Here is a 57,671-nt window from a genome sequence, read left to right on the forward strand (position 1 = left end):
GTTGTTTCAGGTGTTGGTGGCGATGCAGGATTCCTCGGGTCGTGGTGTGGCCGTTGATCTTCCGGGAGCGGAGGTCACGATGCACACCCTTCCGGCCGATACCGCGAAGTTCGACCTGTCCTTCGCCTTTGCCGAAGACCTGGGGGACGGTTCCGAGGCCGGTGGCCTCGACATCTCCGTCGAGTACGCGACGGATCTCTTCGACGAATCCACCGTGTCCGGCCTGGTACGCCGACTGACGTCGGTGCTCCGGCAGGTCGTGGCGGCGCCGGAGACACGCGTGTCGGAACTGACGCTGATCGACGAGACCGAACGCCGGATGCTCGAATCCTGGGGCCGGACCTCGGCGACCGCCGACATCGAGCCGCTCCGCCTGCCGGACATCCTGGCCGCCGCGGTCGCCTCCGCACCCGGCCGGACGGCGATCACCTGCGACGCGGGGGACATCACCTACCGGGAACTCGATGACGACTCGGACCGGTTGGGGCGCACGCTCATCGAGCTGGGGGTCGGACCGGAATCGGTCGTCGGGGTCTGCATGACGCGCTCGGCGGCATGGGTCACCGCGATCGTCGCGATCACGAAGGCGGGCGGCGCCTACCTGCCGATCACGCCCGACCATCCGGCCGACCGACGTCAGCGGATCGTCGCCGACGCGGAACCGCGGGTCATTCTCACCACAGCGGCCGACGCTCACGCGGTCCCCGACGCCGACGCGACCGATCACGGCGACGCCGGTATCTCGGCCGCCCCTCACACGATCGTCATCGACGACCCGGATCGCGACCTGGCGTGGCGCGACCAACCCGCCACGCCGATCACCGACGCGGAACGCACCGCACCACTGGCGCTGGATCATCCCGCGTATCTGATCTACACATCGGGCACCACCGGACTGCCGAAAGGCGTGGCCGTCACACACGCCGGTCTCTCCGCCCTCGTCGCCGCGCAGGCCGAGCGCTGGGGGGTGACGGCCGGTTCCCGTGTACTCAGCTGGGCGAGTACCGGATTCGACGCCGCGATCTTCGAGGTCCTGGCCGCACTCGGCGCCGGTGCGGCCCTGGCCATTCCCTCGACGGCCGAGGTCTCCGAACGTGATTGGACCGGTGCCGTCAACCGCCTGCGCGTTACGCACTCCTTCGTGCTGCCGAGCGTGCTGGACCTGATGGAACCGGATCACCTGAGCACGGACGTTGCGGTGATGGTGGGGGCCGAGCAGTGCAGCAGTCGATTGCTGTCCCGATGGGCGCCCGGGCGCCGGATGGTCAACGGATACGGGCCGACGGAATGCACCATCGGCGTCACCTTCTCCGAGCCGCTCACGGCCGCGGGGCCGATGGCATTGGGCGCGCCGATCGACGGTGCGAGCGTGGTGGTGCTCGACGATCATCTGCAGCCGGTACCGGTCGGGGTGCCTGGAGAACTGTACGTGGGCGGCAGGTTGCTGGCCCGAGGCTATTGGCGTCGGCCGGACCTGACGGCGGGTCGGTTCGTGGCGTCGCCCTTCGGCACCGGCGCACGGCTCTACCGCGCGGGTGACGTCGTCCGATGGCTGAGGGACGGCACGATGGAGTTCGTCGGTCGCGCCGACGACCAGGTGAAGATCCGCGGATACCGGGTCGAGCCCGGGGAAGTGGAATCCGTGGTGCGAGCCCACCCCGCTGTCGTGTCCGGGCTGATTCGGCCGGTGGAGACCGCCGGGAGCGTGCGGCTCGTCGGCTACGTCATCGTCGACCGGGCGGCGATCGCCGCGGACCGGGCCGGCGATGTCGGTACAGCGGACGGGGACACAACGGCCGGGGACACAACGGATCTCGAGATCTCGGCATCGTTGCGGGAGTGGGTCGCCCGCCGGTTGCCCGAGTTCATGGTGCCGTCGCTGTTCGTCGTCGTCGACCGGTTCCCGGTGCTGCCGAACGGCAAGATCGACCGGTCGGCGCTCCCGTCGCCGGACTTCACCGTGGCGTCGACCTCCGAGGGGCCGAGGAGCCCGAACGAGGAGATGTTGTGCCAGGTATTCGCCGAGGTACTCGGCGTGCACGGGGTCGGCGTACACGACTCGTTCTTCGATCTCGGCGGAGACAGCATCCTGTCCGTCAAACTCGTCGGTACCGCTGCACGACACGGTCTGCGGATCACCTCGGCCGATGTCTTCGCCCATCAGACCGTTGCCGGATTGGCCCGGTGCGCAGTGTCGATCACCGCGGCCGACCCGGTGGTCGTCGATGCGGCCGGGCCGACCCGCGGCACCCCGATCGTGCGGTGGTACTCCGGTCACCGGGACCACGACGACCGCTTCGCGCAGGCGGTGATGCTGCGCATCGCCGACGATGCGATCGGTACCGCCGAACTGGCGAGGGCATTGTCCGGAGTTGTCGCGTGCCAACCGATTCTGCGGGCGCGGCTCGTCGAGAAAGTGTTGCACATACCGGACGACGGGATGCCGGCGTTCGCGGTGGAGTCCGTGTGGATCGACGGGGAGCCACTGAGCGCGATGCGCCGGCACGCACGAACGATGCACGCGCGCATCGACCCGGGCGCGGGCCGGATGTGTGCCGCGGTCGTTTTCGAAGGGCCCGAACTCGATTGCCGACGACTGCTGCTGATCGCCCACCATGTGGTGGTCGACGCCGTGTCCTGGCGAATACTCCTGGGCGACATGGCTCGCCGGTTACAGGAACCCGACCGTGATCCGGAACCGGGCGACGCCTCGTATCGCGGGTGGGTGGATTATCTCGAACACCTCGCGGACACGCTCGATGTCGATGTGCCGTACTGGACGTCGATCGCCGGCCGTGTGCGCGCGGCGGGGCCGATGATGCCCGAGACCGCCGGTTCACGCCGTTCCGCCGACAGACTGGTCGATGCCGACAGGAGCCGACACCTGCTCTCGACCGTGCCGTCGATGGCATCGATGACGGCCAACGACGTGATCGCCACCGCCGTCGCGGCGGGCCTGGCGCACTGGTGCCGGCGCGACCTCGGTCAGGACGTGCAGACCGTGGCCTTCGACATCGAGGGCCATGGACGTGACGCGTCGGAGGTCGCGCGACCGGTGGCGTCGATGCGACGCGCGCCCGACGTGAGCGGCACCATCGGCTGGTTCACCACAGTCCGGCCCATCGTCTGTGCCACAAGTGAATTCGATGACGTCGGTGCGGCGCATCGAACAGTCCAACGGTGGCTGCATCACACCAAGGCGGCGCTCCGTGAATGTCCTGACGGTGGCCTCGGCTTCGGGATGGCGCGGCACCTGAACCCTACGACTGCGGACCTGCTCGCCGACTACCGTTCGCCCACAGTCGGACTCAACTTCCTCGGCCGTCTCACCGAGATCGATGAGTCGGCCGGATGGGGGAGCGCGCCGGAGGCGGGGGTGATACTGCCGGAGATCTCGGGAACGGACGCACGGTGGTCGCATCCCGTGGAGATCGCGATGGCGACCGTGCTCGTCGACGGCACCGAGTGTCTCCGGATCTCGGTCGACGGAGGTTCCGGCTCCGCCGACGACGCGATGGACGATCTGATGGAATCGATCTGTGCCGCGATCGACACGCTGGCGGATGCGGCACGTACGGGTGAGCGCTTCTCGTCGACACCGGACGATCACCCATTGATCTCCATCACACAGGAGGAAATAGCCGATATCGAGGCGATGTTCCGGTGACGGTCACGTGCGCGGGCAATCGATGCCGTGACAGGGCGACGTGCCGGCCAGCGAAAGGGCAGGCCCACCGAACTCGCTGGCCGGAGCGATATCGGTATTTCCCGTTTAGCGGAGGCGAGATGACCGCCCTTTCATCCTTTCGTACGAATCGCTGCTAGAGTCGCCTTTGACGTGATGTGCAAGGATTTACGAAAGCAGGGACGGTAAATGGCAAAGCAGACGGTCGTTCAGTATGTCGATGATCTGGACGGCAAGGAACTGACGGATCCGGTCACCGTCCGATATGCACTCGACGGCAAGTCGTATGAGTTCGACACCTCGGCCGCGCATGCCAAAGAATTCCACAAGATGCTCGACAAATACCTCGCGGTTTCGCGCCGGTCGGGCGTTGTGAAGTCACGGCTCTCGGCCGGTTCGGGTCGCCAGTCCAAAGAGCAGACCCAGGCGATTCGGGAATGGGCGCGGAAGAACGGCTACGACGTGAGTGATCGTGGCCGGATCCCGCTGTCCATCATGGAAGCGTTCGACTCCGCTCACTGACCGATCGGTGGGGGCGGACTCGCTCGCGGATGATGTGAGTTGGATATGCGCGTGAAGGCAGCCGTGGCAGCGCTGCTCGTGACGGCAGGACTGACCGGCACAGTCGCGTCGGTGCCGGAATCCGTTGCCGCTCCCCGTGCCGACGCTGTGGAGCGGACCCGCGCGGCTCTCGACGATCTGACCGTCCGGGGCAGGGCCCCGAAAACGGGTTATCAGCGCCGGATGTTCGGCACGGCATGGTCCGATGACGTCGCCGTGCCCGGCGGTCGTAACGGTTGCCGTACCCGCGACGATATTCTTCGGCGCGATTTGACGATGATCACGCTGCGCCCCAACGGATGCACGGTGCTCTCCGGGGTTTTGAACGATCCGTACACCGGTACGTCGACGCCGTTCGTCCGAGGCGAGCGAACTTCTGCCGCGGTACAGATCGATCATGTCGTGGCGCTGGCGGACGCCTGGCAGAAGGGCGCTCAGCAGTGGCCGGCGGACAAGCGACGCGATTTCGCGAACGACCCGCGTAATCTGCAAGCGGTGCATGCCTGGGTCAATCAGCGCAAAGGGGCGGGCGACGCGGCGACATGGCTGCCGCCCAATAAGAGATACCGGTGCACCTATGTGTCGCGGCAGATCGACGTCAAACATCGGTACGGGGTGTCGGTGACGCCCGCGGAGAAGGCGGCGATGATCCGGATTCTCGCCGGCTGCTGATCGGGAAGGTCAACCAAGGTTGACGCCTCCGTCATCCCGGGGCATGCTGGAGCCATGCGAACAGCACTCGACGGCGACGGTGACGAGACACCCGTGGAACAACTCGCGCGGGTGGCCTCCGCGCGCCGCGACCTGGCCCGTGACGAAGAGGTCGCGGTCCGGCGAGCGCGGCTGGCCGGGCTGTCGTGGGCGGAGATCGGTACGCTACTCGGGGTGTCCAAGCAGGCCATGCACAAGAAATACCGAAAGGTCGGGTGAGTCCGATCCATCCGCTCTCCGATCCCCTCGTCATCGATGCCCTCGGAGCCGACCTTCGCGCGGCGGGCTACACCACCGACGGCGTCGCGACCCTTCTGGGTGAGGAGGCGAACGACGCTCTGGGACGCGGTATCTGGTGGCCTGCCCTGCGGGCGACCCGGCGCGTCGAGTCGGACGCCGCCGGGCTCGCGACGATCATCCGTCTCTTCCTTCTCGGTTCCGACGAATCCGATGACGATGTGGCACAAGCCTTTCCGGCCTCCGGTCGCGACGCTCTCCTGGCGCAGGGGGTCCTCGAGGTGGCCGACGGCGGTTCCGGTCTGCGGGCCGCCCTCGACATCCGGCCACACGCCGACGATGCCGGGGACTATCTGATCGTCTCCGACCAGGACGCGGTCATGCGTGCCGAGCCGGTGCGGCGCGACCACGTCCTCGGCATCGGGGGAGCGTCGGTGTCGTTGGCACGCGCGATCATCCGGCAGCCGGTGACCCGCGCGCTGGACATCGGCACCGGCTGCGGCATCCAGGCCGTACACATGGCCGCCCACTGCGACGAGATCGTCGCCACCGACACCAACGAACGGGCCCTCGCGCTCGCGGCGGCGACGGCACGACTCAACGGTATGTCGTGGGATCTGCGTGCGGGCAGTCTGCTCGAACCGGTCGCCGGCGAACGTTTCGACCTCATCGTGTCGAATCCGCCGTTCGTCGTCGGGGCCGGGGAGCAGGATTACATCTACCGTGACTCCGGCATGAGCGGTGACGCGATCTGTGCGGAACTGATCCGGAGTCTGCCCGATCATCTGAATCCCGGTGGCACGGCGCAACTTCTGGCCAACTGGATCGTCCACGAGGATGTGGACTGGCGGGAGCGTGTACGAGGCTGGATCGAGGGGACCGGGCTCGACGCATGGGTGGTGCAGCGCGAACTGGCCGACCCCATCAGCTATATCTCGCTGTGGTTGTCCGACGCCGGGGAATCCGCCGAGAGCGTGGCCGATCGCGGTGCGGCGTGGCTCGACTGGTTCACCGAGCAGCGCATCACCGGCATCGGGATGGGGACCATCATCCTCCGTAAACGTGCCGACGGTGACACCGGGGAACCGGATCAGGTGATCGAGGAGATCACCGGGGCGGGTGAGGAGATCACCGGGCCGGAGGCCGAGGCCTTCCTGGCGCGCCGCGCCTACCTCCGGGCGATATCCGACGACGCGCTGCTGTCCGCGCGATTGCGGACTGCACCGGTTTTTCTCGACGAACAATCACTCCCCGGAGACGAAGGGTGGCAACAGGTGTCGTCCGCCGTCCGACGGCCCGGCGGACCGGGTGCGGTGCTCGGCGTCGACGAGGTGTCCCGGGCGCTGCTGGCCGGTTGCCGCGGGGTCGTCCCCCTCGGTGCGCTGATCGAGCTGCTCGCGGATTTTCACGGCGTGGAGTCCGATGCTCTCGCGCAGGCGGCACTTCCCGTGGTGCGCGAGGCCATCGAACGCGGGATCCTCTACGAAGCACGCGACGAGCAAGAGCGCGGCGGGTGATTTCGATACGCCGACTCGCTGCGCTCGCCGGCTACTCAATCAGCGGTGGGCCGACCGGACTCGCCGGCTACTCGATCAGCGGTGGGCCGGCTGGACTCGCCGGCTACTCGATCAGCGGTGGGCCGGCTGGACTCGCCGGCTACTCAATCACCGGCCTCCCGCTGATCGAGTAGCTCGAGGCGCCAGCCGAGGCCGTATCGAGATCCCATGTTCCACAGTCGATCTGAGTGATCAGAAAGTGGCATCGAGGGCGTTGCGGAGGTCGGCCTCGAGATCGTCGGGGTCCTCGAGGCCGACGGAGAAGCGGAGATGCCCCCAGCGACGGAAGTCGTCCGGATAGGCCGCCACGCGCGGGCCGTCGGTGCCGACATGCACGATGAGCGACTCGTCGTGCCCGAGGGATACGGCGGACGTGATCAGGCCGAGATTCGAGACGAACCGATTCTGGTCGTCGGGTGTACCGCGTACCGCGAATGCCATCATGGCGCCGAAGCCGCGTGAGCCGAACTGCCGTGCGGCCACGTCGTGTTGGGGATGCGAGGCCAGGCCGGGATAGGCGACGTAGGCGACCCGATCATCGGCGGACAGGACGTCGGCGAGTCGCCGAGCGGTACTCTGGTGCTGGGCGAAACGTAGTGGCAGAGTGACCGATCCACGTGCGATGAGCCAGGCGTTGAACGGGGAGATGGCTCCGCCGACATCGACCATGGCCTCCGCGCGGATCGGGTCGATCAGTTCGCGTCGCCCGATCACCGCGCCGCCCATCGCATCCCCGTGCCCGTTGATGAATTTCGTCAGCGAATGCACGACCAGGTCGGCGCCGGCGTCCAGCGGCCGGTAGAGGGGTGGCGGAGTGAACGTGGAGTCGACCATCAGCAGTGCCCCGCCCTCGTGGGCGATCCCGGCGAGCACGGGGACGTCGGCGATCTTGGTCGTCGGATTCGCGATCACCTCGGTGATCACCAGGCGGGTGTTCGGGCGCATCGCGGCCCGCACGGCGTCGGGATCGGTCACGTCGACGAACGTCGCCTCGATGCCGTATTTGCGCGGCAGCAGCGACGACCAGAGCTTCCAGGTGGCCTCGTATGTGGTGTCGGAGACCACGACGTGGTCTCCCGTAGCGACATGGGTGAAGAAGACCGAGTGCAGTGCCGCGACGCCGGTGGCCAGTACGACGGCTTCCTCTCCGTGTTCGAGGGCGGCCAATTTGTTCTGCAGCGCAACCTGATTCGCCCCGGAGTTGCGGGTGTAGAAGAACCGGTCGGTGCCCGACCAGTCCAGCGTCGACGGATCGTCGGGCAGGCGATACGAGTTCGCCATGGTGATGGGGGTGCGGATGGCGCCCTCCGCGGACTCGGAGTTCCCGCCGTGCACACACAGGCTGTGGTCGCCGAGCGTGTGCGGGTCGTGGCGGCGCGGAGAGTTCGTCATCGGGTCGCTCCCATCGGTTCCGTGGCGCGTCCTGGCCATCGTTGCAGCGCGAGTTCGGGGAGTCTGTGCAGTTTGTCGACCTGCCAGGCGCGCCGGAATTCGGCCCAGGCCCAACATAGTCCGAACACCAGGAGCACCACCGCGGTGGCGGTCAGGTCGTCCCAGGGGCGGTGTGCCACATGGATCGGCACCAGCACCAGGGCGATCGCCTGGATCACGTAGGAGTCCAGGCTCCGGGTGCCGGTCATCACCAACGGTCGCAACCAATCCCGGTGCCATCGATGCAACAGCCACCGGAAGATGCCGTAGATCGCCGGGATGGCGAGCCAGGCGCCGACGGCGCGGGCGAATCGGAACTCGAGTTTGTCGGCGATGGCGGATTCGTGGTCCACCCATGGTCCGGTGTCGACGCCGAAGTGCATCACCAGCGCCCACGCCACCGCGACCGCGATCACCAGTGGCAACCATCGGTCGATCAGCCGGGGGATCTGCCAGTCGCGCCATTTCCAGCCGACGACCACCGCCGGGACGAACATGACCTGCCATGCCGCCCAGTTCTGGATCTCCGGCGCGGCCATATAGGCGCGCAGGTAGAACCACTGCGGTGTCCAGACCTGCGAGATCGCGTACAGCACAACCGATGCCGCGAGCACCGGTGCCCACATCCCGCGCATCAACAGGGGGAACAGCACAAAGGCCGACGCCATGAGGACGAGATAGAGCAGCAGGATGTTGCCACCACTGGGGAGGTACTGCATGGTCACGGCCAGCCACAGACCGTCGGACCAGCCGTCCACGGGGAGCAACAGCGTGAGCCACCGGTGGCCGGCGAGAGCGGCGGCCACCGCGACGACCGCGATCGCGAGCTGGCAGAGATAGAGCACCACGATGCGCTTCGCGAGTCGCCGGTACGCGTAGCCCAGCGACTCGCGGTCGATCCAACGGCTGTACACGATCCCCAGCACCAGCCCGGACAGCAGCACGAAGGCGGACATACCGTCCACGTACGGGTAGGCATGGGTGGGTGCGGCGACGCGCAGCCCCGTGGCGAAATGTGCGGTGATCATGCTCCAGATCGCGAGGCCACGGGTCGCATCGATGGCGAGATCCCGGTTCATCGACACGTCAGCCTAAGCGCGCGCCGACTCGTTCCCAAGTCGGCGCGCGCCCGAACCGATGTGATCAGGCCCGCGCTCGACGGACCGCGACGATCACGTGTACAGATCGGCGATGGCCTGCTTGTGCGCGTCGTGGATGACGGCCCGCTTGAGCTTCAGCGTCGGCGTCAGCTCTCCGGTCTCGATGGTGAAATCGGTGTCCAGAATCACGAACTTCTTGATGGCCTCGGCGTTGGAGACCTTCGCGTTGGCGTCCTTCACCACGGCATCGACCTCGGCGAAGATCTTGTCGTTCGTCGCGAGGTCGGCGAGCGAGGTGTCGGCCGGCAGGTTGTTGCGCTCCAGCCAGCCCGGCAGTGCCTCCGGATCCAGGGTGATGAGCGCGCCGATGAACGGCTTCTGGTCGCCGACCACCAGGCACTGGCTGATCAGCGGATGCGCGCGGATGGTGTCCTCGAGCTGGGCGGGGGAGACGTTCTTGCCGCCGGCGGTGACGATAAGTTCCTTCTTGCGGCCGGTGATGAAGAGGTAGCCGTCCTCCAGCTTGCCGATGTCGCCGGTGTGGAACCAGCCGTCGATGATGGATTCGTCGGTGGCCTTGTCGTTCTTCCAGTAGCCGCCGAACACGACCGGTCCCTTGAGCAGGATCTCGCCGTCGTCGGCGATGGCGACCGTGACACCGGGGACGGGGCGCCCGACCGAGCCGACGCGCTGGTCGGTCTCGTTGTTCGCGGTGACCGCTGCGGTGGTCTCGGACAGGCCGTAGCCCTCGTAGACCGGGATGCCGACGCCGCGGAAGAAGTGGCCGAGACGGGCGCCGAGCGGTGCGCCACCGGAGATGGCACCTTCGCACTGACCGCCCAGCGCGGCGCGCAGCTTGCCGTACACCAGCTTGTCGAAGACCGCGTGCTTGAGCTTCAGGCCCAGGCCGATCTTGCCCTCCTCCATGGCCTTCGAATACTCGATCGCGGTGTCCGCGGCCTTGTCGAAGATGTTGCCCTTGCCGCCGTCGTAGGCCTTCTGCTTGGCGGAGTTGTAGACCTTTTCGAAGACGCGCGGCACCGACAGCACGTAATTCGGCTTGAAGACGGCGAGGTCGTCGATCAGGTTCGGGATGTCGTTGGTGTGTCCGAGAACGACGGCGTTCTCGACGCAGCCGACCGCGACGACGCGTGCGAAGACGTGCGCGAGCGGCAGGAACAGCAGCGTCGACTTGCCCTCCTTGAGGCCGGCGCCCACCGCGTCACGGGTGGCGGCGCACTCGGCGGCGAAGTTGGCGTGGGTCAGCACGACGCCCTTGGGGCGGCCGGTGGTGCCGGAGGTATAGATCAGCGTGGCGGCATCGGCGGAGGTCGCGTTGGCGTTGCGCTGGTCGAGGACCTCGTCGCCGACCGAGGCTCCGCGCTTCACGAGCTCCTGGATGCCGCCGTCGTCGATGACGAGCGTCTCGCGGAGTTCCGGCGCCCCGTCGATGACGGACTTGTGGTGTGCGAGGTGGTCGGCGTTCTCGACGATGAGCAGGCGGGTGCCCGAGTCCTCGAGGATCCACTGGACCTGGTCGGGTGCCGAGGTCTCGTAGATGGCGACGGTGGTCGCCCCGGCGCGCCAGACCGCGTAGTCGAGCACGGTCCACTCGTAGCGGGTCGAGGACAGGATTGCGACGCGGTCGCCGGGTTCCACGCCGGAGGCGACAAGACCCTTGGCGACCGTGTCGACCTCGTCGGCGAACTGCCGGGCGGTGACGTTGATCCACTGACCCGCCTGCCGCCTCTTGAACAGCGGCAGTGTCGGCCGCTCCTCGCGATAGCGGAGGACGGTGTCGATCATCGTGGTCTTGTCGTCGATGGAAACGGTCGAAGGGGTGGCGTACTGCTCCAAGGCGGAAGTCTCCTCATGACTACGAACTGGACATAACAGACATGGGACTGCCTATCGAGACGATGCCCCCGTGTTAAGTGGAACCGAGGGTATCAGCAACCGTGGGCGACATCACACGGACGTCGGCAGCCGAGCGGCGCAGGTCAGCCCGATCGGTTGCGGTGGGGTCGGCAGCGCGTGGATTCCTCGGAACGGGCCCTCGGCGTTTAGAGTTGAGGCAATGAACCAGACAGTATGCGCATGAGCGAGGCAGCCGACACCGCCACCGATTCCACCGATGGTCCCGCCACCGTGGGTTTCGATGATCTCGACATCGACGATCGGGTCCGGCAGGCGATCGCGGACGTCGGTTACGAGACGCCGTCCCCCATCCAGGCCGCCACCATTCCGCCCCTGATGGCCGGCCGCGACGTCGTGGGACTCGCGCAGACCGGCACCGGCAAGACCGCGGCATTCGCGATTCCGATCCTGTCCCGGATCGATCCGGCGGTCCGCCGCCCCCAGGCGCTCGTCCTGGCTCCGACGCGTGAGCTCGCACTCCAGGTCGCCGAGGCATTCGGCAGCTACTCGTCGCATATGCCCGATGTCCGGGTGCTGCCGATCTACGGCGGGCAGAGCTACGGCGTGCAGCTCGCGGGTCTGCGCCGGGGTGCGCAGGTCATCGTCGGTACACCCGGACGCGTGATCGATCACCTCGACAAGGGCACCCTCGACATCTCCGAACTCGAGTTCCTCGTCCTCGACGAGGCCGACGAGATGCTGACGATGGGCTTCGCCGAGGACGTGGAGCGGATTCTCGCCGAAACCCCCGATTCCAAGCAGGTCGCGCTGTTCTCCGCGACCATGCCGAGCGCGATCCGGCGGCTGGCGCAGAAGTACCTGAACAAGCCCGAGGAGATCACGGTCAAGTCGAAGACCGCGACCGCCCAGAACATCACGCAGCGCTATCTGCAGGTCTCCCACCAGCGCAAACTGGACGCGCTGACCCGGGTGCTCGAGGTGGAGCCGTTCGACGCGATGATCGTGTTCGTCCGGACGAAATCCGGCACCGAGGAACTCGCGGAGAAGCTGCGGGCCCGCGGGTTCTCGGCCGTGGCCATCAACGGCGACATGGTGCAGGCGCAGCGTGAGCGCACCATCAATCAGCTCAAGAACGGCCAGATCGACATCCTGGTGGCGACCGACGTCGCGGCCCGCGGCCTCGACGTCGACCGCATCTCCCATGTGGTGAACTTCGACATCCCGCACGACACCGAGTCCTATGTCCATCGCATCGGCCGTACCGGTCGCGCCGGACGTTCGGGGAACGCGCTCCTCTTCGTCTCACCGCGGGAGCGTCATCTGCTGCGGGCCATCGAACGGGCCACCCGTACCACGCTGACCGAGATCGGTCTGCCGAGTGTCGACGACGTCAACGCGCAGCGCGTCGCGAAGTTCGCCGACTCGATCACCGAGAACCTCGGGTCCGACAATCTCGCGATGTTCCGGCAACTGGTGGAGAACTACGCGCAGGAGCATGACGTGGCGCTGGCCGACGTCGCGGCCGCGCTCGCCCTGGAAACCCGTGATGGTGGCTTCCTGATGGCACCGGATCCGCCGGAGGGGGAGCGGCGCGAACGCCGGGAGCGGGCGCCACGCAAGTCGGGCGGCTCCTTCACCACCTATCGCATCGCGGTGGGGCGCAAGCACAAGGTGTCGCCGGGGGCGATCGTCGGCGCCATCGCCAACGAGGGCGGACTCACCCGCGGCGACTTCGGCAACATCAGCATTCGTGACGACTTCTCGCTCGTCGAACTGCCCGAGAATCTCGACAAGGAGACGTTGTCGTCGTTGCGCGACACCAGGATCGGCAAGTATCCGATCGATCTGCGTCGTGACTTCGGGCCGCCGCGCGGACGTGGGGGCGCCAAGCGCAGCGCCCGCGACGGACAGGGCAAGCGCAACGACTCCTGGGGCAAGCGGGGCACGCCGCGGGTCGCCGGTCGTCGGCGCTGACCGTTCCCTCACGCTCTGACCTGTGCTGTTCGATGAACAGTTGCCGTTTCGCGATTGATCCGTAACATTTTGTGGTGGGGGTACGGCGTACACGATGGAGGCGGACGAACACAAATCGTCCGAACGTCCGTGTCCCCCGCAATCACAGGACATCTCGAGACAAGAGGAGCGGGTGAGTCAACCAGTGTCAGTGGTGGATTCGATTTCAGGTGCCGAGGCAATGGCGCGGTGTGCCGACAATCGTGCGGTGATCGTCGATGCGCGCCCGCAGGTCATGCGGCATCAGGGCAGCGTGCCGGGCGCGGTCGTCGTCGAGCCGACCGATGTCCGTTCGCGTTTCACCCCGACCCCGTCCGGAACCTTCCCGGTGATCCGTGACCCGGACACCGAGATTTCCGTCGTGTCCGTGTCCTCACGTGCCGAGGCCATCGCCGAAGAGCTCACCGACCTCGGCTACACCAACGTGCACTACGTCGCGGGTGGCTATCGCGCACTCCGCGGAGCCGAACGCGGCTAGCCACCTCTCATCTGTGATCTGCGATTGGTAGCGTTCCAGAGGTATCCACGCCAGTGAATCCAGCCGACGTCGCCGGAGCAGGCGTACCGAGGAGGGTTGACCGAATGGCGGACACGGAGACCGGATCCCCGGACAGCGGGGACGACCACACCGAAGGCAGCGGCGCGCCGTCCGACGCCGCGCCGTCCGACGTCGTGGTGTCCGGGCGCGCCGATCGGGTGTCACGTCTCCTCGAATTCCTGCGCGAGTTGGTCCGTTCACGATCGGACGTCGTGAACGACGTCGAGCAGCATCCCGGTCTCGTCTGGATCGGCAAGACCGGACGCGTGCCCATGCGCACATCCGCTGCTCCCGGGCAGGTCATCGTGGAGGTGACGCCCGGTGTCGAGGCGTACGACGAGATCGCGCGGCTGGTCGACGACTACGCCGAGAACCCGGAAACGCTGGAACTGGTCGTCGCCAACGCGCTGGTGACGGTCCTGGACGCGGAGAGCGGGGGCGACCCGCTGGTGCGCGAACACCTGGTCTCACAGCACGTGGTCGCCGAACGGGACGAGTCGACCGGTGCCATCCGCATCAGTCTTGGCGCCGGGGCGCCGCCGGTCGCCAACGACACACATTTCCTGGCGCCCATCGAGGGCGTCGACCTGTCGGAGGCGGTCAAGGCGCGCGCCCGCATCCTCGACCTCCCGTCCGTCGTGTCACCGCAAATGAACGAGGTCACCGACGCGTGGAAGCAGCGCGTGGGAGTGGACTCCGATCTCGTCACGCTGCATGTCGAGTACTGGCCCGCGCTCGTGTTGCGCCGGCGCGGGGTGACTGCCGCGCTCGCGTTCTACGACGCCATCATCGCCGAACTCCGGGATACCGATTCCGACGATGTCCCGCTGGGGCTCGCGCAGCTCGTCGAACCCATCGAGGCCGCCGAACGTCTTGCGGCACTGGAACGTTCGAATGCCCTCTCCGCCGACGACCTGGTGCGCGACGCGCTGTATCCGTTGCCGGGCAACGTGGAGCAGCGGGACGTGCTGGCCCAGCTGGGTGCCGACAGCGGTGTGGTCGTCGAGGGGCCTCCGGGCACCGGGAAGACGCACACCATCGCCAACGTGACCGCGGCACTCCTCGCCAAGGGGCAGCGCGTTCTGGTGGTCAGCGAGAAGGCACAGGCCCTGCACGTGGTGCAGGGCATGCTCCCTCCGGAGTTGCGTGATCTCACGGTGTCGATCGCCGATGCGGGCCAGGACGACTTCGACGCGACGGTGTCGGCCGTGTCGGCGATCGCCGGGCGCAAGGCGGCGCACACACCGCGTGTCATCGACGCCGAGATCACCGATCTGCTCGCGAAGCGTGAACAGGCCACCGCCAAACGCGAACGCGTCCTCCTGGAGCTGTGGCGGTCCCGTGAATCCGAGACCGAGGTCCACGAATGGGTCGCGGGCGACTATCGCGGTACCGCCGCCGAGGTGGTGCGGGCGGTCAACGCCGACGCCGACCGCTACTCCTGGCTTCCGGGTCCTCTCGAGGGCGCGCTGCCGCCGCTGGACACCGCGGATTTCGAGCGCATGCTCGAGCTACTGAGATCCACGGGTGGTGCGACGACGCGGATGTCGCAGCGACTGCCGGATCTGGCCGACTATCTGCCGGAGACGAAGGATCTCGAACAGATCTGTGTCCGTATCGCGGCGCGGCCGCATGAGCCGATGGTCGGCAGCGGGTCGCTGCTGTCGATCCTCGACAACGTGGAGAGTCCGCGGCTGGTGCGGATCAAGGAGATCTGTGATCGTCTTGCGGTGACCTCGCATGAGGTGCAGGCCTTTCCGGCGACCGTCGTGGACATGGCGAACCGTCTGCTCGACGGCCAGGCCGGACATCTGTGGAGCCGCGTCACCGGATTGTCGCCGCTGATCGCGGACGCCGCCGAGAAGGACCGTGCGCTCGGGTCCCACCTGGTACTCGTCGACGGGGAACATCCGGGAGACGGGTCGGTGTTCCGGGCGGCGGCCGACCATCTGGCCGAGGGCGGCCGCTGGCGCGGACGGATGTTCCGGTCTCCGCAGCAGCGGGCCGTCGAGGAATCCGGTGTACGCGCGTCCGTGGACGGCCAGGAGGTGAGCGACGAGAGAACGTTGCGTATGGTCGCCGATCACCTGGACGTGCTGGAGGCCGTGCAACGGGTCCAGCGGGTGCTCGCGGATCTGCACGTACCGATCGACGCATCCGGTTCTCGATCGGCGCAGCTTGCCCGGCTCGTCGAACTCGATCAGCAGCTGGCCTGGGTGTCCGAGCTCATCTCCGGCCGTGACCGGCTGGTCCGCGAACTCGAGGCGATCAGTCCGGGAGGGCCACGTCCGCGCAGCGTCACCGAGGTCGCCGAGGTCGCCCAGCAGGCCGGTGCCATCGCCGCGACCAACGACGCGGTGCTCGCCGAACATGAACTGGCCGAATGCGCGTACCGTTTGTCGGCCGAGGTGGACAAGGGGCCGTCGCCCGAGGGGGACGCGCTGGTGGCGGCATTGGCCAACGCCGATGCCGAGACGATCCGGGAGACGCGTCGCCAATGGAACCGGGCCAGGAGCGAGAGCGAGGATCAGGTCGCCCTGGATCTCCTCGCGCTTCGATTGCGTTCCAAGGCACCGGAGTTCTGCGCTCTGCTGTTCGAGACGGCGGACGACCCGGAATGGCCCGCGCGTCTGCGCGACGTCGGCGCCGCGTGGTCGTGGCGCCGGGCGCACACCTGGATCCTCGAGCGCTCCGATCCCGGGCTCGACGCCCGCCTGCAGGCCGAACTCGACGAGCACGAGGCGGATATCGCCCAGCTGACGACGCGGCTGACCGCGGCCCACGCGTGGCGGGCCTGCCTGGAGCGGATGACGGTCGCGCAGGTGCAGGCGTTGCAGTCCTACCGCGACCACATGATCAACCTGGGCAAGGGATCGGGCAAGCACGCCAACAGGTTCCGGGCCGCGGCGCGCGACGCCATGGAGCAGGCGCAGTCGGCGGTGCCGGCGTGGATCATGTCGATCAGCCAGGTGGCCGAGACCGTCGCGCCGGTGCGGGATGCGTTCGACGTGGTGGTCGTCGACGAGGCGAGCCAGGCCGACATCACGAGCGCCTTCCTGCTGTGGCTGGCGCCCCGGGTCATCGTCGTCGGCGACGACCGGCAGTGCGCGCCCAACGGATTATCGGGTACCACGCTCGACGACGCCTTCGCACGTCTCGACTCCCACCTGCCGGATCTGCCGCAGTACCTGCGTGACAGCCTCACCCCGCGTTCGAGCCTGTTCTCGCTGTTGCGCAGCCGATTCGGTCATCTCATCCGGTTGCGTGAGCACTTCCGGTCGATGCCGGAGATCATCGAGTTCTCGTCGCAGCAGTTCTATGCGGGGGCGCCCCTGCAGCCGGTGCGGCAGTACGGCGCCGATCGGCTCCCGCCGCTCCGGTCGACGCATGTGCCCCGCGGCACGGCCACCGGTCAGGGCGCGTCGCTGACCAATGAGGTGGAGGCGGCCGCCATCGTCACGGCGCTCACGACGTGCCTGCGCGACCCCGCGTACGACGGCCTGGACTTCGGTGTGATCGCGCTTCAGGGATCGAAGCAGGTCGACGAGATTACCAAGAAGCTGAAAGCAGCTGTCTCCGAGGATGAGTGGCGTGAACGCCGCATCCGGGTCGGCACGCCGCCGGATTTCCAGGGTGACGAGCGGCACGTGCTGTTCCTGTCGATGGTGGTGTCCGATCCGTCCGCGATCGCGCCGCTGACGCGCGCGGAATCGCAGCGCCGCATCAACGTCGCCGCATCGCGGGCGATGGATCAGATGTGGCTGTTCCATTCGATCGAACTCGATCAGCTCAAACGTGCCGATCTCCGGCACTCGCTGCTCGGCTACATGCAGGCCAACCAGGGACCGCGCAACGCGCCGATGCCGACCGATGTGTCCGATACCGAACGGCAGCAACCGTTCTCGAGTCTGTTCCAGCAGCAGGTCTTCAACCGGCTCGCGGCACGCGGCTACTACGTGGTGCCGTCGATGACGGTGAACAACCGGGTGATCGACCTGGTCGTCACGGGATCGGACGCCCGGATGGCGGTGGAATGCGACGGCGACGCCTTCCGGACCACGGGGGAGCAGGCGCGGTCGGACATGGAACGTGAACGCGAATTGCGGCGCTGCGGCTGGGAATTCTGGCGGGTCCGGGAGTCGGAGTTCGAACTCGATCCCGACGCGGCACTCGAGGGGCTGTGGGAAGCTCTCGACCGGCGCGGGGTGAAACCGGGTTCGGTGACCACGCCGTCGACCGCGGCCGTGATCCGTGCCGGAAAGCGCTGGCAGCCCATCGATCTCGGAGCCGGGGAGTGATCTCGGACGCTCGGCGGCGGTGCATGCGCCGTCGCGTCAGCGCTTGGCCAGCCCGGTCACGAAGGACAGTCGGTCACGGAGCGAGATCTCGATGATGTCGTCGTGGCCTGCGTCGTAGGTGTGGAAGCGGGCGTCCACTCCGTTGGCGCGCAGGGCCGCGAGGGCCGGGAGCACCGCCGGATACGGCAGGGTCCGGTCGCGGAGACCGGCGCCGAGGAACATCGGTCCGTCGATGCCGCGCACGGGTAGTCGGAGGTAGCGCTGGAAGGCCTCGATCGTGTTGGTGCTCAACGGGGTTCGTAGGACGGCACTGACCGGGACACCCTTGGTGGCGGCATTGATCGCGTCGATGCACTTGGTGTCGTTCGACCGGAACAGACGTGTGCCGAGCGCGCTCAGGTGGTCCTCGACCCGTAGATCCGGGTTGATCGCCGAGAATCCGCGCAACGCCATGAGATACAGGCCGGTGAGTTCGAGTGGCAGCGGCGGGGTCGACGGTGTCAGGAGCGGGATCAGCGCATCCACCTGCGGCGGGAAGCTCGTCGCCGCCGCACCGAGGTAGCGGAGTTCGGGGGCGTGTTTCGGTCCGTGCGCGGCGGCATTGAAGGTGGCGTGGGCGCCCTGCGAATGGCCGTCCGCAATCCACGAGTCGACGGTGGGCTGCAGATTCCGCGTCGCGCGAGCCGCATCGGCCACCGCGTTGGCCTCGCCGACGGAATCGAGGAATCCCGACGGTCCGGGGGTGCCGAGGCCGATGTAATCCGTTGCCACGACGGCCAATCCGGCGGCGAGCAGCGAACGGAAGTAGCGCTTCTCGCGGTCGTGGCGGCCACGGACGGTGGGAGCGCACTGGTCGCCGAGCCCGTTGGCGCCGTGTGCCCAGGACACGACGGCGCGGGGTGCGCCGGCGGGCAGGTACAACGCTGCGCTGCTCACCCTGCTCGCGCCGCTGCCGTCCGCGGTCCGGTACACGATGCGACGAGAGGTCGCGGCGCCTTCGATCGCAGGTAGCGGACTCGACGACACAATCTGACCGTAACCGGGCTGACCGTAACCGGGCTGCGGCGCGGCACGGACGGTATTCGGAGCCGCTGCCGCGAACGCCGCGGCGACCGACAGGGAGATGAAGCCCGCGAGCACGCCGCGCCATCGACGTGCCATCGTCCTGGCTGGTGAGGTGGCCACGGTCCGAGGCTACTCGGATTCTCCATCGGACGGTGGCCGAGACGTCGCCGCCCTGTTGATCGGGTGGGTCGAGGTGCCGGCTGCCCCCGTTGATCGAGTTGGTCGAGTAGGTCGAGCGGCGGCTGCCCCCGTTGATCGAGTAGGTCGAGGCGCCAGCCGAGGCCGTATCGAGATCTCGCGCAGGTGATCTCGATACGCGGGCTCGGTGGGCTCGCGCGCTACCCGATCAGCGAGTGGTGGTGTGTGGCGGGCGGGCTCTGGTCGCGCGTTACTCGATCAGTCGCCGGTGTTCACCGCGTCGACGAGAGCACGGAGTCCCGCGGTCGCGGGGGCGTCGATGCGGTACAGGACGTCGCCGCTGAGCGCGGACGGTTCGGGGTTGACCTCGATCACCGGAATACCGTTCAGCGCAGCACGTTCGGGGAGCTCGGCGGCGGGGTAGACGACGGCACTGGTGCCGACGACCAGCACCGCGTCGGCGCCCGCGATGGCGGTCTCGGCGCGGCGCCAGGCATCACCGGGCAGGGCCTCGCCGAACCAGACGACGCCCGGACGGACGGGGGACAGGCAGACCGGGCAGCTCGGTGGCTCCACACGTTCGGCATGCACGGCCCGTGCCGGATCCGCGTCCACTCCCTCGTACGGCCGACCGCAATGGCTGCAACGCGGCGCGAAGAGGCTTCCGTGCAGGTGGGCGACGACATCGCTGCCCGCACGCTCGTGCAGGTCGTCGACGTTCTGCGTGATGACACCGACGGTGCGCCCGGCGCCGAGGTCGGCCAGTGCCCGGTGCCCGTCATTGGGTTCGGTGTCGTGCACCATCCGGGCTCGCCACTGATACCAGGCCCACACCAGTGCCGGGTCCCGCGACCAGGCCTCCGGGGTGGCCAACGCCGCCGGATCGTGCCGGGCCCACAGTCCGGTCTCGGCGTCGCGGAATGTCGGTATGCCGCTCTCCGCGGAGATGCCCGCGCCGGAGAACACGGTGACGGTGTCCGCGGCGCGCACGGCCTGCACCACCTCGTCCGGCAGGTGCACGGGTGATGTGGTCACCGGTCGTCCGTGGCGAGCGCGGTCCGGAGTATCTCGGCCGTGTCGTCCGGGTTCGGGTCCCGCCGGACCACCAACCCCTTCGCGAAACTGAGCTTGTCGCCATGGTGGCGCGGCACCACATGGAGATGGGTGTGAAAGACGGTCTGGAACGCCGCGCGTCCGTCGTTGACCGCCAGATTCACGCCGTCGGCCGCGATGGCGCTCGACTTCATCGCTCCGGCGACCCGCTGGCCCGCGGCGAACAGCCGTGCTCCGGTGTCCGGCTCGAGATCCGCCAGGCCGGACGAATGCGTACGCGGTACGAGGAGCGTGTGCCCGCGCGTGATCGGCCGGATGTCGAGGAAGCCCACCACGACGTCGTCGGAGTAGACGGTCCGCGACGGCGCGGTCCCGGAGACGATGTCGCAGAACACGCAGGAAGCCATGGTGTGCACCCTAACCCGTGTGCGTCGCGGCGCTGTCCGGAGAGCTGCGGCAACTCGACGGGCGGTCGTGTCGCATGTCACATAACGGTTATATAACGGTTTGAGAGACGAATTCGGCTACCCCGTCTCGGGGCCGAAAAGCGGCGCTGAGGTGCGGAAAAGAGGGTCCGCGCAGGGTCGTGGGGGACATGTCGAAAAGTTACTCGCCAGGTTACTGGTGGGTATACCGAGCGGTCCGCGCAAAACATGAGGAATCCCTCATTTTCCTGTGTCATCATGGTTCTCGCGATCACGTCGACGATTCCTCGCCGCCGAGGTGGATGTCCCCAATTCTCTTGGGCGACAGGCGTGTTCATTCAGTGTGCCCAGCGTGCGTGCACCCGCGACCCGACTTGTGTCGAGACGAAGGAGAACTTGTGACCGTCGATCAATTCCGTTCCGGAGCCCACGGGGCCGCCCACTCCGACCGCCCGGCCACGACCCTGATCGATCGTCTCGCCGCCGGTGAGTCCTATGCCATCAGCTTCGCCGGTCAGGGTTCGCCCTGGCTCCCGACCCTCGCCGAACTGGTCGTCGACGCCGACCTCGAACACCGGCTGGCCAAGGTCGTCGCCGCCGCCGAACGGCTCATCGACCCCGTCGCCGACCAGCTCAGCATCGCCGGAGCGGACGGCTTCCATCCGCTCTCGTGGGTCCGGGCCGCCGACGCGGGCGAGCCGGTCCCCGGCGACGATCACCTCGCCGATTTCACGCTGTCCGCACCGGGCGTTCTGCTGACCCAGTTCGCCGCGATCGAGGCGCTGCGCAAACAGGGACTCGACACCACCGCCATCAGCCCGTCCGCGGTGATCGGTCACTCGCAGGGTTCGATGGCCACCGAGGCGGTGGGCACCGACGGTCAGGCCGCGGAATCCGGGCAGGGGCTCCTGCTCGCGGTCGCCCGCTTGATCGGTGCGGCCGGCACCGTGGTCGCACGCCGCCGAGGCCTGGCCACCACCGCCGAGGGCACCCCGATGCTCGCCGTCGGCAACGTCGACCCGTCCCGCATCGAAGCCCTCCTCGCCGACTACCGCGACGGTCTCTCCGAGAGCGAGCGCCGTACCGCTCCGGTCGTCGCCATCCGCAACGGCCGGCGGTCGCTGGCACTGTCCGGCGCGCCGCGGCACCTCTCGGCCTTCGCGGCGCTGTGCGAGCGGGTCGCCGAGTCCGAGGCCGACGAACGCAAGCGCAAGGTGACCGGCGGTGCGCCCTTCACCCCCCGCTTCGATCACCTCGAGGTCAGTGCGGCCTTCCATCACCCGGCGATGACCGAGGCCGTCGACCTCGTCGCCGAGTGGGCGGATGCCTGCGGCATCGACACCGCGGTGGCCGTGCGCCATGCCAACGCGGTGCTCGTCGACCAGGTCGACTGGGTCGGCACCGTGGACGGCGTCGTCGACGACGGTGTCGCCTGGATTCTGGACCTCGGGCCCGGCGATCTCGCCACCCGGCTCACCGCGTCGCTGGTGCGTGGACGTGGCGTGGGACTGGTGCCCGCGGCACTGCGCGTGGGCCAGCGAAACCTGTTCAGCCCCGGCGGGATTCCCGAGGTGTCCACCCCGTGGACGAACTTCGCCCCGCGCCTGGTGGAACTGCCCGACGGCCGCACCGTCGTCGACACCGCCTTCACCCGTCTGACCGGCCGTTCGCCGATGCTGCTCGCCGGCATGACGCCGACGACCGTCGACCCCGCGATCGTCGCGGCCGCCGCGAACGCGGGCCACTGGGCCGAGCTCGCCGGCGGCGGGCAGGTCACCGAGGAGATCTTCGCCGGTAACGTCGCGCGCCTCACCGAACTCCTCGAGGACGGCCGCCAGGCCCAGTTCAACGCACTGTTCCTGGACCCGTACCTGTGGAAGCTGCAGCTGGGTGGCAAGCGCATCGTGCAGAAGGCCCGTGCCCAGGGCGCGCCGATCGACGGTGTCATCGTCTCCGCGGGCATCCCGGAACTCGAGGACGCCGTCGCGCTGGTCGACGAGTTCGTCGAGGCGGGACTGCGGTACGTGGCGTTCAAGCCGGGCACCGTCGAGCAGATCCGTGCCGTGGTCCGCATCGCCAACGAGGTCCCGCATCATCCGGTGATCGTGCAGATCGAGGGCGGTCGCGCCGGTGGCCACCACTCCTGGGAGGACCTCGACGACCTGCTGCTGGCCACCTACGGCGAGCTCCGTGCACGCCCCAACGTGGTGATCTGTGTCGGCGGCGGCATCGGCACCCCCGAACGGGCCGCTGAGTATCTGACCGGCGCGTGGTCGGAGGCCTACGGCTATCCGACGATGCCTCTCGACGGCATCCTGATCGGCACCGCCGCGATGGCCGCCAAGGAGGCCACCACGGCGCCCGAGGTCAAGCAGATGCTGGTGGACACCGTCGGCTGCGACACCTGGATCGGTGCGGGGCACGCGGACGCGGGTATGGCATCGGGCCGCAGTCAGCTGGGCGCGGACATCCACGAGATCGACAATGCCGCCTCGCGGTGCGGTCGTCTGCTCGACGCGGTGGCGGGCGACGCCGACGCGGTGGCCGAGCGCCGCGACGAGATCATCGCCGCAATGGCCGCCACCGCCAAGCCGTACTTCGGCGACGTCGCCGAGATGACCTACCGGGACTGGCTGGATCGCTACGCCACCCTGGCGGTCGGCGACGGGCGTCAGGATCAGGTGCCGTGGGCCGACATCACCTGGCAGCAGCGCTTCACCGAGATGCTGCAGCGCACCGAGGCCCGGATGAGCCCGGTCGACTCCGGCGAGATCCCGACCATGTTCGCGCACACCTCGGCCACCGACGATCCGCATGCCGCGATCGACGTGCTGGGGAGCGTGTACCCGGAGATCGAGACCGACGTGCTGCATCCGGCGGACGTGGCGTTCTTCCTGGAACTCTGCCGGACGCCCGGTAAGCCGGTGAACTTCGTGCCCGTCATCGACAAGGATGTGCGCCGCTGGTGGCGCAGTGATTCGCTGTGGCAGGCCCACGACGCCCGCTACCCTGCCGACGCCGTCTGCATCATCCCGGGCCCGGTCGCCGTCTCGGGCATCACCCGGGTCGACGAACCGGTCGGCGATCTCCTCGATCGCTTCGAGGCGCGGGTCGTCGCCGACCTGCGTGACGCCGGGGTGGATGCCGCGTCGGTCGAGACCCGCAAGCGCGCCGGACTCGTCGACGGTTCGGGGCCGCTGGTGGCACTTCTCGAGGCCGACGACGTGGAGTGGGCGGGCCGGATGGTGCCCAGCCCGATCGCGCTCCTCGGCGACCGGAGCAGCTGGTCGGTCGTGGATCCCGATCGCGCCGAACACGAGCCGACCGGTGCGGTCGTGGAGCGTGTGCCGAGCGAGAACAATGTCGCGGCCGGCTCCCGATTCGAACTGATCGTGCCGATTTCCGGTGCGTCCGTGCGTATTCCGCTGCACATCGACGGTGCACTGGCCGACGGCGGCGCACCGTGTGTCGGCGTCGACGAGGCCGCGCGGGCGATGACCGAGATCCTCACCGTCGCGGCGGGCGGTCGCCTCGCCGACGTGACGGACGGCGTGAGCACCACCACCGTCTCCTGGGATCCGGACGCCGTCGCCGACCATGCCGCGGTCACCGGCTTCAGCCTGCCCGCACACCTGCGGCCGACGACCCCCACGGAGCCGTTCGGCTTCGCGGTGCCCGACACCCTCGTCGGCGCGTCCTGGCCGAGTGTCTTCAGCGTCATCGGCTCGGCGCTGACCGACGACGGACGCCCCGTCGTCGAGGGTCTGCTGGACCTGGTCCACCTCGACCACGCCGCACACGTGACGGGGCAGATCCCCACCGACGCAGCCGATCTCACCGTCACCGCGACCGCGGGCCGGGTGTACGACTCCGAGGTCGGACGGGTCGTCGAGGTGACCGTCGACATCACGGGCGACGACGGACCGATCGCCACCCTGCAGGAACGTTTCGCGATCCGGGGACGGCTCGGCGACGACACGCTGACCGATCCGGTGCGCGCCGGAGGTGCCGCCGACGGCGAGCAGTCCGCGACGCGGAAACTGGTGCGCCAGGCCACGATCACGGCTCCTCATCGGATGGCGGGTTTCGCGGCCGTCTCCGGTGACCGCAATCCCATCCACACCGATTCGTCGGCGGCCAAGCTGGCCGGGCTCGGTGAGCCGATCGTGCACGGCATGTGGCTCTCGGCGGCCGCCCAGCAGGTCGTCACCGCGACCGACAGCAAGAACCCGACGCCGTCGCCCCGCCGTCTGATCGGTTGGACCGCACGCTATCTCGGCATGGTGCGCACCGGTGACGCCGTGACGATCCGCGTCGACCGCGTCGGTCTGGACGCCGGGCGTGAGGTCGTCGAGGTGACCGCCAAGGTCGGCGACGATCTGGTGATGAGTGCCACCGGTCTGCTGGCCGCGCCGCGTACCGTCTACGCCTTCCCCGGGCAGGGCATCCAGAGCAAGGGCATGGGACTCGACGCGCGCTCGCGCTCGAAGGCCGCCCGCGAGATCTGGGACCGTGCCGACAAGCACACGCGCAGTGCGCTCGGCTTCTCCATCCTCGCGGTGGTCCGCGACAACCCGACGACCCTGGTGGCCAACGGCACCACCTACAACCACCCCGACGGCGTGCTCAACCTGACGCAGTTCACCCAGGTGGCCATGGCCACCCTGGGCGTCGCGCAGATCGCCGAGCTGAAGGAGTCCGGCGGTTTCGTCGAGGGCGCCATCACCTGCGGCCACTCGGTGGGCGAGTACAACGCACTCGCCGCCTGCGCCGGGGTGCTGCCGCTCGAGGCCGTCCTCGAGGTGGTCTTCCAGCGCGGTGAGGCGATGCATCACCTGGTGCCGCGAGACGAGTTGGGCCGCAGCGACTACCGGATGGCCGCCATCCGGCCGAGCCAGTTCGGGCTCGACGACGCCGACGTCACCGACTTCGTGTCCGGTGTCGGCGCCGCCTGCGGTGAGTTCCTCGAGGTGGTCAATCTCAATCTGAAGGGCTCGCAGTACGCGATCGCCGGCACGGTCCGCGGCCTCGAACACCTCGAGGCCGAGATCGAGCGGCGCCGCAACGAGTTCGGCGGCAAGCGGGCGTTCATCCTGGTGCCCGGCATCGATGTGCCGTTCCACTCCACGGTGCTGCGTGACGGCGTCGGCGAGTTCCGCGAGAAGCTCGAGGGGCTGCTGCCCGAGCACATCGACCCGGCGATCCTGGTGGGTCATTACATCCCGAACCTCGTCCCGCGCCTGTTCACGCTGGAACGCCCGTTCATCGAGGAGATCGCCGCGCTGGTGCCCTCCGACCCGCTGAATGCCGTTCTGGCCGAATGGGACTCGTGGGCGGACACGCCGGGACAGCTGGTGCGCGTGGTGCTCATCGAGCTGCTGGCATGGCAGTTCGCGAGCCCGGTCCGCTGGATCGAGACGCAGGAGCTGCTCTTCGCCGGGCCCGAGCGCGATGGCCTGGGCGTGCAGCGCTTCGTGGAGATCGGCCTCAAGGGTGCGCCGACGCTGACCGGCCTCGCCACCAACACGCTGAAACTGGCCGACTACGCGTCGTCGACCGCCGAGGTCGTCAACGTGGAGCGCGACTCCGACGTGATCCTCGCCAAGGACTCGGGTCCCGAACCCGAGCAGGAGGTCGACGAGCCGGTCGCGGAGACCGTGGAGCAGAGTGCTCCGGCACCGGCCGCTGCTCCGGCCCCCGCGCCGGCTGCGGCCGCGGGACCACGCCCCGACGACATCGGCTTCGGCCCGGCCGACGCGGTGAAGTCCGTCATCGCACTGTGGACCAAGATGCGCACCGACCAGATCGGTGGGGCCGACACCATCGAGGCGCTGTGCGACGGTGTCTCCTCACGGCGCAACCAGTTGCTCCTCGACATCGGTGGCGAACTCGGTCTCGGCGCCATCGACGGTGCAGCGGAAGCGGATATGGTGGCGCTGGCCTCCACGGTGGACACCCTCGCGCGCGGCTACCGGCCGCTCGGCGCGGTACTCACCGACGCGGTGTCCGATCAGGTGCGCAAGGTGCTCGGCCCGCTGGGCAAACGACAGGCCTACATCACCGACCGCGTGACCAACGTCTGGCAGCTGGGCCCGGGCTGGGGCCTGCACACCGTGGTCGCGGTCGCACTCGGAACCCGCGACGGCGCGAGCGTGCGCGGCGGCGACCTCGGTGACCTCCTCGACGGTGGTATCGCCAACGCTGATGCGCTCGACGCCCTCATCGACCGCGCGGTCGCCTCGGTCGGCGCCGCCCGGGGCGTCGCCGTGGCCAAGCCCGCCGCCGAGAGCGGTGGCGGGGCCACGGTGGATGCCGCCGCACTCGGGGAGTTCACCGAACAGCTGACCGGTCGTTCCGGTGCACTCGCGTCGGCCGCGCAGACGATCCTCGCCAAGCTCGGCCTGGCCGACGTCGCCGAATCCGTGGCCGCGGTGGAGGATCCGAATGCCGGGATCGCCGAACGCGTCAGCGCCGAACTGGGCTCGGACTGGGCGCGGACCGTCGCCCCGGCCTTCGACGAGGACAAGGTCGTCCTGGTCGACGATCGCTGGGCCACCGGTCGTGAGGATCTCGTGCGGATCTGGCTGGCCGACGAACACGATCTCGACCAGGACTTCGAGCGCACCGTGAATCGGTTCGCCGGTGCGGGCAACACCATTGCCGAGCACGCCACGTGGTGGCAGGGCAAGGCGCTCGCGGCGGGAAATGCCGTGCACGCCCGCACCTTCGGCGCGATCGCACACGCGGCCGAGGAACCGGCGCAGGGGGAGTGGGCTCGCGAGATCGCGGTCGTGACCGGAGCGGGCAAGGGCTCGATCGCGGCCGGTGTGATCGGCGGATTGCTCGCCGGTGGTGCGACGGTGATCGCCACGACGTCGCGACTGGATTCCGGGAAGCTGGCCTTCTACAAGCAGCTGTACCGCGACCACGCCCGCTTCGACGCCGCCCTCTGGGTGGCGCCCGCGAACATGGCCTCCTACACCGATGTCGACGATCTCGTCGAGTGGATCGGTGCCGAGCAGACCGAGAATCTCGGCGGCGCCACCGCGGTGGTGAAGCCGGCGATGAAGCCGACCCTGCTGTTCCCGTTCGCCGCACCGCGCGTCGCCGGTGACCTGACCGACGCCGGCGGCCGCGCCGAGCTCGAGATGAAGGTGCTGCTGTGGTCGGTGGAGCGGATGATCGCCGGTCTGTCCGAACTGCACGCCGACCATGACATCGCCGCACGGCTGCACGTGGTGCTGCCCGGTTCACCGAACCGCGGCATGTTCGGTGGCGACGGCGCCTACGGCGAGAGCAAGGCCGCCTTCGACGCACTCGTGACCCGTTGGGGCGCCGAGGATTCCTGGAATCAGCGGACCTCGATCGCACACGCGCTCATCGGATGGGTGCGCGGCACCGGACTGATGGGACACAACGACGGCATGGTGGACGCGGTGGAAGCCGCGGGTGTGCGCACCTGGAGCACCGCCGAGATGGCCGACAACCTCCTCGGCCTGTGCGGCCCCGAACAGCGTGAACAGGCACGTGGCGAGGCGATCCTCGCGGACTTCACCGGCGGTCTCGATCCGTCGATCGATCTGAAGGCGCTCGCCGCGGTCGCGGCGGACGCCCCCGCGGACACCGACGAGGACACCGACGACGCCGCGCAGACCGTGGCGGCACTGCCCGCGCCGGCGCGTGCGCCGCGCGGCATGACGCCGAACTGGCCCGCGATCGACGCTCGTCCCGAGGACATGGTGGTCATCGTGGGAGCGGGTGAACTCGGCCCGTACGGCTCGGCGCGCACCCGCTTCGAGATGGAGGTCGACGAGAAGCTCTCGGCCGCAGGTGTTCTCGAGCTCGCCTGGAACACCGGCCTGATCCACTGGGACACCGCGCCCAAGCCGGGCTGGTACGACACCGAGTCCGGGGACGCGGTGGCGGAGAGCGAGATCGCCGAGCGCTACCACGACGAGGTCGTCGCCCGATGCGGTATCCGCCGCTACGCCGACGACGGTGCGATGGTGGACAACACCTCGCCGTTGCTGACATCGGTCTTCCTCGACGAGGATCTGACCTTCACGGTCGGTTCCGAGGCCGAGGCACGTGCCTTTGCCGCATCGAATCCGGAGAAGACCCGGGTCACCGAGAATCCCGAGTCCGGCGACTGGCAGGTCACCCGACTGGCCGGCACCGAAATCCGTGTGCCGCGGCAGTTCTCGCTGACCCGCACCGTCGGTGGCCAGATCCCGACCGGTTTCGACCCGACCCGCTGGGGCGTCACCCCGGACATGGCGGAGTCCATCGACCGTGTCGCACTCTGGAACCTGGTGGCGACCGTCGACGCGTTCCTCTCGTCCGGCTTCACCCCGTCCGAGCTGATGAACTGGGTGCACCCCGGTCTGGTTGCCAACACCCAGGGCACCGGCATGGGCGGCATGACCTCGATGCGCGAGCTGTACATCAACACGCTGCTCGGCGAATCCAAGGCCAACGACATCCTGCAGGAGGCCCTGCCGAATATCGTTGCCGCCCACGTGGTCCAGTCGTACGTCGGCAGCTACGGCGCGATGATCCATCCGGTCGCGGCATGTGCCACGGCGGCCGTGTCGGTCGAGGAGGGCGTCGACAAGATCCGGCTCGGCAAGGCGCTCTTCGCAGTGGCAGGCGGCTTCGACGACCTCGGCATCGAGGGAGTCGTGGGCTTCGGCGACATGAACGCGACCGCCGAGTCGGCGAAGATGTCGGCACGTGGCATCGACGATCGCCGGTTCTCCCGCGCCAACGATCGCCGACGCGGCGGGTTCGTCGAATCCCAGGGCGGCGGAACCATTCTGCTGGCCCGCGGTGACGTGGCCGCCCAGATGGGACTGCCCGTCCTCGGTGTGGTCGCGTGGGCGCAGAGCTTCGGCGACGGTGTGCACACCTCCATTCCCGCACCGGGACTGGGCGCGCTGGGCGCGGCGCGCGGCTCGGCCGACTCGCCGCTGGCGTGTGCTCTGAGCGCACTCGGTGTCAGCGCCGACGACGTGGCGGTGATCTCCAAGCACGACACGTCCACTCGCGCCAACGATCCCAATGAATCCGAACTGCACGAGCGCCTGGCCGGTGCGATCGGCCGCGGTGCGGGAGCACCGCTGTTCGTGGTGTCGCAGAAGTCGTTGACCGGACACGCCAAGGGCGGTGCCGCGGCCTTCCAGCTCATCGGTCTGTGCCAGCTGTTGCGCGACGGGGTGATCCCGCCGAACCGCAGCCTGGACTGTGTGGACGAGCAGATGAAGGAGTACCCGCATCTGGTGTGGCCGCGCGAGACCCTGCGCCTGGGTGAGCGGTTCCCGCTCAAGGCGGGGCTGCTGACGAGCCTCGGCTTCGGTCACGTCTCGGGACTCATCGCGGTCGTCCATCCGGAAGCCTTTGTGGCGAGCCTGGATCCGGAAGCGGCGGCGACCTACCGGGAGGCGGCCGCCGAGCGCACACGCCAGGGCAATCAGCGTCTGCTGCAGGCGATGTGCGGTGTGGAGTCGGCCTATCAGCGTCCGCCGAACCGGCGGTTCGACGAGGCGGCCGACGAGCATGATGCCGAGGCGGGACTGCTGCTGAACCCGGATGTCCGGCTCGACGCGGACGGCTCCTACGGCCTGCCGCCGGTCGCCGGTGCGGCCGGATGACGGCGGGACGGACCGCGGAGGCCTCCGACTCGATGAGTGTTCTGGGAGTGGGGATCGACATCGTGTCGATCCCGGAGTTCGGCGAGCAACTGGCGCAACCCGGTACGACGTTCGCGGAACGGTTCACCGTCCGCGAACGCCGGGACGCGGCCGCGGGCACCGGCGACGAGGCACGGCATCTGGCGGCGCGCTGGGCGGCGAAGGAAGCCGTGGTCAAGGCATGGTCGGTGAGTCGCTTCGCACGCTCGCCGCTGCTGCCCCTGATCCGGCACAGCGACATCGAGGTCGTCACCGACAACTGGGGGCGTCCCGCCATCCGGTTGAGCGGCGAGATCGGCGAGATCCTCGCCGATACGCGACTCCACATCTCCCTCACCCATGACGGGGACACCGCGGCCGCGGTGGCGATCCTGGAGGGCCCGGCGCGCGGAAGTGACTGAGCGCCAAGCGCTGTCAGTTCTCGGCGGTCGTCTCCTCGAGGAGGAGATAGCCGGCCAGCATGCGTTTGAGTTCGGTGACCGTCTCGTCGTGCGGGTGCCCGTCCTGCACCGAAAAACTCAGCAACGAGTACGCGGTATGAACGAGCACCTGCGACATCATCTCCCGGCGTAGCCGCTGGGTCGGGGTCAGCGGTGCGAGGATGCGTGCCACCAAGTCGGCCAGCACCCGTTCGTTCTGTGCGGCCGTCGCACGTGTCGCGGGAGTCGACTGCACGGCGAGCCAGACCGCACGGCGCGACGGATCGTCGCGCCAGAGGTTGGCCAGATGATCGAGGAACTTCTCCAGCAGATGCGGCCATTCGAGAGACGGGATCTCGGAGGCGAACGCGGCCAGTTCCTCCCGCACGCCGACGGTGTCCTGCCGGTCGAGTTCACAGACGATGACGTACTTGTTCGCGAAGTACTGATAGAGCGTGCCGATGGGCACCTCGGCACGCGATGCGATCTCCTCGCACGTCAGGGATTCGAAGCCGACCTCGATGAGCAGTTCGCGGGCCGCGGCGAGCATCGTCGAGAACTTCTTCTTGCTGCGTTCCTGGGTGGGCCGTTTACGCGGCTCCAGCAGCTCCGGAAAGGCCGGTGCGGACATCGTCTTACACGGACAGATCGCGACGTAGTTTGGCGACGTGTCCGGTGGCCCGCACGTTGTACTGGGCGACCTCGATCTTCCCCTGTTCGTCGACCAGGAACGTGGAGCGGATGACGCCGGTGACCTTTTTGCCGTACATCGTCTTCTCGCCGAAGGCACCCCACTCGGCGAGGACGGTTTTGTCCGGATCGGAGAGCAGTGGGAAGTTCAGGTTCTCCGCCTCGGCGAACTTCGCCAGTTTGGCGGGTTTGTCGGGGGAGATGCCGATGACGTCGAGGCCCGCCTCGTTCAATTCGCCGAGATTGTCGCGAAAGTCGCACGCCTGCTTGGTGCAACCCGGCGTGCTCGCGGCGGGATAGAAGTAGACGATGACCTTGCGGCCGGCGTAGTCGGACAATGACACCGGGTTGCCCTCTGCGTCCGGGAGCGTGAAGGCAGGGGCGGGATCTCCGGGGGACAACCGCGTGTTCGATGACATACGGCCAGGCTAGTCGATCGAGGCGAGAGCACGGCGGGGTCGATGACGTACTCTCGAAAGGTCGTCGGCTGCCCCCGGTCCTGCCGTGGTGCACCGAAGTACTCACAACCGACCGATGGAGGAGCGACGTGGGCGGGGATACCGAACGCATCGAGCGCGAGATCGTGCAGGCTCGCGAAGACCTGGCCAAGACTCTCGACGCACTGGCCGAGCGCACCAGCCCGCAGCGGCTGGCCGATGATGCCAAGACCAAGGCCGTCGCGCTCGTCAACAAACCCGCTGTCAAATACGGACTCGCCGCTGTCGGTGTGGTTGCCGTTCTGGTCGTGATCCGGTCCATCGCGAAGTGACCGTCTCCGGGGCGGCCCGCCGGGCCATCGTGGGCGGAGCGGTCGCCGTGGTGGCCGCCGGGATGTTGGCCGGCTGCACCGATTCGGCGAGCTACTCCGATCAACTGAGCAACGCACCCGCACTCGATTCGGTGGCGCAGCCCCAGATCTCCGTGACCGGGTGGCGTGATCGGCCGATGGCCGACAAGTCCGTCGGGGTCATGCCGGGCGCGCCCATCACCGTCACCGCCCGCGAAGGCAGTTTGTCGTCGGTGGTGGTGAGCGGACCCGGAGGAAAGGTCGCGGGCCGGACATCGCCGGACGGGACCCGCTGGGTGTCGAACGAAGCACTCGACTTCGGTGCGAAGTACACCCTGACGGCCTCGGCCCGCGGGGTCGACGGACCGGGTGCCCGCAAGATCGGCTTCACCACGGCGTCGGCGGATTCCCTGGCGAGCGCCGCCACGGTGACCGAGGACGGCGAGACCGTCGGTGTGGGCCAACCGGTCGCGATCAACTTCGACGCCCCGGTCGCCAACAAACGCAACGCGCAGAACGCGATCTCGGTGACCACCGATCCGCCCGTGCAGGGCGCCTTCTACTGGCTCAACGACACGATGGTGCGGTGGCGGCCCCAGCATTTCTGGAAGCCGGGCACCAAGGTCAAGGTCAAAGTGAAGACCAAGGGCATCGACTTCGGCGACGGGGTCTTCGGCGCGAACAATCTGACCACCAACTTCACGATCGGCCGGAAGTTCGTCGCCGTCGCCGACGACAACACCAAGCAGATCACCGTCTCGGTGAACGACAAGGTCGTCAAGACGATGCCGACGTCACTGGGCAAGGATTCGTCGCCCACGAGCAACGGCACCTACATCGTCGCCGAGCGGGTGCCCAGCGTGATCATGGACTCGTCGACCTATGGTGTGCCGGTCAATTCGCCCGGCGGCTACCGCGAGGTCGTGCAATCGGCCACGCGGATCTCGTTCAGCGGCATCTATGTTCACTCCGCGCCGTGGTCGCTCGGCGACCAGGGCGTCGACGACGTCAGCAACGGATGCCTCAACGTGAGCCCCGCCAACGCCGAATGGTTCCTGCAGAACTCACTGCGCGGCGACATCGTCATCGCGAAAAACACTGTCGGACCGCAGCTTCCCGGCGACGACGGACTCGGGGACTGGAACATCCCGTGGAAGGTCTGGAAGAAGGGCAACGCCTGACCGATCGGTGGGAGCGCCCTGACCAGCCGATTTCACATCTGTGGGGTCGTGCCTGTAAGGTTTCGTCTCGCACCGCCAAGCGCCATTAGCTCAATTGGCAGAGCAGCTGACTCTTAATCAGCGGGTTCGGGGTTCGAGTCCCTGATGGCGCACAGAACAACACCCCCGGTCAATTGCGGCCGGGGGTGTTGTGCGTTTCGGACCGTTCGTACAATCTGCGCTCACGTTTCCCGTTCCCGCTCAGCCCTCAGGTGTGAGCGAGAACGGAAAAGGTGAGCGGCGCTGTCTTTGTTCGAATGACACACACGCATAGCGGCCGACCGCCCGGCGTGAGATCGCTCACGTCGGGCCGGTCGCAACCTGGCCGTGTGACTGGTGGGACACCATGAGACCGGATCGGTATGACGCGTGCGCAGACACGGACATAGCAGACGAAAAAACTCTTCTACACTGGTGGGCAACCGCGCGATGGGTTGTATGTCCCATCGGCGCTTCGGCGTGTTCTGGCGGGATTGAGTCATTCAGGGTGGAGAACATGGGGATCGGTCGTACCGGCGCCGGCCGGCGCTCGACGCTTGCAGTGATCGGACTTCTGAGCGCGATGGCATTGACTGCCACCGCGTGCTCGCAGGACGCCAAGTACCCGACGAACGTCGGCAGCTCGAACCTCATCGACGACATGCTGACCCCGGGCATGACGATCACCGAGTGGGCCAACAAGCCGCTCGCCGACAAGGCCGTCGGCGTTCAGCCGGGCGCGCCGATCGTCGTGCAGGCCAGTGAGGGCTCCATCACCGGTGTCCGGATCGCCAAGGCCGACGGATCACCCGTCAAGGGCGCGATGTCCGAGGACGGTTCGCGCTGGGAGATCGCCGAACCTCTCGGCTACAACCGCACCTACACACTGCAGGCGGATGCGGTCGGCATCGGCGGCAAGTCGACCAAGCGGGTCTCTTTCACCACGCAGGCCCCCAACAACCTGACGCAGGCCTACCTCACCCCGTCGAAGGGCGAGACCGTGGGTGTCGGCCAGCCGGTGGCCGTCAAGTTCGACGAACCGATCCCGAATCGGAAGGCCGCCGAGCGGGCCATGAAGGTCACGACGAACCCTCCGGTGGAGGGTGCTTTCTACTGGATCAGCGACACCGAGGTGCGCTGGCGTCCGCAGCACTGGTGGAAGACCGGCACCAAGGTCAACGTCGAGGTCAACACCTACGGCATCGACCTGGGCGACGGCCTGTTCGGCCAGAGCAACGTGAAGACCAACTTCACCGTCGGACGCTCGATGATCATCACCGCCGACGACGCCAGCAAGCAGGTCACCTTCGAGAAGGACGGCAAGGTCGTCCGCTCGATGCCGACGTCGATGGGCAAGCCCGGCACCGAGACCGACAACGGCATCTACCTGGTGTCCGACAAGCACGACCACATCATCATGGACTCGTCGACGTACGGTGTTCCGACGAACTCGGCCGACGGCTACCGGACTCCGGTGGACTACGCGACCCGGATGTCCTACAGCGGCATCTTCTTCCACTCGGCACCGTGGTCGGTGTGGGCGCAGGGCAACACCAACACCAGTCACGGCTGCCTGAATCTCAGCCCCGACGACGCCCTGTGGGTCATGCAGAACACGCTCCGTGGCGATCCGGTGATCGTGAAGAACACCTCGGGCGGAACCCTTTCCGGCACTGATGGTTTGGGCGACTGGAACGTCCCGTGGAAGGTGTGGTCGAAGGGCAACGCCGACTAGATCGGGGCGCGGTGTGAGCGAACACCGTACCAACGGGTAACGGTGTCAATGCTCACTGTTACGATCACGCCTGACTCTTGCTTCCGAAGTAAAGGTGTAGACGCATGGCCAACCGATCCTCGTGGGAAACCGACGACCTGACCGCATTGCGCGAAATGACGCGCAGCTTCTGCGAGAAGGAAATCAAGCCGAATATCGAGAAGTTCATCGAGCAGCACCACGTCGACCGCGACCTGTGGAACAAGGCCGGCGAACTCGGTCTTCTGTGCATGTCCATTCCGGAGGAATACGGCGGCGGTGGCGGCACCTTCGCCCATGAGGCCGTCCTCATCGAGGAGCAGGCCCGTGTGGCCGATTCGTCGTGGGGCGTCAGCCTCCACAACGGCATCGTGGCGCACTACCTCCTCGCCTACGGTTCCGAGGAGCAGAAGAAGAAGTGGCTGCCGAAGATGGCCAGCGGTGAGGTCGTCGGTGCCATCGCGATGACCGAACCGGGCACCGGCTCGGACCTCCAGGCCGTGAAGACCAAGGCCATCAAGGACGGCGACGATTACGTCATCGACGGGTCGAAGACCTTCATCACCAATGGCGGGCAGGCCGACCTGATCATCGTCGTCGCCAAGACCGACGTCTCCGAGGGTGCCAAGGGCATCTCGCTGATCCTGGTGGAGGCCGACCGTGAGGGCTTCCGCCGCGGACGCGTGCTCGACAAGGTCGGGCAGCGTGGCCAGGACACCTCGGAACTGTTCTTCGACGGCGTGCGGGTGCCGACATCGAACCTGCTCGGCACCGAAGAGGGCATGGGCTTCATCCAGCTGATGCAGCAGTTGCCGCAGGAGCGCCTGATCATCGCGGTCGCCTCGACGGCAGGCATGGAGGGCGCACTCGAGCACACCCTCGCCTACACCAAGGACCGCACCGCGTTCGGTCGCCCGATCTTCGGATTCCAGAACACCAAGTTCAAGCTCGCCGAGGTGGCGACCGAGGCGAAGATCGCCCGGGTCTTCACCGACGACTGCATCGAGAAGCACCTGGTGGGCGAACTCGACATCCCGACGGTCGCGATGGCCAAGTGGTGGACCAGCGACCGCGCGATGGCCGTCGCCGACGAATGCCTGCAGCTCTTCGGCGGCTACGGCTACATGAACGAGTACCCGATCGCCCGCATGTGGGCCGATCAGCGCGTGCAGAAGATCTACGCGGGTACGAACGAGATCATGAAGGAGATCATCGCCCGGTCGCTCTGACGACCGGGCATTACCTCCGACAGCATGGCGGCGACGGGTGATAGGTTTTTCCTTTCAGGAGGAAGGACCCCGTCGCCGCCATGAGCTCTTCCAGGGTGTCTCGATTCGCCGTTCCGTTGTGCACCACCGCTCTTGCGTGTGGCCTGCTCACGCTCACGCCGGCGACGGTGGCCGCCGCCCCCGATCGGGCGCTGCCGAGTTCGGGTTGCATCGACGATCTGCCTCCGAAGAAGCCCGCCAAGCCCTTTGATCCTCGGGATCTCATTCCCAAGGTGCCCGACCGCATCGGCATTCCGCTGCCGTATCCGCGCATCGTGCCGGTACCGCAGCCGGATTCGGCTCCGAAACCCCCGGTGCGAATTCCGTCGGAACCGGCCCCGGCCAACCCGTGCACCGACCCGTGCCCGGACATCACCGATCCGCCGAAGCCCAAGCCCGGTAGCGGTGGCCCCGCCCTGAGCATCGAGTTCCCGAAGATCGGATTCGACCCTGCGCCGCAGGTGATTCCGGTGCCGGTACCGAATCCGGATCCGGCGCCCCCGCCTCCGCCGCCACCCACGGCCGTGCACTCCGGCATCGATGCCGCACCGACGGCGCCGAAGCCGGCGACGCCGCGTGTCGGGGGCGTCGACGTGGTGTCGACGGTGACGGGCAAGGGGTCGACCAGCCGTACCGACAAGCGCTGGCAGATCAACGGCACGGACCTCGGCATCATGTGGGAGTCGAAGCCGGGGCAGATCGCCATCGCGTTCGGTGACACCTTCGGCAAGGGATTCCGGCCGCCCGGTGCGAATGGCGGGGACTGGCGGAGCAACGTCATCGGCCACAGTTCCGACCGCGACCTTGCCGACGGCATGTCCATCGACACCGTGGTGCAGGACAGCAGATGTCATGCCGCACAGGTACTTTCGGCGCATCATGTCGACCGGTGGGAGATGACGACGATACCCACGTCCGGCTTCGCGATCGGTGACCGCCAGTTCATGACCTATATGTCGGTCCGCACCTGGACGCCCGTTCCCGGCGTGTGGCTGACCAATTACGGCGGCCTCGCCTATTCCGATGACGGCGGCTCCACGTGGACCAAGGATCCGTACGTCCGGTGGGACAATGTTTTCGGCACGAGTCAGTTCCAGGTGTCGGCGATGGTGCCGCAGGGGGACTACGTCTACATGTTCGGCACGCCCAACTCCCGGATCGGGACCGTCGGGCTCGCCCGGGTGCAGCGCGACAACGTGTTGAACAAGACGGCGTACCAATATTTCCGGGACGGTCGCTGGGTGCCGGCGAGAGATGGGAACGTCGCGTCGCCGCTGTTCTTCGGGGTCGCGGGAGAACTCTCGGTCCGATACGACGCCGACACCCGACGTTGGCAATTGAGCTATCTGGATGTCACGCGCAGCGCGATCGTGCTGCGGACCGCACGAGCGGCGCAGGGGACATGGTCGGAACCTGCTCCGCTGGTGGATTCGGGACGCTTTCCACAGATGTACGGAGGATTCCTGCACCCGTGGTCGGTTGGTCGGGACCTTTACTTCACGATGTCGACCTGGACCGACTACAACGTGTCGCTGATGCGGGCCAGGGTGAACTGACGCGCATCAGCGACACGAGGTGGGTGTTCGCCCCGGTACTACGGGGTGTTGATCCAGGTCAGGACGGACTGACCGGCCTGCGGGTCACCCTGGTTGATGCCGACGGCGGCGCCGATCACGGCGCCGACAGCGGCACCCCAGATGCAGCCGACGATGATGATGCAACCGACGACCAGTCCGATCAGTGCGCCCACCGCGGTCGTGACTCCGCCGCCACGGGCCCATCCGCGATTGATGTGGTAGATCATGTTCGAGTACGCACGGTCCTTCTTGGCGGACACCGGGTGCATACCGCGGGCGAGGGCCGAACGCGTCTGCGCGTTGAGGATCGGCGTGAACGTGGCCTGTGTGCGATCGGCGCTCACGTTGGCGCGCAACGGAACCTGTACGCCGTTCAGCGAAATGCTCAACGGGACATGCTGCACCACGCTGCCCTTGCGGTCGCGGACGGTCAGCTCGTTCTGTCCGGATGCGAAGGTCGCATTGGTGAGGACCGAGGTGATCTGCGATCCGTTGGCGGATGCCTTGGTGAGGTGAGTGGGTGCGGACGACACGGGGGCACCGTTCGCGGTCGCGGCCGCGACGGTCATCATCGCGATGGACGCGATGGCAACGAATAAGACCTTGAAGAATTTCATGACGCCATCCTGATTCCGATTCGTGAACAATGCGAAGTCGACCCCCGCGAGTACCTTAACCCGCGCTGAGAGGAAAGGGACCACCGAGAGCGCGTTCGTAGTACGTCGATCGGGCGACGACGAGGGAAACGGAATCGTTAGCGACACAAAAGATATCAGTGGACCCGGAATTCGGCCGATGTGGCCGTGAACGGTGTGAGCCGGCCGCTCGCGCTCCGGTGATCGCCGTGGTACCGGATACGGAAGCGTCCCTCGGTCAATCGGCCGTCGCGTCCGCGCGGAACGGTCCAGATGATGCGGATGATCGACGCGGCATCCTGGCCCGGCGGCCTGCGCCAGTGGAGTTCCGTCGACCAGTCGTTGTCGTCGGCAACGGTCTTCCATGCGGTGCCGGAGAGTTGCTGAACCTCGAGATAGGTGTGCCCGGTGTGGAAGTCGTTGTTCGGATGCGCGCCGACGAACTCCACGACCGCGCGCTGGCCCGGCCTGCGCCGCGGTGCCGGCTGGATCAGGACGTCGCCGAACCTGTGTCCGCGTACCGGTCGATCGGCCGGCACGGGCGGCAGGAGATCGGGCTGGAACCCGGATTTGTCCAGAGGTGCGGGGCCCCGTGCGGGTGCGCGACGGGCGGCCATATCCGATGCGAGGCGATGGAATTCCTGCATATAGGCGGGCAGCGTGTACCTGCCGTACATTGTTTGTCCGCCTTCGTACTGCTGTGCGTCGTATTCCTCGGGGGTGGTCACATATTGCGTGTATGCGTTGGAATAGCCCTGGACGAGCACGTTGTCCATGTCGACGCGCAGTGCGTCGGCCACCACGCGGCGCAGGCGTAGGCCGGCCACCACGGTCACCTCGGCCGGTATGCCGACCAGCACGATCTCGCCGATCCGGAGGATTTGCAGGGGGACCACGTGGGGCACCCAGGGTGCGGGCGGCATGATGCCGAGGGGGAACAGGATGATCTTCGGGGCCTGCATGTCGGCGACGCCCACCGGCACCGAGGGCCGTCGCCCGCCGCCCATGGCCGTGACCAGGGGATTGGTGGTGCCCTCTTTGAGGAAGGCCAGCTGCGACCGGTTGTTGTCCTCCATGCTGGTCGCCGCCGCGGCGACGCCCATCATGGCGGGCGTGGTGTGCGCCGGCCTGCCGTCGGGCGTGTAGGTGCCGGACACGGCGACCGACGACATGTCCACGTAACGCAGGATGGCGTCCACGCCGCCGCGTGTCATCGGTCGGGCGTTGTCGAAAGCCGCACGACCGGAACGATATTGGCGGTCACCGATGATCTCGCAGTTCTTCTTGTGATCGGAGGTCGGACCACCGGGATGCATTTTCGTGAGATTCAGGTTGGGTGTCATGTCACCCGAATTCGTCTGTGGGAAGGCGGCGACGAATCCCGGACGCGCCGACTCCCATTGATAACTCGCGTATCCCTTGTTGTCGCCGCCGATGAGGGTGTTGGCGTCGGTAAGGGAGGTGCAGTGGGTGGAGAACCAGGTGATGGCGCCGACGTCGGTGCTGCCCTGGCGGATACGCAGAACGGTGACGCTCGGGTCGATGGCGTTCGGGAACGGTGTGCGGTCCGACCCGGGGTTGCGGTCGAAGGCCTGCCGTGAGCGGTTGCGGCTGGCGTTGTGGAGTTCGTCGCGGCCGATCGCGATCGTGCCGGGGGCGAGATTGTCGTGTGCCCGGACGATGGCCCGGTACATGCCCTCGAGTTCGGCATGGTACGAATTTCGTCGGAAACCGTAGGACGCAAGCGAATACGCGAAGTCCCATGCGGTGCCCCCGCAGGACGCGTGGGTATGTGTCGCGTTCAGGTTGACGTTGCGTTCGGTGTAGAGATCGCCGAATCGTCGACGCAACTTGCCCATCAGGCCGATGTGATGGGACTGGAACACGCAGGCGATATCGCTGGTCACGAAGACCACGCGGTCGCCGGTTTCCCTGTCGACGATGATGTACGCGCGTGACCAGCAGCGCTGCATGAGGCCGGAGGCGACCTGTTCGGTGTCGGAGTATCCCATCATGCCCTGACCGGCGATGGCGCCGGTCATGTCGGCGATGCCACAACCCACCAGATAGCCGGTGGCCGTTCCGGATTCGGCGCCGGGGGCGGCCTCGGCCCGGTTCCGTCCGGTGCCGATCGCGGTGGCGGCGACAGCGGTTGCGGCGGTGCCGGCCAGCAGGTGGCGACGGCTGATGTCCATGGGGTCTCCTCGAAAGACGGGCCGGTGATGACCGGGAGGGGCGAGACGTCAGGCGTCGGTGCCGACGTGTCGGATGAGGTGTGCGATCGTTGCCTCACCGATCTGCTCGCAGATCGATCGATCACGAATATTCAGGTAGGACAGGGTGATTCCGTCCGTCGCCGCGACCACCAGGGGGGCGAGCTCGGCGGGCGGACGTGACCATGACACTCCCGCCTGCTCGGCGGCGAGGATCAGTCCGGCGGTGATGGCCTGGTAGTAGCGGTGGTACAGGTCGGCGCCGAGGTCGGCGAGTCCCTGGGACTGACGGGTGTATTGGTTCAGTGAGATCAGGGCCTGTGCCCGGTCGGGGTCGTCGACAACGGCCGAGATGTATCCGAAGATGCTGTCGTGCAAGAAGGTTCGCACACCCTCGATACCGCCTGGGGCGTCCGATGATGTCTCACCGAGGGTCTCGGCGATCAGTGCGAGCTCGTTGTCGGTGCCGCGTTGTACCAGCGCCGCCAGCAGTTCGTCCCGCGATGCGAAGACATAATGCAGCGTCGAGAGGGTGACGCCGGCCTCGGCGGCGATGGCACGTGTGGTCGCGCCGTCGACGCCATGACGCGCGATCACCCGGAACGCGGCATCGAACAGGAGCTCTCGACGCTCCTCGACAGGTATACGCGGCATGGTGTCGTCCTCGGTTCGGGGTGCTGATTCAGCGCAGGGCGTCGAGCACTTCGCGGGCCGCGCGTTCGCCCGAGCGGACCGCGCCATCCATGTAGCCGGTCCAGAAGTCGGCGGTCTCGGTGCCGGCCCAGTGGATGGGACCCACCGGATTACGCAGTGCCGGACCGTATTTCGTGAGGATGCCGGGCCGCGTCGTCGCCACCGGACCACCTCGCGACCAGGGTTCGAGATCCCATTTGAAGATGCCGTGGTCGATGTGCTCGCGGGCCTGTGGTCCGAAGTAGTCGACGAAGTTGCCGATGCATTCCCGGACGATCTGCGACTCCGACGCATGGTCGAGACGGCGCATGGCATCCGCCGAGATGAATCCCATCAGGATGTGATTGCCGTCGGTAGCGGCCTCGAAGGTCACGTCGATGGGTGTGCCGTTGCCGATCACCTGGCCGGACATGCCGTTCTCGCGCCAGAACGGCGTGCGGTAGAGCGCGGCGAATTTGCTGACCGCGCCCATCGTGTACCCGCGATGCAGGCCGGTCCGGGCGGCGGGAAGCCCTGGGCGGAAATCGATCTGGTCGACGATGGCCGGCGACATCGCGACAATGACCTTGTGTCCGCTGAAGGTACCGGCATCGGTGGTCACGGTGGTCCGCCCGCCGGAGGTGTCGATCGCCCGGACCGGTGCGTTGTAGACGATGCGGCTGCCCAGGTTCCGCGCCATCCGGATCGGGATGAGTGCGGCGCCGCCCTGGAAGAGTCGCTCCTGAGCGCCGTCGTCGGTACTGAGCAGCCGGATCAGGGTGCCCGGATTCTGTTCGTCACCGGCCGCGGCGATGTAGTTCAGGTAATAGAGTGCGGAAACCTGGTCCGGGCGCGTGGACACCGCGGCCGACAGCGCCAGTGAATTCAGTGCACGACCGGCGCGCGACGACGAGAGTTGGTCGGTGTACTGCTTCCAGGTCATCGAGTCGAGCCGTGCGGCGTCTGGGTGTTTCCACGGCTCGCCCACAGGGAATCCCGCGAGTGCGTCGGCCTGCGCGCGGCCGAGTGCGGCGAGCGCCTCGGCCGCTTCGGGTACTGGTGGCACCGGAACCGCGGCGGACATCCGATGTCCGGTGCCGTCATGCCAGTACAGGCTGTCGCCCTGGTTATAGGTCGGGATGGTGCGCACGTCGTATTCGCGGGCGAGCGCGTTGATGCGATTCTGCGTCGGTCCGACGAACTCGGCCCCCGCGTCGAGATTCGCGCCGGTACGCGCCGAACGGATGTTGTGGATGCGACCACCGGGCCGCTCACGTGCTTCGAGGACCAGTACGGATGCACCCGCGCGGCTGAGTTTCCGTGCGGCGGACAGCCCGGACAGTCCGGCTCCGACAACGATCGCATCGACGCTGCCGCGTGCCGGCGTGGCGGATGCACGGCCGGTGCTGCCGAGCACCCCGGCTCCGGCCAGCGCGCCGGCCGCACCGACCGCGCCGCCCAAGAAGACGCGTCGCGAGATGTGTTGTCCCATGGTCATTCCCCGATCTGCCAAGCCGCTGCGGACGTCGAAACGCTAACGTCCGAATGTTTAGGTCAAATGACCTGAAGTAACGGCATCGTATCGGGTGATGCGTGATCTGTCTCGCATCGGGTCAGATTGGGCGAGCTACATCTCATTTGGCCGTCCGGAACGACGAACGCCCCCGCCGGACGATTCCGGAGGGGGCGAGTTGTGTTCCGACGGCGGTCGGGGACCGGCCTGCTAGTCCTTGTCCTTCTTCTTCTTGATGATCTTCATGACCTCGTCGGCATCGACGTTCTTCGCGACCAGCTTGGCGTTCTTCGCCTTGCGAACGGAGTACAGGTCGTCCTTCTTCGCTGCCGCGACGTGCAGTCCGACCTTCTTCGCCGCCTTGTTCAGATCCTCCAGCATGCGGCGGATGCTACGTCATCAAGATGAACGGAACGTGCCGGGTGAGGCGTGGGTTCAGCAAAGTGCAAACGTGCTGGTCTCAGCGGAGTAGGCGTCCGGAAGCGCGGGTAGGGAGAGGTCGTCGCAGACAAAAAAGTGGGAGGGCGCCGGAGCCCTCCCACTTATCGGGGTGGATGACGGGACTCGAACCCGCGACAGCCAGGATCACAACCTGGTGCTCTACCAACTGAACTACATCCACCATCGGCGTCGGGACCCCGGGATCGCTCTCCGGGTTCCAGAGCCAGAGACATACTCTAGCGGGTCCGGGTGCCCGAACTCCAATCGGTTAGGTCAGGGCGTGTTCATGCAGGTCCGAGGTCAGCGACGATCTCGGCGAGCTGATCGGTGTCGGGCCCCGGATCGGCGACGAACGCAGCCAGGCGGTAGTACTTGAGTTCGCGGATGGATTCACGGATGTCGGCGAGGGCGCGGTGCGCGAGGCCCTTCTCCGGCTGACCGAAGTAGACCTTCGGGAACCAGCGACGGCACAGTTCCTTGATGGAACTGACATCGACCATGCGGTAGTGCAGGTAGGCGTCGAGTTCGGGCATGTCGCGCGCGATGAAGCCGCGGTCGGTGGCGATCGAATTGCCGGCCAGCGGCACGGCGCCGGCGGTAGTGACGTGCGTGCGGATGTAGTCGAGGACCTGTTTCTCGGCTTCGGCGACGGTCACGGTCGCGGCACGCACCTCGTCGGTGAGGCCGGAGGCGGCATGCATCTTGGTCACCACGTCCGGCATGGCGGCGAGTGCGTCGTCGTCGGCGTGTATGACGATGTCGACGCCGTCGCCGAGGATGTTCAGGTCACTGTCGGTGACCAGGGCCGCGATCTCGATCAGCTTGTCCGATCCGAGGTCGAGGCCGGTCATCTCGCAATCGATCCACACCAGTTTGTCCTGCATGCGGCTAACGATAGCCGTCAGCGGGGGAGCGCCGGTGTGCCGACCGCTATTGTTTCCTCAGGTAACCGAGGATCTGACCATGATGAGAGGGCATCCGTGACCGACGACAAGCAGGACGCTCAGACGATCGCCGCCGGATATGCCTTCGACGGCGCCGCCCTGGAACTGGGCACGGTGTCGGTGGACGGGCAGGTCGACCCCGCCGCGAAGGTGCGCATCCCGCTGGCGATGATGAACCGGCACGGGCTGGTCGCGGGTGCCACCGGCACCGGCAAGACGAAGTCGCTGCAACTCATCGCCGAACAGCTCTCCGCCAACGGTGTCCCGGTCATCATGGCTGACATCAAGGGTGATCTGTCGGGACTCTCGAACCCCGGCGCCGGCAACGACAAGATCGCCGAGCGGACCGCGCAGACCGGCGACGACTGGCAGCCCGCCGCGTATCCGGTCGAGTTCGTCTCGCTCGGCTCGGGCGGTGTCGGTGTGCCGGTCCGCGCGACGATCACCTCGTTCGGCCCGATCCTGCTGAGTAAAGTGTTGGGGCTCAACGATACCCAGGAGTCGACGCTCGGTCTGATCTTCCACTGGGCGGATCAGAAGGCGCTGCCGCTGCTCGACCTGAAGGATCTGCGCTTGGTGATCGCCTACCTGACGAGCGACGAGGGCAAGCCGGAACTGAAGGCCATCGGCGGGGTCTCCACGCAGACCGCGGGAGTCATCCTCCGCGCGCTGACCAACCTGGAGGCCGAGGGCGGCGACACGTTCTTCGGCGAACCCGAGATCGAGCCCGCCGACCTGTTGCGCGTCGGCGCCGACGGACGTGGCGTCATCACACTGTTCGAGCTGGGCGCACAGTCGTCCCGTCCCGCGCTGTTCTCGACCTTCCTGATGTGGATCCTGGCGGATCTCTTCGAGTTCCTGCCGGAGGTCGGCGACCTCGACAAGCCGAAACTGGTCTTCATCTTCGACGAGTCGCACCTGCTGTTCGACGACGCGTCGAAGGCCTTCAAGCAGCAGGTCGAGCAGACCGTCAAACTCATCCGCTCCAAGGGCGTCGGCGTGTTCTTCTGCTCCCAATTGCCCACCGACATCCCCAATGAGGTGCTGTCGCAGTTGGGAGCCCGCATCCAGCATGCGTTGCGCGCCTTCACCCCCGACGATCAGAAGGCTCTCGCCAAGACGGTCAAGACCTACCCGGTGTCCGAGGTCTACGACCTCGAGAAGGCGCTCACCTCCCTCGGCACCGGTGAGGCGGTCGTCACCGTGCTGTCCGAGAAGGGCGCACCGACACCGGTGGCGTGGACGGTCATGCGTGCACCGCGATCGTCGATGGAAGCCGTTGGTGCCGAGGCGATCACCGCGGCGGCCAAGGCAAGCCCGTTGTACGCCAAGTACGGTCAGCCCGTCGACCGGGAATCGGCGTACGAGAAGCTGGCGGCGAAAACCCTTGCGCCGGATGAGTCGGCCGATGCGCCGGCACCCGAATCGGTTCCGGTGCCACCCATGCCCGCGCCGACTCCGGAGCAGCCGGGCATCCTGACCGAGGTGCTCACCAGCAAGCCGATGCAGAGCTTCCTCCGATCGGCGGCCTCGTCCGCGGGCCGTGAGATCAGTCGCGCGATCTTCGGTACGGGTCGTCGGCGGCGGCGCTGACATCTCGGCCTACTCAATCAGCGCCCGGAGACGACTGCCGCTGGTCGAGTAGGCGCCGAGGCAGCGAGCCGCCGTATCGAGGCCACGCGAGCCCTGTGGCTCACGATGAGGCGGGCGAGACCGTGAGATAGAGGTTACGTCGGGGTCATCGCGGGAACCCTTGGGGCAATACGTGATTCCTATCGTCGGGGCATCCGTTGATGAGAGGAATCAGCCCATGCCACGTTCACGTGTGATCACCCGGTGGGATCCGGAGGACGAGACCGCCTGGGAGGCGGGCGGCAAGAAGATCGCCTACCGCAACCTGATCTGGTCGGTGTTCGCCGAGCACATCGGATTCTCGGTGTGGTCCCTGTGGTCGGTGATGGTGCTGTTCATGCCCGCCGACATCTATGGACTCTCACCCGCCGACAAGTTCCTGATCGGTGCCTGCGCGACCCTCACCGGCTCGCTCCTGCGGTTCCCGTACACGATGGCGACGGCCCGCTTCGGTGGCCGTAACTGGACGATCTTCTCGGCGTTCGTCCTGTTGATCCCGGTCACCGGAACCATCCTGATCCTCGCCAATCCCGGTCAGCCGCTGTGGGTTTACCTCGTGTGCGCGGCAGTGACCGGGCTCGGGGGCGGCAATTTCGCGTCGTCGATGACCAATATCAACGCCTTCTTCCCGCAACGCCTGAAGGGGTGGGCACTGGGCCTGAATGCCGGTGGCGGCAATCTCGGCGTGCCCGCGGTGCAACTCATCGGCCTGCTGGTGATCGCCACCGTCGGCAATACGCAACCGTACTGGGTGTGCGCCTTCTATCTGGTGGTGCTCACGGCGGCGGGTATCGGTGCGGCACTGTTCATGGACAATCTGTCGGTGCCGAGCGTCGACATGGCGGCCATGCGCGCCGCGGTGCGCAACCGCGACACCTGGGTGATCTCACTGCTCTACATCGGTACCTTCGGGTCGTTCATCGGCTTCTCGTTCGCCTTCGGTCAGGTCCTGCAGATCAACTTCATCGCCGGCGGCGACACCGCACCCCAGGCGGCCCTGCATGCAGCGCAGATAGCGTTCATCGGGCCGCTGCTCGGCTCGGTGGCGCGCGTGTACGGCGGGAAACTCGCCGACCGGATCGGTGGCGGCCGGGTCACGCTCGGGGTCTTCGTGGGCATGGTCGCCTTCGCCGGTGTCCTCATCGCGGCGTCCACCGGTGCCGGGCAGGGTGCGGCATCGGGAGCGGCGATGACCGGGTACATCGTCGGGTTCATTGCGCTGTTCCTGCTGTCCGGGGTCGGCAACGGCTCGGTGTACAAGATGATCCCGACGATCTTCGAGGCGCAGTCCCGGACCCTGGGGCTCGATGAGGCTGCGCGCGTGCACTATTCGCGTTCCATGTCCGGTGCGGTGATCGGCATCGCGGGTGCGATCGGCGGCCTCGGCGGAGTGGGCATCAACCTCGTTCTGCGGCAGTCCTATCAAACACAGGGCACCGCGACCGCGGCCTTCTGGGTCTTCGGTGCCTTCTACGTGATCGCGGTGCTCGTCACCTGGCGGGTGTACCTGACCGTTCCCGCGGAAGGCGGACGCACACGGTGGCTCCCGATTGCGCGGGATGCCGCGGACCCCGAACCCGCCGGTATCTGATCGTTCCGGACGGACCGAACACCCGGGACCCCGGCCCCGGGTGTTCGGTGTCGGTGCGTCGCATCGAGAGACCTCCCCATGGCAAGCTGTTTGCAGCCCGCACACACCCGATCGAAAGTGACCCATGCCCAGCGATCGACCCGCGTCCACCGGCACACCGGGCGCCGACCTGCCCCTCACCGGTTTCACGGTCGCGATCACCGCGGCCCGGCGAGCGGACGAATTCGAGACACTGCTGCGCAGGCGTGGTGCCGACGTGGTGTCGACCCCCGCCATCGCGATGGTGCCGCTGGCCGACGACGAACGTCTCCGACAGGCCACCGAGGAGCTCATCGCCTCACCGCCCGACCTGTTGATCGCCACCACCGGGATCGGTTTTCGTGGATGGATCGAGGCCGCGGACGGCTGGGGTCTTGCCGAGACGTTGCTCACGGCCCTCGGCGGCGCGCGGGTGATCTCGCGTGGCCCCAAGGCGACCGGCGCGCTGCGGGCCGCCGGACTCCGCGAGGAATGGTCGCCGGTCTCGGAGTCCTCGGCCGAGGTGCTTACGCATCTGACCGCCGACGATCTCGCCGGCCGTCGTGTCGCGGTGCAGCTCCACGGTGCTACGGACGACTGGGACCCGGTGCCGGGCTTCCTCGACGAGTTGTCCGCGCGTGGCGCGGAGGTCGTCGGTGTGCCCGTCTATCGGTGGGAGTTGCCGCAGGACACCCGACCGCTGGATGCGCTGGTCGAGCAGCTCGCTCTCGCGCAGGTGGACGCGGTCACCTTCACCTCGGCGCCGGCGGTCGCGTCGGTGTTGATGCGGGCCGATGACGCGGGAGTTCTCGCCGGAGTGCGGCATGCCTTGTCCACCAGCGTGATTCCGTACTGCGTCGGACCGGTGACGGCCGGTCCGCTGACCCGTATCGGTATCGAGACGGTCGCCCCCGACCGTATGCGGCTCGGTGCGCTGGCCCGCCTGGTCGCCGATGATCTCCCTGCGCGCAAGCCGCCGTTGGCGGTCGACGGTCACTCACTGGGGGTGCGTGCGGTGTCCGCGACCGTCGACGGCGAACCCCGCGATGTACCGCCCAGCGCGATGTCGCTGCTGCGTGAACTGGCCCGCAACCCGGGTGAGGTGGTGTCGAGGGAGGATCTGCTGGCGGTGCTGCCCGCCGCGAGTGACGACACCCATGCGGTGGAGGCGGCGATCGCCCGCCTGCGCGCCGCGTTGGGGGTCAAGGGGCTCATCGCCACCGTCGTCAAACGGGGATATCGGCTCGCGCTCGACTGACGCGGTCACACACCACGTCGAAGATCCGCGGATGTAGCCCCAGCGGTTGCGCGACGATGTCCGCCCGCGCCTCCCGGAGCCGATTCTGGAACAGGCCGGGTGCCAGGAGATACGACGCGACCGCGACATGGGAGGCACCGCTGCCGCGCATGTGTTCGACGGCGTCGATCACCGACGGGTGCTCGCCGGTCGCCGGTGGTGCGGCGTAGCCGATCCCGACGGGCATGCCGGTGAGTGTCGACAGCGTGTCCGCCGTGACCCGGATGTCGCGTTGCGCGTGCGGATCCGAAGACCCGGCCGCCGCCAGGACCAGTCCGCTCGCGCGGGGTGACGGTGCGCCGGCGCCGGCCTCGCGGAGCCGATCCAGCAACGCTTCGGCCAGATCCGGTGACGGCCCGAGTGCCGGTGTGACAACGCAATCGGCATGTCCGGAAGCCGTGATGTGGCCGGGGATGTCGACGCGCACGTGATATCCCCTCGAGAGGAACGCAGGCACCACGACGACGCGTTCATGCGTCAGGTCGGCGAGCACCTCGCTCGGGCTGGGGCCGAGCACGTCGACGAACGCGACGCGGACGGTGTCGTGCATCCGCCGCGAGACTGCGGTCGCGAGGTCTCCGATCAGGTTCACACCGTGCGGATTTCGGGTGCCGTGTGCCACCAGCAGGATCGTCATGGCGGGTCAGGCGGTGGCCCGGCGCGGCCGGTACCCGAACCGGACGTCGGGGGAGTTGGCCACGAAGACCGTGCCGTCCAGTCCGATGCGGGTGCCGTACACGGGTATCGATACGCCATCGGCGTCCAGGCAGCGACCGTCGAGGAGGCTGTACGCCTGCTTCTTCAACGGGGACTGGACGACCGGGAAACCGTTGCGATCGCCGACGATCCCGCGCGACATGACCGCGGCGCGGCCGATCGGATCGATGTTGCCGACCGCCCGGATGGAGTCATCGGCGAGGCGGAACAGCGCCACCTGCGACCCGTCGGGCAACAGGACGCCGACTCCGCGCAGTGGTGCGAGTGCAGATGCCGCGCAGGCCGGCGTCCATTCGCGGGTCCAGTGATGCAGATCGAAGCTGAGTGTCATGCGTGGTCCTTCTGTCGTCGTGTGGGGCGTGTCGAGACCGTGTCCGTTGGATCTCGATACGACCTCGGCTAGCGCCTCGGTCTACTCGATCAGCGGTTGGGGGCTAGCGCCTCGGTCTACTCGATCAGCGGTTGGGGGCTGGCGCCTCGGTCTACTCGATCGGCGGTGGGCGGGCGCTTCTGCTGGTCGAGTAGGCCACGAGCGCAGCGAGTCGCCGTATCGAGACCCCGGTACCGGTTCAGCGCACGGGCATGGCGGGCGATCCGATGAGCACCGGAACCTTGCGGCCGTTCTTCTGGGTGAACTGCACTGTGGGGTCGGGTGATTCGGGTGCGTTGACGAAGGACACGAAGCGCGACAGCTTCTCCGGATCCTCGAGGACCCCCTTCCACTCGCAGGCGTAGCCGTCGACGTGGCGGCCCATGGCGGCCTCGAAATCCGCTGCGAGGCCCAGACTGTCGTCGATGACGACGGACTTCAGATGGTCGAGCCCGCCGTCGAGTGCCTCCAGCCAGGGTGCGGTGCGTTGCAGGCGGTCGGCGGTCCGGATGTAATACATCAGGAACCGGTCGATATAGCGGATCAGGGTGTCGCCGTCGAGGTCTCCGGCGAGCAGCATCGCATGCTTGGGCGTCATGCCGCCGTTTCCGCACACATAGAGATTCCACCCGGACTCGGTGGCGATCACCCCGACGTCCTTGCCACGTGCCTCGGCGCATTCGCGGGCGCATCCGGACACGGCCATCTTGATCTTGTGCGGGGATCGCAGTCCGCGATAACGCAGTTCGAGATCGATGGCCATCTGCACCGAGTCCTGCTGGCCGTACCGGCACCAGTCGGTGCCGACGCAGCTTTTGACCGTGCGCAACGATTTGCCGTAGGCCTGGCCGGATTCCATACCGCCGTCGACGAGTCGCCGCCAGATCTGCGGTAGTTGCTCGACGGTGGCGCCGAACATGTCGATCCGCTGACCGCCGGTGATCTTGGTGTAGAGGCCGAAATCGCGGGCGATCTCGCCGATGAGGATGAGCTGGTCGGGTGTGATGTCGCCGCCCGGCACCCGGGGCACCACCGAATAGGTGCCGTTTCGTTGGATGTTGGCGAGGAAATGGTCGTTGCTGTCCTGGAGCGAGGCCTGCTCGCCGTCGAGGATGTGGTCCGAACCGGTCGACGCCAGAATCGATGCGACGGTGGGTTTGCAGATGTCGCAACCGGTTCCGGTACCGAATCGTTCGATCAGTCCGCTGAAGGTGCGAATGCCGCTTGCCTGAATCAGTTCGAAGAGTTCGGCCCGTGACTGCGAGAAGTGTTCGCACAGTGCCGTCGACTGCGTGACGCCCTCGGCGGCGAGCAGTTGGGACAGCAGCGGAACACACGAGCCGCACGATGCGCCCGCGCCGGTGCACTTCTTCAGAGCCGGTACGTCGGCGGCCCCGTCGGCGATGGCCGTCCGCAGTTCCCCGGTGCACACGGCGTTACAGGAGCAGACCTGTGCGTCGTCGGGCAGTGCGCCGACGCCGAGCCCCGGGGAGTCACCGGAACTTGGTGCGATGAGGCCGACCGGATCACCCGGCAGTGTGGAGCCGACGAGGGGGCGCAGCATGCCGTATGCGCTCGCATCGCCGATCAGCACACCGCCGAGCAGTGTCGAGGCATCATCGGAGAGAACGAGTTTCGCATACGTGCCCTTGATGGGGTCGCTGACCACGACGTCGAGTGCGCCGGGCGTGGTACCGAGGGCATCGCCGAAGCTGGCCACGTCGACGCCGAGCAGTTTCAATTTGGTCGACATGTCGGCGCCCGGGAATTCCGCGGTGCCGCCGAGCAATTGGTCGACGACGACCTCGGCCGTCGCGTATCCGGGGCCGACGAGACCGTAGCAGCGACCCTCGACGGCGGCGACCTCACCGATCGCGAAGATCGCCGGATCGGAGGTGACGCACTGACGGTCGGTGATGACGCCGCCGCGTTCGGCGATATCGAGGCCCGCGTCCCGGGCGAGGCCGTCCCGGGGACGCACCCCGGCCGCGAAGACCACCACCGCGGTGTCGACGGTGCTGTCGTCGGCCAGGGTGACGAGCAGTCCGTCACCGTCGTCGGCCGGATGGATGGCGGCGGTTCCGGACGACAGGGAGATGTCGATCCCGAGGTCGCCGATCATCCGCGCCAGGTGTTCGCCGCCGGCGGCGTCGATCTGCTGCGGCATGAGCCGCGGATTCACTTCGACCACATGGGGTCTCAGACCGAGGGTGCGCAGGGCGTTGGCCGCCTCGAGTCCGAGAAGACCGCCACCTACGACCACACCCACGGCGTCGTCGGATCGTGCGAGTGCCGCCTCGGCACGGGTCCTGATCGCATCGAGATCGTCGAAGGTGCGATAGACGTGGCAGCCGGGCAGGTCGTGGCCGGGTACCGGCGGAACGAAGGCATAGGAGCCGGTGGCGAGGACGAGGGCGTCGTAGCCGACGATCGTGCCGTCGGTGACGGTCACCGTCCGGTTCTCCCGGTCGATCGCGGTGACCGGGGAGGACAGGCGCAGGTCGACCGCGTCGTCACCGGCATACGCGTTGCCCGGCAACGCCAACTCGGTGCGCTGCCAGGCGCCGACGTAGGCGGAGAGTCCGACCCGGTCGTAGGCGGCGTCGGATTCCTCGGCGAGGACGATGATCTGCAATGCGCCGTCGGTGTCGCGGGTGCGGAGGGCCTCGACGAATCGATGCCCGACCATGCCGTGTCCGACCACTACGCACGTTCGTGGCTGCGTGGAAGTGCCGGTTGGGGTGGACGTCTCGATGCTCATGGTGCCTCACGGTAGGGGGATGGTGTTGCCGGGAATCTCCGTGTTGATTGCCGGACGATCACGGACTCCTCACGGCGATGTATGTCCGGTCGTGAAGTCGTGGACGCCTGTGCCGGTGGCTCAGTACACGTCCCGGACATAGCGCTTGTCCGCGGCGAGGGCGCCGACGAATGCGTCGGCGCCGGACGGTGCGAGGCGACCTTGCTCCGCGACGATCCGCCGCAGCGTGGCGTCCACGTCGGCGGCCATGCGTTCGGCGTCGCCGCAGACGTAGACGTGTGCACCGGAGCGCAGCCACGCCCACAGTTCGCCTGCGTTGTCCCGCATACGATCCTGCACGTAGATCTTGTCGGGTTGATCGCGGGAGAAGGCCACGTCGAGCCTCGTGAGCAGTCCGCTGTCCAGGTGTTCGGACAGCTCGTCGCGGTAGTAGAAGTCGGTGGCCGCGTGCTGGTCGCCGAAGAACAGCCAGTTGCGGCCGGTTGCCCCGGTGGCGGCGCGTTCGGCGAGGAAGCCGCGAAACGGTGCGATACCGGTGCCCGGACCGATCATGATCACCGGGACGTCGTCGTCGGGCAGGCGGAAACCACGGTTGCGTTTGACGAATATGTCGACCTCGTCGGTCTCGGGTTCGACCCGGTCGGCGAGGAAGGTCGAGCAGGTGCCGTGCCGGATGGTGTCCCCGACGCGGAAACGGACTGCGGAGACGGTGATCTCGACCCGCTTCGGATCGACGAGGGGGCTCGAGGAGATCGAGTACAGGCGTGGGGCGAGTGGACGGAAGGCGTCGGCCCAGGCTTGCGCGGATGCTCTGACCCCGTGGTCCCGGGCGAGGTCGACGCATTGGCATCCCCACGGCGGGTCGTCGGTGCCGGAGTCGACGGTGCGGCCGTGTTCGCGGAGAAAGGTCATGAACGTCGGTGTCGCGCGGGTGATGTCCAGCCGATGCGACAGGGCGTGCCCGAGCGACATCTCCTCTCCGCCGATGGTGACCGGCTGATCCGCCGCACACCCGATGACGTCGACGAGTTCGTCGACGAGTGCCGGATCGTTGGTCGGCCAGACACCGAGCGCATCGCCCGGTGAATACCCCGGGGAATCGTCCGGGAGGTGAAAAGCGATGGAGCGTACTTCCTTTGCCGATCCGGAATCGCTCAGCAGCCGGTTGTGGATGACTCGGGTGCGCAATGGATTCGACCGCGAATCGCCGGGGGTGCTGCCGGAAGTCGCGGTGGACTGCGTGACGGTGGACCCGTCACCTCCGACGGAGCGTTCGTCAAGTGCCGTGATCACCTGTCCGAGCCACAGGTCGGCGGTGGCCTCGAAGTCCGGCTCGCACGAGCCACGCTCGACGATCCGCTCGGCGCCCAGATAGGACAGTCGCGCATCGAGTTTCCGGGCGAAACCACAGAAGTCCGAGTAGCCGGAATCGCCGAAGCCGAGCACCGCATAGGACAGTGCGGACAGTTCGTCGGCGTCGGCAAGCGCATCCCAGAGGGCGATGCCGTTGTCGGGTGCGTCGCCGTCACCGGTCGTACTGACGACGAACAGGACAGTGCCGGAAAGGGAGTCGACGTCGACCCGGTCCGCGCAGCCAAGATCGACGTGGATGCCCCGCGCCCGCAACGACTGTGCACAGGACTCCGCATACTCCTGCGCGGTGCCCGTCTGAGATGCCCATACCATGTGCACAGTGTCACGTGGTGTACCCGCTGATGCGTCGACTGATCGGAGCAGCGGTATGCGGGAGTAGATTCCGGTCAGCAGTCCGTCCACCCAGCTACGGACTCCGCCGGCGAGTGGGGCCGACGCGGGCAGCACCGGAATCGCATCCGTCGGTGGGAGCGCCCGCAGGCCGCCCAGCAGACCGGTGAGGTAGAACTCGTCGGCGGGTGCGAGAGGACCTACCTCCGCGGGCGGCGTGGTCAGGGCGTGAGCCAGTGCGTCCACGGCGTCGATCGGGGCCGTGCTCTCCGGTGGGACCGAGGTGTCAGGAACCGGCGTGGCGGCAGGCATCGGCGCCACCGCGACGGCGCAGGCCTTGAACTCCGGTTGCCGGGAATCCGGGTCCACCGCGTCGTTGGTGACGGCGTTGATCGACAGGTCCGTGCCGAACGCGTCGTTGAAATGCATGGGGGCGAAGCATGTTCCGGGACGGATGTCGGTGCTGATCCGCGCGGGCAACACCGCGGTGCCGCGTCGGGAGGTCACGCGGATGTGGTCGTCGGCGGTGATGCCGTGCCGCTCGGCGTCATCGGGGTGGATCTGCAGAAACGACGAGGGGTTGAGTCTGGTCAGCGTGGCGACCCTCCCGGTCTTCGTCATGGTGTGCCACTGATGCGGCAACCGGCCCGTGGTGAGAACCAGGGGATAGTCGTCATCAGGCAGTTCGGCGGGCGGCATATAGGGCCGGGGGAGGAAGTGGGCCCGCCGTGTCGGTGTCGGGAACGCGAGCGCGGGCACGCTGCCGTCCTCGCGTCGGTGCAGCGTCTGGCTGATGCCGTCGTTGAGATACCGGATCGGATGACGGGGCTCGTCTCCGGCGACGTCCATCGGTGGCGCGGGCCACTGCACCGGCGTGTGACGCAGCCGTTCGTGATCGACCCCGCGAATATCCCAGCCGGTCACCGGATTCCAGAAGGTGCGGATCTCGTCGAAGATCTCGGCGGCGGAAGCGAAGTCGAATCCCTGCTGATATCCCATGGCGCGGGCGACCCGGCAGATGATTTCCCAGTCGGGCAGTGCATCGCCGGGGGGATCGGTCGCCTGGTTGGCGAGGGTGAGTGTGCGTTCCGAATTGACCAGGACACCAGGTGATTCCGTCCACAGGGCGGCGGGAAGCAGCACATCGGCATACGCGGAGGTCTCGGTGCCGGCGTAGGCATCCTGCACGACGACCAGTTCGGCACGTTCGAGAGCAGCCTGCACGGTCGATCGGTTTGCCACCGACGCAACGGGATTGGTGCAGATGATCCAGGCGGCGCGAATCTCGCCGGCCGCCATTCGTTCGAACATGTCGATGGTGCCGCCGCCCGGATCGTCCCGCAGGGTGCCGGGAGCCAGATCCCAGCGTTCCTCGGTGAACGCACGGTCGTCGGCGACGGTGGCGCTGCGCTGTCCGGGCAGTCCCGGTCCCATGTAGCCCATTTCCCGGCCGCCCATGGCATTGGGTTGCCCGGTGAGGGAGAAAGGCCCTGCCCCGGTGCGGCAGATGGCGCCGGTGGCCAGGTGGAGATTGCACAGCGCATTCGTGTGCCAGGTGCCGTGGGTGCTCTGGTTGAGTCCCATGGTCCACAGGCTGACCCAGTGTCGCGTACGTCCGATGAGATCGGCGGCGCGGCGCAGATCGGCCTCGGCCAGACCGGTGATCTCGGCGGCCCGCGCAGGTGGATGGGCGGCGAGAGCCGGTGCCATCGCGTCCCAGCCGTCGGTGTGTTCGGCGATGAAGGATTCGTCGAGGTGACCGTTCTCGACGATCAGATGGAGCAACCCGTTGAGGAGTGCGAGATCGGTGCCGGGGCGAATGGGCAGGTGGAGATCGGCTTTCGCCGCGGTGGCGGTATGTCGCGGGTCGACGACGATCAGCGTTGCCCCGGCTTTGACCCGATCCATCATGCGCAGGAACAGGATCGGATGGCAGTCGGCCATGTTGGCGCCGATCACGAAGAACAGGTCGGCATGATCGAGGTCGTCGTAGCTGCCGGGCGGGCCGTCCGCGCCGAGGGATTGCTTGTACCCGGTGCCCGCACTGGCCATGCAGAGCCGGGAGTTCGACTCGATCTGATTGGTGCGGAGGAAGCCCTTGGCGAGTTTGTTCGCGACGTATTGCGCCTCGAGGGTCATCTGCCCGGAGACATAGAGGGCCACGGCATCCGGGCCGTGCTCGTCCATGATGCGGCGCAGATGATCGGCGGTCGCGGTGATGACCGTATCGAGGGCGGCCGGTGCGGGTTCGGTGTCCCGGTCGGTCCGGATCGCGGCGCGGGTGAGACGTCCGGGGGCGGACAGCAGATCCACGGTGGTCGCACCTTTGGTGCACAGGCGTCCGCGGTTCGCGGGGTGCGTCGGGTCGCCCGCGCTCGCGGTCACGGTGCCGTCGCGGACCGTGAGGTTCAGCCCACAGCCCACACCGCAATAACCGCACACGGTCCGGATCGTCATGACGCCATGGTCGGGGCGCCGTATTTCTCCGGCCCTAGGAGGGGATTACGCGGGTGTCAACGAGATCTCAGCACTCGTCGGCGCGGGGTGTGAGGGTCAGGAGTCGCCGAGTTTCCGGTAGAACGCACCGACGATCGGTGCGACGACAGCGCGTGGGGAGTACCCGCCGGCCACCGACATCGCCTTCGACAACACACCGGGAACGACGCGCATCTTGTTGTCCGCCAGGGCATCCAGGCTCATCTCGGCGACCCGGTCGCTGGCATGCCAGAGGAAGTCGGGCACCATCCGGTCCACCACCGACGCGTCCTCCGGGTCCGGGGTCTGGGTGCGCACGGGCCCGGGCGCGAGCAGCGTCACATGCACGCCCTGGGCGGCGACCTCGCCGCGCAGCGACTCACTGAACGTGTTCACGAATGCCTTGGTGGCGGCATAGGTCGCGTTGTTGGGGATGGGCATGTTGCCCGCGGCGGAGCCGACCATCAGGATGCCGCCGGAACCACGCCGGACCATGGACGGCAGCACGGCCAGGGTCAGGTCGTGGACGGCGTTGACGTTGAGCCGCACCTGCGCGCGTTCGTAGTCGGCGTCCAGTTCGGCGACCGGACCGAAGGTCGCGATGCCCGCGTTGTTGC

At 67.4% G+C, this 57,671-nt stretch carries 37 protein-coding genes and 2 tRNA genes (1 of these 39 running past the window's edge); 19 read left to right on the plus strand and 20 right to left on the minus strand.

Features of this window, described 5'->3' with window-relative positions:
- Window positions 1-22 precede the first annotated feature (22 nt).
- The 5 genes from AC4JJG_RS07515 to AC4JJG_RS07535 all read left to right on the plus strand — a co-directional run bounded on the left by AC4JJG_RS07515 (window position 23) and on the right by AC4JJG_RS07535 (window position 6,711).
- A complete protein-coding gene (locus AC4JJG_RS07515) occupies window positions 23-3,667 on the plus strand; it encodes an amino acid adenylation domain-containing protein (protein WP_495405749.1) in 3,645 nt (1,214 codons plus the stop codon).
- Window positions 3,668-3,874: 207 nt separating this feature from the next.
- Complete coding sequence (locus AC4JJG_RS07520; RefSeq protein ID WP_495402053.1) at window positions 3,875-4,207, plus strand: histone-like nucleoid-structuring protein Lsr2; 333 nt, start codon at window positions 3,875-3,877, stop codon at window positions 4,205-4,207.
- 51 nt (window positions 4,208-4,258) lie between these two features.
- Window positions 4,259-4,918 carry an HNH endonuclease family protein gene (locus AC4JJG_RS07525; RefSeq protein ID WP_495402052.1) on the plus strand — a complete coding sequence of 220 codons (660 nt, stop codon included), beginning with the start codon at window positions 4,259-4,261 and terminating at the stop codon, window positions 4,916-4,918.
- 54 nt (window positions 4,919-4,972) lie between these two features.
- Window positions 4,973-5,176 carry a hypothetical protein gene (locus tag AC4JJG_RS07530; RefSeq protein ID WP_495402051.1) on the plus strand — a complete coding sequence of 68 codons (204 nt, stop codon included), beginning with the start codon at window positions 4,973-4,975 and terminating at the stop codon, window positions 5,174-5,176.
- On the plus strand, window positions 5,173-6,711 hold the full coding sequence (locus AC4JJG_RS07535; RefSeq protein ID WP_495402050.1) for a DUF7782 domain-containing protein: 1,539 nt from the start codon (window positions 5,173-5,175) through the stop codon (window positions 6,709-6,711). Before AC4JJG_RS07530 ends, AC4JJG_RS07535 begins: the two co-directional genes overlap by 4 nt.
- 231 nt (window positions 6,712-6,942) lie before the next feature.
- Here AC4JJG_RS07535 and AC4JJG_RS07540 read toward each other — a convergent pair whose 3' ends face one another.
- The 3 genes from AC4JJG_RS07540 to AC4JJG_RS07550 form a co-directional block, all read right to left on the minus strand.
- Window positions 6,943-8,142, minus strand: a complete 1,200-nt coding sequence (locus AC4JJG_RS07540) for a trans-sulfuration enzyme family protein (RefSeq protein WP_495402049.1) — start codon at window positions 8,140-8,142, stop codon at window positions 6,943-6,945.
- Entirely contained in the window at window positions 8,139-9,260 is a 1,122-nt protein-coding gene (gene opgC, locus AC4JJG_RS07545; protein ID WP_495402048.1) for an OpgC domain-containing protein, read from the minus strand. Before opgC ends, AC4JJG_RS07540 begins: the two co-directional genes overlap by 4 nt.
- Before the next feature lie 93 nt (window positions 9,261-9,353).
- Window positions 9,354-11,087 (minus strand): AMP-dependent synthetase/ligase, encoded by a 1,734-nt coding sequence (locus tag AC4JJG_RS07550; RefSeq protein WP_495402061.1) that lies wholly within the window; start codon window positions 11,085-11,087, stop codon window positions 9,354-9,356.
- A 291-nt stretch (window positions 11,088-11,378) separates the two neighbouring features.
- Here AC4JJG_RS07550 and AC4JJG_RS07555 point away from each other — a divergent pair, with 291 nt between their 5' ends.
- From AC4JJG_RS07555 to AC4JJG_RS07565, 3 genes are all read left to right on the plus strand, one after another.
- The gene (locus AC4JJG_RS07555; RefSeq protein WP_495402047.1) at window positions 11,379-13,133 is read left to right on the plus strand and encodes a DEAD/DEAH box helicase; all 1,755 of its coding nucleotides are present in this window, start codon (window positions 11,379-11,381) and stop codon (window positions 13,131-13,133) included.
- Between the two features lie 184 nt (window positions 13,134-13,317).
- Window positions 13,318-13,650, plus strand: coding sequence for a rhodanese-like domain-containing protein (locus tag AC4JJG_RS07560; protein WP_495402060.1), 333 nt, complete (start codon window positions 13,318-13,320; stop codon window positions 13,648-13,650).
- Window positions 13,651-13,754: 104 nt separating this feature from the next.
- A complete protein-coding gene (locus AC4JJG_RS07565) occupies window positions 13,755-18,008 on the plus strand; it encodes a PDDEXK-like endonuclease domain-containing protein (RefSeq protein ID WP_495402046.1) in 4,254 nt (1,417 codons plus the stop codon).
- Between the two features lie 36 nt (window positions 18,009-18,044).
- Here AC4JJG_RS07565 and AC4JJG_RS07570 read toward each other — a convergent pair whose 3' ends face one another.
- The 3 genes from AC4JJG_RS07570 to AC4JJG_RS07580 all read right to left on the minus strand — a co-directional run bounded on the left by AC4JJG_RS07570 (window position 18,045) and on the right by AC4JJG_RS07580 (window position 20,671).
- Window positions 18,045-19,193: a lipase family protein gene (locus AC4JJG_RS07570; RefSeq protein WP_495402045.1), complete on the minus strand. Its 1,149-nt coding sequence runs from the start codon at window positions 19,191-19,193 to the stop codon at window positions 18,045-18,047.
- 276 nt (window positions 19,194-19,469) lie between these two features.
- Complete coding sequence (locus tag AC4JJG_RS07575) at window positions 19,470-20,246, minus strand: SIR2 family NAD-dependent protein deacylase (protein WP_495402044.1); 777 nt, start codon at window positions 20,244-20,246, stop codon at window positions 19,470-19,472.
- Window positions 20,243-20,671: an HIT family protein gene (locus AC4JJG_RS07580; RefSeq protein ID WP_495402043.1), complete on the minus strand. Its 429-nt coding sequence runs from the start codon at window positions 20,669-20,671 to the stop codon at window positions 20,243-20,245. The genes AC4JJG_RS07575 and AC4JJG_RS07580 overlap by 4 nt, the downstream gene beginning before the upstream one ends.
- A gap of 416 nt (window positions 20,672-21,087) precedes the next feature.
- Between AC4JJG_RS07580 and AC4JJG_RS07585 the strand changes: the two genes are divergently transcribed.
- Complete coding sequence (locus tag AC4JJG_RS07585) at window positions 21,088-30,339, plus strand: fatty acid synthase subunit beta domain-containing protein (RefSeq protein WP_495402042.1); 9,252 nt, start codon at window positions 21,088-21,090, stop codon at window positions 30,337-30,339.
- A 32-nt stretch (window positions 30,340-30,371) separates the two neighbouring features.
- On the plus strand, window positions 30,372-30,779 hold the full coding sequence (gene acpS / locus AC4JJG_RS07590; RefSeq protein WP_495402059.1) for a holo-ACP synthase AcpS: 408 nt from the start codon (window positions 30,372-30,374) through the stop codon (window positions 30,777-30,779).
- Between the two features lie 13 nt (window positions 30,780-30,792).
- Here the strand turns inward: acpS and AC4JJG_RS07595 are convergent, their stop codons facing one another.
- On the minus strand, window positions 30,793-31,428 hold the full coding sequence (locus tag AC4JJG_RS07595) for a TetR/AcrR family transcriptional regulator (RefSeq protein WP_495402040.1): 636 nt from the start codon (window positions 31,426-31,428) through the stop codon (window positions 30,793-30,795).
- Between the two features lie 4 nt (window positions 31,429-31,432).
- A complete protein-coding gene (gene bcp, locus AC4JJG_RS07600; RefSeq protein ID WP_495402039.1) occupies window positions 31,433-31,906 on the minus strand; it encodes a thioredoxin-dependent thiol peroxidase in 474 nt (157 codons plus the stop codon).
- A 128-nt stretch (window positions 31,907-32,034) separates the two neighbouring features.
- Here bcp and AC4JJG_RS07605 point away from each other — a divergent pair, with 128 nt between their 5' ends.
- The 6 genes from AC4JJG_RS07605 to AC4JJG_RS07630 all read left to right on the plus strand — a co-directional run bounded on the left by AC4JJG_RS07605 (window position 32,035) and on the right by AC4JJG_RS07630 (window position 38,050).
- The gene (locus tag AC4JJG_RS07605) at window positions 32,035-32,256 is read left to right on the plus strand and encodes a DUF3618 domain-containing protein (protein WP_495402038.1); all 222 of its coding nucleotides are present in this window, start codon (window positions 32,035-32,037) and stop codon (window positions 32,254-32,256) included.
- A 62-nt stretch (window positions 32,257-32,318) separates the two neighbouring features.
- Window positions 32,319-33,455 (plus strand): L,D-transpeptidase, encoded by a 1,137-nt coding sequence (locus AC4JJG_RS07610; protein ID WP_495402058.1) that lies wholly within the window; start codon window positions 32,319-32,321, stop codon window positions 33,453-33,455.
- A gap of 79 nt (window positions 33,456-33,534) precedes the next feature.
- A tRNA-Lys gene (locus AC4JJG_RS07615) sits at window positions 33,535-33,607 on the plus strand.
- Between the two features lie 383 nt (window positions 33,608-33,990).
- Window positions 33,991-35,208, plus strand: a complete 1,218-nt coding sequence (locus AC4JJG_RS07620) for a L,D-transpeptidase (protein WP_495402037.1) — start codon at window positions 33,991-33,993, stop codon at window positions 35,206-35,208.
- Window positions 35,209-35,312: 104 nt separating this feature from the next.
- Window positions 35,313-36,455, plus strand: a complete 1,143-nt coding sequence (locus tag AC4JJG_RS07625) for an acyl-CoA dehydrogenase family protein (RefSeq protein ID WP_495402036.1) — start codon at window positions 35,313-35,315, stop codon at window positions 36,453-36,455.
- An 80-nt stretch (window positions 36,456-36,535) separates the two neighbouring features.
- Window positions 36,536-38,050: a glycoside hydrolase family 183 protein gene (locus AC4JJG_RS07630; protein ID WP_495402035.1), complete on the plus strand. Its 1,515-nt coding sequence runs from the start codon at window positions 36,536-36,538 to the stop codon at window positions 38,048-38,050.
- Between the two features lie 38 nt (window positions 38,051-38,088).
- Here the strand turns inward: AC4JJG_RS07630 and AC4JJG_RS07635 are convergent, their stop codons facing one another.
- The 7 genes from AC4JJG_RS07635 to orn all read right to left on the minus strand — a co-directional run bounded on the left by AC4JJG_RS07635 (window position 38,089) and on the right by orn (window position 44,429).
- The gene (locus tag AC4JJG_RS07635; protein WP_495402034.1) at window positions 38,089-38,688 is read right to left on the minus strand and encodes a DUF8020 domain-containing protein; all 600 of its coding nucleotides are present in this window, start codon (window positions 38,686-38,688) and stop codon (window positions 38,089-38,091) included.
- Between the two features lie 155 nt (window positions 38,689-38,843).
- Window positions 38,844-40,901, minus strand: coding sequence for a neutral/alkaline ceramidase (locus AC4JJG_RS07640; protein ID WP_495402033.1), 2,058 nt, complete (start codon window positions 40,899-40,901; stop codon window positions 38,844-38,846).
- Window positions 40,902-40,949: 48 nt separating this feature from the next.
- Window positions 40,950-41,573, minus strand: a complete 624-nt coding sequence (locus AC4JJG_RS07645) for a TetR/AcrR family transcriptional regulator (RefSeq protein WP_495402032.1) — start codon at window positions 41,571-41,573, stop codon at window positions 40,950-40,952.
- Window positions 41,574-41,601: 28 nt separating this feature from the next.
- The gene (locus AC4JJG_RS07650) at window positions 41,602-43,083 is read right to left on the minus strand and encodes a flavin monoamine oxidase family protein (RefSeq protein WP_495402031.1); all 1,482 of its coding nucleotides are present in this window, start codon (window positions 43,081-43,083) and stop codon (window positions 41,602-41,604) included.
- A 231-nt stretch (window positions 43,084-43,314) separates the two neighbouring features.
- Entirely contained in the window at window positions 43,315-43,485 is a 171-nt protein-coding gene (locus tag AC4JJG_RS07655) for a hypothetical protein (protein ID WP_495402030.1), read from the minus strand.
- Between the two features lie 168 nt (window positions 43,486-43,653).
- Window positions 43,654-43,726 (minus strand) — tRNA-His (locus tag AC4JJG_RS07660).
- Window positions 43,727-43,829: 103 nt separating this feature from the next.
- On the minus strand, window positions 43,830-44,429 hold the full coding sequence (gene orn, locus AC4JJG_RS07665) for an oligoribonuclease (protein WP_495402029.1): 600 nt from the start codon (window positions 44,427-44,429) through the stop codon (window positions 43,830-43,832).
- A gap of 96 nt (window positions 44,430-44,525) precedes the next feature.
- Between orn and AC4JJG_RS07670 the strand changes: the two genes are divergently transcribed.
- From AC4JJG_RS07670 to AC4JJG_RS07680, 3 genes are all read left to right on the plus strand, one after another.
- A complete protein-coding gene (locus AC4JJG_RS07670) occupies window positions 44,526-46,082 on the plus strand; it encodes a helicase HerA-like domain-containing protein (protein WP_495402028.1) in 1,557 nt (518 codons plus the stop codon).
- A 217-nt stretch (window positions 46,083-46,299) separates the two neighbouring features.
- The gene (locus AC4JJG_RS07675; RefSeq protein WP_495402027.1) at window positions 46,300-47,712 is read left to right on the plus strand and encodes an MFS transporter; all 1,413 of its coding nucleotides are present in this window, start codon (window positions 46,300-46,302) and stop codon (window positions 47,710-47,712) included.
- 124 nt (window positions 47,713-47,836) lie between these two features.
- A complete protein-coding gene (locus AC4JJG_RS07680; protein ID WP_495402026.1) occupies window positions 47,837-48,988 on the plus strand; it encodes a uroporphyrinogen-III synthase in 1,152 nt (383 codons plus the stop codon).
- Here the strand turns inward: AC4JJG_RS07680 and AC4JJG_RS07685 are convergent.
- The 5 genes from AC4JJG_RS07685 to cmrA all read right to left on the minus strand — a co-directional run.
- Window positions 48,957-49,664, minus strand: coding sequence for a sirohydrochlorin chelatase (locus tag AC4JJG_RS07685; RefSeq protein ID WP_495402025.1), 708 nt, complete (start codon window positions 49,662-49,664; stop codon window positions 48,957-48,959). The genes AC4JJG_RS07680 and AC4JJG_RS07685 overlap by 32 nt on opposite strands.
- 6 nt (window positions 49,665-49,670) lie before the next feature.
- A complete protein-coding gene (gene nirD / locus AC4JJG_RS07690) occupies window positions 49,671-50,075 on the minus strand; it encodes a nitrite reductase small subunit NirD (RefSeq protein ID WP_495402024.1) in 405 nt (134 codons plus the stop codon).
- 238 nt (window positions 50,076-50,313) lie between these two features.
- A complete protein-coding gene (nirB, locus tag AC4JJG_RS07695) occupies window positions 50,314-52,875 on the minus strand; it encodes a nitrite reductase large subunit NirB (protein WP_495405750.1) in 2,562 nt (853 codons plus the stop codon).
- A gap of 120 nt (window positions 52,876-52,995) precedes the next feature.
- Window positions 52,996-57,036 (minus strand): bifunctional nitrate reductase/sulfite reductase flavoprotein subunit alpha, encoded by a 4,041-nt coding sequence (locus AC4JJG_RS07700; protein WP_495402022.1) that lies wholly within the window; start codon window positions 57,034-57,036, stop codon window positions 52,996-52,998.
- A gap of 96 nt (window positions 57,037-57,132) precedes the next feature.
- On the minus strand, window positions 57,133-57,671 hold the 3' portion of the coding sequence (gene cmrA, locus AC4JJG_RS07705) for a mycolate reductase (RefSeq protein WP_495402021.1). It continues 268 nt past the right edge of the window; the window shows 539 of its 807 coding nt (coding positions 269-807); the start codon falls outside the window, past its right edge; it ends in the stop codon at window positions 57,133-57,135.

The sequence above is a fragment of the Gordonia sp. B8661-1 genome (assembly GCF_059427765.1).

Coding starts and splice junctions, on each gene's coding strand:
- AC4JJG_RS07515 (WP_495405749.1), top strand. CDS start 23: ATGCAGGATTCCTCGGGTCGTGGTGTGGCCGTTGATCTTCCGGGAGCG.
- AC4JJG_RS07520 (WP_495402053.1), top strand. CDS start 3,875: ATGGCAAAGCAGACGGTCGTTCAGTATGTCGATGATCTGGACGGCAAG.
- AC4JJG_RS07530 (WP_495402051.1), top strand. CDS start 4,973: ATGCGAACAGCACTCGACGGCGACGGTGACGAGACACCCGTGGAACAA.
- AC4JJG_RS07540 (WP_495402049.1), bottom strand. CDS start 8,142: ATGACGAACTCTCCGCGCCGCCACGACCCGCACACGCTCGGCGACCAC.
- opgC (WP_495402048.1), bottom strand. CDS start 9,260: ATGAACCGGGATCTCGCCATCGATGCGACCCGTGGCCTCGCGATCTGG.
- AC4JJG_RS07550 (WP_495402061.1), bottom strand. CDS start 11,087: ATGATCGACACCGTCCTCCGCTATCGCGAGGAGCGGCCGACACTGCCG.
- AC4JJG_RS07555 (WP_495402047.1), top strand. CDS start 11,379: ATGAGCGAGGCAGCCGACACCGCCACCGATTCCACCGATGGTCCCGCC.
- AC4JJG_RS07565 (WP_495402046.1), top strand. CDS start 13,755: ATGGCGGACACGGAGACCGGATCCCCGGACAGCGGGGACGACCACACC.
- AC4JJG_RS07580 (WP_495402043.1), bottom strand. CDS start 20,671: ATGGCTTCCTGCGTGTTCTGCGACATCGTCTCCGGGACCGCGCCGTCG.
- acpS (WP_495402059.1), top strand. CDS start 30,372: ATGAGTGTTCTGGGAGTGGGGATCGACATCGTGTCGATCCCGGAGTTC.
- AC4JJG_RS07595 (WP_495402040.1), bottom strand. CDS start 31,428: ATGTCCGCACCGGCCTTTCCGGAGCTGCTGGAGCCGCGTAAACGGCCC.
- bcp (WP_495402039.1), bottom strand. CDS start 31,906: ATGTCATCGAACACGCGGTTGTCCCCCGGAGATCCCGCCCCTGCCTTC.
- AC4JJG_RS07610 (WP_495402058.1), top strand. CDS start 32,319: ATGTTGGCCGGCTGCACCGATTCGGCGAGCTACTCCGATCAACTGAGC.
- AC4JJG_RS07620 (WP_495402037.1), top strand. CDS start 33,991: ATGGGGATCGGTCGTACCGGCGCCGGCCGGCGCTCGACGCTTGCAGTG.
- AC4JJG_RS07625 (WP_495402036.1), top strand. CDS start 35,313: ATGGCCAACCGATCCTCGTGGGAAACCGACGACCTGACCGCATTGCGC.
- AC4JJG_RS07630 (WP_495402035.1), top strand. CDS start 36,536: ATGAGCTCTTCCAGGGTGTCTCGATTCGCCGTTCCGTTGTGCACCACC.
- AC4JJG_RS07635 (WP_495402034.1), bottom strand. CDS start 38,688: ATGAAATTCTTCAAGGTCTTATTCGTTGCCATCGCGTCCATCGCGATG.
- AC4JJG_RS07640 (WP_495402033.1), bottom strand. CDS start 40,901: ATGGACATCAGCCGTCGCCACCTGCTGGCCGGCACCGCCGCAACCGCT.
- AC4JJG_RS07645 (WP_495402032.1), bottom strand. CDS start 41,573: ATGCCGCGTATACCTGTCGAGGAGCGTCGAGAGCTCCTGTTCGATGCC.
- AC4JJG_RS07650 (WP_495402031.1), bottom strand. CDS start 43,083: ATGGGACAACACATCTCGCGACGCGTCTTCTTGGGCGGCGCGGTCGGT.
- AC4JJG_RS07655 (WP_495402030.1), bottom strand. CDS start 43,485: ATGCTGGAGGATCTGAACAAGGCGGCGAAGAAGGTCGGACTGCACGTC.
- orn (WP_495402029.1), bottom strand. CDS start 44,429: ATGCAGGACAAACTGGTGTGGATCGATTGCGAGATGACCGGCCTCGAC.
- AC4JJG_RS07675 (WP_495402027.1), top strand. CDS start 46,300: ATGCCACGTTCACGTGTGATCACCCGGTGGGATCCGGAGGACGAGACC.
- AC4JJG_RS07680 (WP_495402026.1), top strand. CDS start 47,837: ATGCCCAGCGATCGACCCGCGTCCACCGGCACACCGGGCGCCGACCTG.
- AC4JJG_RS07685 (WP_495402025.1), bottom strand. CDS start 49,664: ATGACGATCCTGCTGGTGGCACACGGCACCCGAAATCCGCACGGTGTG.
- nirD (WP_495402024.1), bottom strand. CDS start 50,075: ATGACACTCAGCTTCGATCTGCATCACTGGACCCGCGAATGGACGCCG.
- nirB (WP_495405750.1), bottom strand. CDS start 52,875: ATGAGCATCGAGACGTCCACCCCAACCGGCACTTCCACGCAGCCACGA.
- AC4JJG_RS07700 (WP_495402022.1), bottom strand. CDS start 57,036: ATGACGATCCGGACCGTGTGCGGTTATTGCGGTGTGGGCTGTGGGCTG.